Origin of the sequence: Algoriphagus winogradskyi, assembly GCF_900182815.1 — a bacterium.
GTDB lineage: Bacteria > Bacteroidota > Bacteroidia > Cytophagales > Cyclobacteriaceae > Algoriphagus > Algoriphagus winogradskyi.
Map to the genome: position 1 here is coordinate 115343 of NZ_FXUA01000008.1, position 57671 is coordinate 173013.

The following is a 57671-nucleotide window of genomic DNA, read 5'->3' on the forward strand; positions in this document are numbered from 1 at the left end:
AGGGCACCCCCTTTTTCGGCTGCTTCTACTACAATTAGCGCATCGGAAAGGCTAGCTATAATTCGGTTGCGTGCTGGGAAGTTTCCCGGAACCATGGTGCTACTTGGCGAATATTCACTAATTACAGCCCCTGTCTCTAAAATCGATTCTGCAGTTTTCCGATGAACTGCAGGATAAATCCTTCCGATTGGAGAGCCCATCACTGCAATCGTAGGAAGTCCAACTGCCAAAGCAGCCCGGTGAGCCTCTATATCAATACCATAAGCTAATCCTGAAATAATAGTAGGTTGGTAAACTGCCAAGTCTTCAATGATCTTTCTTGTGGCTGATTTACCATAATTTGTCGCACTTCTTGTACCGACGATTCCAATACTTCTATCAAAATTCAGATCAGTTTTTCCCTGAGCGAAAATCACCACAGGTGAATCCTCTTGCATTTTAAAGCGCTGAGGAAAATCAGGATGAAGTGGAGTGAGGATATGGAAGTGCTTTTTTGCACATTCATTAATCAGGTCATCCGCTTTTCGAAGTAACTCGGATTCTTGAATTCTTAAGGTTAAAAGCTTTTCTCCGACTTTGGGAGTCTTGGCCACTTTGCCTTTTGGGAGTTTGAAAAAATTAGTAGCTGACCCTGAATAGGCGATAATAGCTTTAAATACACCAGGTCCAATTTTAGGAGCTAAGGATAATGCTAGAAAGTAACGTAAATCCTCATGAGCCTGATTTAGCATTGAATTCATCCCGGATATTGATTAAAAAATCTTTGATCTCCTGAAGCCTTTGCACGGCTTGTACCTTATCAAATCCTTGCTCTTTTCCCGCTTTGATCACTTCTTGAGCTCCCTGAAGCGTGTATCCTTTTTCTTTAACCAGATGATAGATGTATTTGATCTTCTGGATATCGATCTTAGTGTAGCGACGATTGCCTTTTCTGTCTTTCTTAGGACGGATGATATCAAACTCACCTTCCCAATAGCGAATTAATGAAGGCGCAACTTTGAACATTTGCGCTACTTCCCCTATGGAATGATATTTCTTTTCTATTTCTCGCTCTTTGTACGGCACGGTAAAAATTGTCTTTGACTCTAAATTAATGAAAATGCTATAAGTTCTTCAACAAGAACTTTAACTGAACAAGAAAAAAACGATTATTTTATCTATTTAGTGTTTGAAGCATCTGAACTGCTGCAAGTCCAGCAGTCTCAGTTCGTAATCTTGCTCGTCCCAAAGATACTGGCTTAAACCCTGCTCTAAAAGCTTTTTCAATTTCGATTGGATCAAAATCACCTTCTGGGCCTATTAAAACTAAATATTTCCCATTTGCTTCTGCGCTGTCAAACAAATGGTGATCGTGATTCTCATCTACGTATGCAATGAATTTCTGATAATCTTCGAATTCTTTAGAATTCAAGATCTCATCTAGTTTGGAAATGGGATTAAGAGTAGGGATTCTATATTTTAAGCTTTGCTTGCATGCAGAAATAATCTTTTTTTCCAGTCGGTCAGTTTTAAGGTAGGTTCTTTCCGAATTCATGGTCTCCAAAAGGGTCAATTCATGGAAACCTATCTCAGTGATTTTTTCCACCATCCACTCCATACGATCTGGACTTTTGGTTGGCGCAATTGCCAAATGAATATGAAAAGATTCTACTTCAACTTCATTGGTTTGCAGAACTTTCAAACTGGTCTTCTTAGGGTTTGCTTCCAGGATTACACATTCGAAAAGTTTGCCAGCACCATCGGTTACATTCACATGGTCTCCTTGCTTTTTACGAAGTACACGACAGAGATGCTTGGACTCGTCCGGATCTAAATGGATAAGTGGGGGGCTGATGTTTTCTTGAAAAAAGAGCTGCATATGGAATTTTCTTAGACACAAAAAAAGCACATTTCCTTAGAAATGTGCCTTAGTACCATATAAACCTTATAACCTATTAACCTTTTGAAATTTCCATGTTGACAGACTTACCTTTGATGGTGTTGTTTCTCATTCCGTCAATCACCTGATTGGCATCTTTAGAAGGAACATCCACAAAAGAGAAGTTGTCATAAATATCAATTCCTCCGATGCTACGTCCTGGTACGCCAGTTTCACCCGCAATCGCACCGACGATATCATTTGGACGGATTCTGTCTTTTTTACCAAGGTTTAAGAATAGACGAGTCATGTTTGCTTCGCGAACTCTTTCTGGTCTTTTACCACCATCTCTAGAGCCACCGTCACGAGATCCGAATTCTCTTCTTCTCTCACCACCTCTTTCGCTTCTCTCTCCTCTTTCAAATCTTCCGCCTCTTTCTCCACCTCTTTCGAATCTTCCGCCACGTTCGCCTCTTCCGCCGTCACGTCCACCTTCTCTTCTTCTATCGTTACCATAAGTATCGATGCTGAAGTTTTGCTCGCTCATTTCTTTCACTGAGTCACCCATCGCTAACTTCATCAAACCAACAGCTACCTGATCGATGGTAAGACCTTCAGCAAGCATTTGTCCGATAGTTGCTTCGAAGATTTGATTGTCTTCTTCTTTCTGAACTTGTTCTGTTACGCTTTTCACGAATTGAGCTTTTTTCAATTCGATCAAATCAGCAGCAGAAGGAGGGGACATCTTTGTGATGGTAGCTTTGGTGTATCTTTCCAAATCTCTCATCTTAAAGTTATCTCTTCTACCTGTTACGAAGTTGATTGCTTTACCATTTCTACCTGCACGGCCTGTACGACCGATACGGTGTACGTAATATTCTTCGTCTAATGGAAGGTCGTAATTGAATACCGCCTCTACATTGTCAACGTCAATTCCTCTTGCAGCTACGTCAGTTGCAACAAGTACTTTGCAATGTCCCTTACGGAACTTGCCCATTACCTTATCACGCTGAGCTTGAGAAAGGTCACCGTGAAGTGCATCAGCAGCAATTCCTCTAGCGATCAAGCCTTCAGTAACTTCATCTACCATACGCTTAGTATTACAGAATACTACGCTTAGGTTGATGTTGTGAACATTCATCAAACGAGCCATCAATTCCAATTTCAATGGATTCTTAACTTCGTAATACGTTTGTTCTATGTTAGAAACAGTCAATTCCTTCTTGTCGATTTTTACAATCTCAGGATTAGTCTGATATTTTCTAGTCAAGTCCATGATAGGTCTTGCCATAGTAGCAGAGAAGAAAACAGTCTGTCTTTCTTCCGGCATCTCCTGAAGGATAGCTTCGATATCATCTCTGAAGCCCATATCTAGCATCTCATCAGCCTCATCCAATACTAGGATGCCAACTGAGTCAAGCTTCAATGTGCCACGGTTGATGTGATCTTGTACACGGCCTGGAGTACCTACTACTATCTGAACTCCTTTACGAAGAACTCTGATCTGACGATCGATAGACTCACCACCGTAAATAGCTACTGAATTAATTGCTCTGTGATAACGAGCCAATTTTTGAATTTCACCTTCTACCTGAACAGCAAGTTCACGGGTAGGGCAAAGAATGATTGCTTGAGGCTTGTTTTGATCCGCATCGACTAAGTCGATAATCGGAATAGCAAAAGCTGCTGTTTTACCTGTACCAGTTTGAGCCTGTCCGATGACATCTCTTCCCTGAAGTACGAAAGGTATAGCTTGTGATTGAATTGGGGAAGGTTGGGTATAGCCCATCTCTTCCACTGACTTAAGAATTTCCGCAGAAATTCCCAAGTCTGAGAACTTGAGTGTTTGATCCATGATGTTTCCTTAATTTCCCTGCCATTCGGTCCTAATAAATATCCCGACAAGCGACAGTAAGGAATTCACGGCACGAAAAATTGTTCTTTGTCTTATTGACGGTGCAAAAGTATGATTAATAATTTGGAATACCAAACTGTATTCGAAAGTATTTAGAATAATCGTTAAAAAATGAATGATTTGGGAGAAAAATATTTGGTTAGGAGGAGATAGACCTGTTCTTTAAGAATAAAAATTTGTCGAGTAATTGATTTTGTAAGACTGATGTAGCCCTTGTCACTCGGAATAACATTAGCAATCAATTTAAAGCAGAATTGAATTCTGGGCTTTTATTGATCTTGTCTTTGGTAAGTTTTGTTAAAATTAAATTACGAATTATGTATATCCGCTTTACTTCTAGTAAGTTGACAAAAGCAATGTAAGATTTATTAAACTTAAGAATTGAGGGTACTTCGGTCTTCGGTCATCGGTCTTCCAACCTGATAAACAAGGAATCTAGGGTGACTGGTGCCATTTCGGATAATCATATTTCGAATCTTTCAATTTTCCAATCTCGAATCCTATCACAAAAAAGCTTTATTCTCACTCGCTTCCTCAATCATTTCCTCTGCGAGATCTTTACCTAGGTATTTATCAATAATGCCATGGGCAACGTAAAGTAGGGGAGTGAGTACTATCGCAACGGTCATTTTATAGAGGTAATTCATAATTCCCACTGCAATGATTTGGCTGAGACTCCAGTTGCCAAAAACATAAAAAGCTATTCCCAATACGACGAAAGAATCAATAAACTGGCTAACAAGCGTTGATCCTGTTGCTCTAAGCCAGATCTTATTTTCCCCAGTGACCGCTCTTAGTTTTTGAAAAACATACACATCGATTAACTGGCCAAGTAGGAAGGCAGTCAATGAACCGATGATAATTCCCAGGCCTTGACGGAAAATTGTATTGAAGGCATAGCTGATATTGAAGCTATCTCCATCCGGTGTGGTTGAATTCATTTCTAACCAGAAGTCTGCAGGAACCAAATGGGTAACTATCATTATCACGATAAATGCGTATGCAATCAGTCCAGCCGTAAGAAATGAGATCTTTTTTACACCTTTCTTACCAAAATACTCATTGATTATATCAGTGGTGATAAAAACCACTGGCCAAATAATCGCTCCAGCTGTCAAATTGAAATCCAATAAATACGCTCCAAAGAAAGTCCAGTTCACCGGATCAAAACCAAGCGTTTTCTCTGCGGAGAAAATCTTCACGCCGATGATCTCAGCTAAAATCGCATTGGTCAGGAAGATGCTTCCCAGAATGATAAAAAGATTGGTTTTTTTGGACTCCTGAATGCTGTTCATATGGAATAGGATTGACCTTCCTCGCTCAAAATACTAGTTGGAAAAACACTCTTGGCTTCCTCCAATAAAGGTTGGAGATGTACATATCTGGAAGAGAAATGTCCCAAAAGCAACTTCTTCACTTTGCTCATTTTGGCAATTTCCGCAGCTTGAATTGCTGTACTATGAAAGGTCGTAGCCGCTCTTTCGATATTGTCTTCCATAAAAGTAGATTCGTGATATAGTAAATCTACATTTTTCAGATATTGTTTCAATTCAGGGTTGAAAATCGTGTCTGAGCAATAAGCATAGGATCTTAAAGGCGGAAGCGGGTGTGTATACTCCTTTACTTTATAAATCTTTCCATTTTCGTCTTTGTAATTTTCTCCTGATCGAAGTGCCTGAATTGCCGCTAATGGAACTTCAGTTTGCTGCAGTTTCTCTTTAATCATACTCCTTAATCCATGTTTTTCTCTGATCAAAAAACCAGTAGTAGGAAGTCGATGTTTTAGTGGAAAACTGTAGACTTCATAGCGCTTGTCTTCCAAAAGCAAATTCAATCCATCATCATGCGTTTCTACGAAATTCAGCGGATAGGGGAGCTTGGTGTTGCTATATCTGAAATTGGTAGTAATAATTTCATCCAGACCTCGTGGGCCGAAAATAGTAAGGGGCGTTGTGCGTTTTCCTAAACTATAACTTGAGAGCAAGCCTATCAATCCATAGTAATGATCTCCATGAAGATGTGAGATAAAGATATGGTTGATCTTGGAGACTTTGACCTTGAAAGCGCGAGCCTGAAGCTGCATGGCCTCGCCACAATCGAGCAGTAAAAAATCCTGCCCAAATCTAACGACTTGGGCAGTATGGTGTCTTCCATGCACAGGGATGGAAGAGGTATTTCCTAATATGGTGACTTCAAAGTCCGGGATCAACCTTCCTCCTCCTCTTCTTCTTCTTCACCGCTTTCGATTGCATGCATAAAGATGGCTTCGCTCGCCTCTTCAAGAGAGCTTACCAAGTTTAGCTTTTTATCAAGCATTGAGATTTTCAACAATTTCATCACGTGATCCTGCACGCCAGAAATGATGAAAACACCACCGTTTTTACCAAACTCACGATCTCCAACCAGCAATGCGCTAAGTCCTGAAGAATCCACATATTTCACTTCGCTCATGTCCAAAACAAGATTTTCGAAGCCTTCAGCATGAATCGTCAATAATTCAGATTTCAAAACTGGAGCAAGCAATGAATCTAATTTCTCTTCTTGTGGGGTGAAGATGACGTACTGTTCTTTTTTATCAATTGAATATTTCATAGTATAAATTATTGGGCTTTTAGCCTAGGTGTTTAAGGATTGCTTTTTCAATTCTAGACTCTATTTCTGTTGTGTTTGCTTTTTGGAATTTCTCTCCGGTTATTTTTTCGAAGAGCTCAATATAGCGATCAGAGATGCTTTCTACAATTTCGTCCGTCATTTCAGGCACAGATTGTCCTTCCTTGCCCTGAAAACCATTGGAAATCAGCCATTGCCTTACAAATTCCTTTGAAAGCTGTTTCTGCGCAATTCCCTTCGCTTGGTTCTCTTCGTATCCATCTGCGTAGAAATAGCGGGAAGAATCCGGGGTGTGAATTTCGTCGATCAGAAAAATTTTATCCCCAACTTTTCCGAATTCATACTTAGTATCTACCAAAATCAACCCCATTTCATTGGCCATTTCCTGACCTCTTTGAAACAACGCTCTGGTGTATTTTTCTAGTTGCACATAATCCGCTTCACTCACGATTCCCTGCTTGAGAATTTCTTCTCTGGAAATATCCTCGTCGTGTCCTTCGTCAGCTTTAGTGGTAGGTGTGATGATAGGTTCTGGAAATGGATCATTTTCACGCATATGCTCAGGCATGGCAACGCCACAAATTACACGCTTTCCAGCCTTATGCTCTCTTGCCGCATGACCCGACATATAGCCACGTATCACCATCTCAACTTTGAAAGGCTCGCATCTCACACCTATAGTCACATTTGGATCGGGAGTGGAAGTGACCCAGTTAGGCACGATATCGGAAGTAGCAGCAAGGAATTTCGCTGCAATTTGGTTTAACACCTGACCTTTATAGGGAATCGGCTTAGGCAATACCACATCAAAGGCTGAAATTCTATCGGATGCAATCACAACCAATTCTTTGTCAAACATATAAACATCGCGAACTTTACCTTTGTAAAATCCTTGCTGTCCTGGAAATTTAAAGTGGGTTTCTTTGATTGCGTTACTCATCCTTTTATCGTTTGGGCAAAAATAGAAAAAGCTTTGCCTTTCTGGTCTTTCGAGATCTATTATTTATCTGTTTTGTTTCCGTTTTCGTAGAATTCGGTTTTGGTCAGATTCTCATTTTCATCAAAAAACTCTCGCTTTCCGTGTATTTTTCCTTCTTGGAAGCGTCTGATTTCCTCTAACGAACCTTCTTCACGGAATATTCTAACCTCGCCTTGGGCTTTATTATTCAGGTAATTTATCGCAAAATGAACTTGACCGTTTTCATAGTAATTGATCTCTAATACCAGATTTGCATTTTTATCAAAGGTCTTCTTCTGTTCAATTTTCCCAGACGGATAATATTTTTCGGTAGGCTGAATTGGGATTCCTTTTTTGAAAACTGATTTTTCTCTCACTTTTCCATTTTCGTGATAAGATAGTAACTCACCATCTTCATATCCCTTTTTATAGTTTCCTCTTCGTTCGGGAGATCCATCTGGATAATTCAATTCATAAACCCCATCCAGCACTCCGTCGGAATAGTCTATGACTGATAATATCTGACCATCTTCATAATATTGAGTTTCTCTTCCATCTAGTGCTCCATCGGAATAGGTGGCAGTTATAATCAGTTGCCCATTTTCATAAAACTCCTGAAAAAGTCCGTCATAACGACCTGCTGAGAAATATACCTTCGAAGCTTGCTTTCCAGACTCGTAAAAGGTCTCGCTGAGGCCATTTGGTTTATTTGCGATAAAGTTAGTTTTGTCTCTGACTTGCCCAGTTTCATAGTAGGTAATTACCTCCCCGACAATCTGATTGTCCAAATAGGTAGAAGTTTGTTTTAGCTTTCCATCTGGGAAAAAACTCTTTGAGACACCTTCCCTAATATTATTTATAAATGGAGTAATTCTTAACGTGTCACCAGTCGCTGGATGCAAATCAGCAAAAATCCCATTCTTTTGTCCGTTTTTTAATTGGCCGATTTGAATAATATTTCCTTCTTCGTCATAGCGTATGATTTCACCATTTGCCTGACCATTTACTGTGAAATATATTTCTTTGACCAAGGTTTGCTCTTCATCGTAATACGTGCGAATAGTGTCCTGAGCCTTTGTGAATTGGGCAATAGAGCAGTAAAAAACAAGTAAGAGGAGTTTGTTCATAGGATAAAAAGAAACCTCAAGACTGATTGCCTTGAGGTCAAAAGATAAATTTCGGCTTACATTTTTTCAATGACAATAGCAGACGCCCCGCCACCGCCATTGCATATGCCAGCTACGCCGATTTTGCCATTTTTCTGATGTAGAACAGAATTTAATGTGCTGATTATTCTTGCTCCTGAAGCTCCTAATGGATGTCCTAAAGATACAGCACCACCAAATACGTTTACTTTATCATTGTCCAGGTTTAGTTCTTGTTGATTAGCTAAAGCTACGGCGGAGAAGGCTTCATTGATTTCATAAAAATCTATGTCCTCAGTAGTTAACCCAGCGTGCTTGATAGCTTTCGGAATGGCTAGGGCAGGAGCAGTGGTAAACCAAAGTGGGTCTTTCGCAGCATCTGCAAAACCTCTAATCTTCGCCAAAGGCTTTAAACCTAATTCCTCGGCTTTTTCCTTGCTCACCAATACTAATGCTGAAGCTCCATCATTCATCGTGGAAGCATTGGCAGCGGTAACTGTTCCCTCTTTGTCGAATACGGGTCTAAGGGAAGGGATTTTATCAAACATTACGTTCTTATATTCCTCATCCTCATCGATCACGATTGTTTCGCCTTTTCTGCCTTTCATTTCCACCGGAACCACTTCATCTTTGAAGTAACCTTTAGCCCATGAATCGGCAGATCTTTGATAAGATTGGATAGCATATGCATCCTGAGCCTCTCTGGAAATGTTCATCTCTTTGGCAGTATTATCCGCACAGTTTCCCATTGGGAATTTATTATATACTTCGAACAGGCCATCTTTCACCAATCCATCCACGAATTCAGCATTGCCATATTTGTAACCAAATCTTGCCTTTGGTACATAAAAAGGCACATTAGACATGCTTTCCATACCACCTGCTACAACAACGTCATTGATTCCAAGCATAATAGACTGAGCGCCAAACATCACCGCTTTCATGCCGGAGGCACAAACTTTATTCACGGTAGTACAAGGAACATTGTATCCTATTCCCGCGCCTATAGAAGCTTGTCTTGCTGGGGCCTGTCCAAGGTTTGCGGAAATCACATTTCCCATAAAAACTTCCTGAACTGATTCTGCATTAACACCGGCTTTTTCCAAAGCTCCTTTAATGGCGGTGCTGCCTAATTCTATTGCTGTCAAACCAGCTAATTTCCCGCCGAAACTTCCTAAAGGTGTTCTCACAGCCGAAACGATATATACTTCTTTAATCATAGTTATTTGGGTTTAGATTTTAGGTCAGAAGACCGAAGACAGAAGACCGAAGCCACTTCCGTCTCCCGTCTTCTAGCTTCGGTCTTGCTATTTTACCAGTCAGGAATCCCTCTCTTAGGTCTCTCTGTAGCTTTTTTCTTGTTTTGTTGGATATAGCGCAATTCTGCAGCATTCATACTTTCCAGTATTTGTGCAGCTTGCTCAGGAGTCAGGTTCATAGCTTTTAACTTCTCCTTAAACTCCTCCATAGCCTTTTGTTTGTCAGCTAGATTGGCATCTTTTTGATCGTTGGAATTTTCTCCAGGCTTATCCTCACTTTGTTCGGAAGGATCTCCAGACTGAGATTCTTTGGCTTTATCCTCATTGGTTTTCTCGCCATCCTCTTTTTGCTCCTGCTGCTCTCCATCTTCTCCTTGTTGAGAGTTGTCTTTTTGCTCCTGCTTTTCTTCCTGGTTCTGCTGGTCTTGATTCTCTTGGTTTTGTTGATCTTGCTTTTCTTGCTCTTCCTTATCTTTTTCTAGCTTTTCTTTAAGAGCCTGTAGCTTTGGGTCTCCAGGGTATTTGGTCAAGCCATCGTTTACCGTCGCTAATGCCTGATCCTTTTCAGTTTTGACATAGGAACGTGCGGCTCGATTAAAGTATTCTCCTGAAGTTTGTGCTATGGTGCTCGACAGGCTTAGGGTCAATATAAATCCAAGAAGTAATAGGAGTTTATTTTTCATCGATTTCTGTGATTTCTTGAAGACTCGTCATAAAATCTTGATATGCATCAACGGTTTCATCTTGAAGTCTAGCTTCATTCATTAGGTTCAACGCATCTTTGAAGCGGAATTGTTCCACTAGCCTATCTGCCTCTGCTTTCTTACGCTTCGCAAATTCTGATGGTTCGGGCTTATTTTGATCTTCGTTCTTGCGCTCCTCATCACGTTGCAACCACCTTGCCAGTAATTCATAATTGTATCTGGCTACTTCGTTATTAGGATCTTGAATCAACGCAGATTTAAATTTGGAGAGAGCAGGCTCGTATTCCTTTTTATCTCCTAGTAAAACGCCTCCTTGATTGTATGCGAAAGAAGCGAGCATCTTATTTGGCGCTATTGAAGCTTTGTCGTAATAGCCTGCTGCTTCTTCCACTTTCTCAGCAAATTGATTGCTTAATCCGAGATTGTAATCCAGCTCTGGAGAAGTGTACCCAAATTCATCAATAAGGACCTGATGGTTGGTAATTGACTGCTCGTATTCAGCTTTTGCATAGCTTTCTCCTGCCAAATCTATGGCGGAATTCAACCTGGATACACGAGTCCAAGATGCGGGAATCAGAAGAAAAACTGCCAATGTTAGCTTACTCCAATTCATTTATAGTTTGATAGTTTTGATCGGTAAAATCATATCTAGCATAGAAAGAACTAAGCCAGCTAATAAGAAATAGAAGTACTTATTTGCGGAAGCTTCCACCACTCTGGAACCAGTTACACCGCCTTCTACGCGTTCTATTGCTGCTATTAAATCACCAATTTCCTGCACTTCATCTGATATCTCAAAGTACTGACCATTTGTTTCAGAGGCAATTTGCTGTAACGGAGCTCGGTCAAGAACTGTTTGGGCTGGTTTTCCAGTTTGTGGATCTATTACCAAGCCGTTTCCTCTTGGAATGCTACTTCCCCCCTCAGTTCCAATGCCAAGTGAAAACACTTTTATTCCTTCACTATTCAACCGGGAGCCAATTTCGTCCAAATCATCTCCAAAGTTTTCTCCATCAGAGATCAAAATGATTGTTTTGGATTTCACTTCCTGACTTTCATCATTCAAGAATCTTTCTTCTGCCATTTTCAATGGACCATTCAAATCGGTGCCAAAGTTCGGGACCAAACCCGTATTCAATCCATCAATATATAATTGAAGTACGCTTTGATCGAAGGTAAGGGGGCATTGCATAAATGCTTCCGAACTGAAAATAATCAGTCCAATTCTATCTGAAGGAAAGCTTTTGGTAAGATTTTTTAGCTCAAACTTAATTCGCTGAAGGCGACTTGGTCCGATATCAGGGGCATTCATCGATTGGGACAAATCCACAGCAATGAAGATGTCTTTTCCTTCTTCCTGTATTTCTTTCAATGAAGTTCCTATGGATGGACCTGCAAAAGCGATCAGGAATAACACAAAATAGACAGTCCTGATGACCACCTTAGTGAATAGCCTGCGCTTTTCCACCACCAGTTTTCGATTAATCTTCCAGTAGCGAAATAGATAAATAAAATATAGCAAACCGAATATGCCGGCTAGCAAGAGGGTGAGTTTTACGTCCGGATATGCCCAAATCATAGCCTGAAATTATAAAATAAAGATTACTTTAAAAGGAAGAATGCTATAAGTGGTGAAGGTAAATTCAAATGTTATTGATAATTAACAAACATTAATTTTTTTGAATCGTCTAATTTTGAGATTACAATTCAAATAAACGAAGGATGGAGCCATCAGGCAAGCGGAATAAATTCATTTTACTTTCTTTTTTCATTTTACTGTTTTACAGTGCCAGCGCTCAGGAAACTAGCTTTTTCTCCGCTGAAGTCTTGGATGTGACGAATACTTCGCCTCTTCCAGGAGCTAGCGTCTATTGGGAGAATGATGTTTCATCAGGAGTAGTTTCCGATATCAATGGAGTATTTCGGATTGAAATAAAACCTTTACCGGCTCGCCTGATTGTTTCTTTTATAGGGTATGAAACTTCTACTCGTGTCATTACTTCCAAAGACTTGGAGAAAACGCAGCGTTTTTTCCTCAAGCCCGAAGAAATGTCACTCGACGAAATCATAATCCAAGAAAGAAGGCCTGATGAACAAGTGAGAAATATGGAGACAGGCAAGGCTACAATCCCAATAGCTACTATCAAAAATATTCCTGCACTTTTTGGCGAAGTTGATTTGCTGAGAAGTTTGCAGTTGTTACCTGGAGTGCAGACAGCCGGTGAAGGGACTACAGGCTTGTTTGTGAGGGGAGGCTCGGCAGATCAGAATTTAGTGCAATTGGATGGGGCGCCTATCTATAATCCTTCGCACTTCTTTGGCTTCTTTTCGGTCTTTAATCCTGATGCGCTCGATCAAGTTGAGCTTTACAAAGGAAATATGCCGGCTTCCTTTGGGGGAAGACTATCTTCTCTTATAGATGTGACCTTGCGGGAAGGAAATAATGAGCAAATTCACGGTGAAGGAGGGATAGGAAGTATTTCTTCGCGATTGACTTTGGATGGGCCTTTGTTTTCTGATAAATCTACTTTTGTCATTTCTGGTAGAAGGACTTATGCTGACTTGTTTTTGAAGCTTTCCAATGATAAAGACCTCCGAAACAATAAGCTCAATTTTCACGATTTGAGTGGGAAATTATCATTTATTTTAAGTGAAAAAGATAAGCTGACAGTTTCCAGCTATCAAGGGAGTGATTTTTTGGGACTTGACGATCAATTTGGTTTGGGTTGGAGCAACTGGATTTCCTCAGCTCAATGGAGTAGAAATATCTCCGAAAAGCTATTCTTTGATTTACAGGGGTATCATTCCCGCTATGACTACCAAGTTGAATTTGATGATCCTAATACAGGTTTTGAATGGAAAAATAAACTATCAGAAACGGGCCTAAAAGGGCAGTGGACCTTGCTGACTAGTGATAAGATCCAAAGCTATTGGGGATTCCAAAGTCAGCTGTATCATTTTGCTCCTATAGAATTGAATCCTGCAGCTGATAGTAACATACAGCCTATAGTGACCAATCCGAAAAATGGATTTTTGAACAGTGCATTCGCAGGTGTTACTTACGAGCTCACTCCTAAATTGAGCACCGAAGCTGGACTTAGATGGGGATTTTTCAACCAAATAGGAAAAGGCGTGGACTATATTTATGAAAATTCTATCGTTGGGCCAGACAGCCCTGTAATAGATACGGTGAATTATAGTACACTTGAGAACATGAAATTTTATCAAGGATTGGAACCTAGGATTGCTTTTCGATACCTTATCAACGATGAGTTCTCCGTGAAAGCGGCGTATAACCGGAATTTTCAATATGTACAAATAGCTTCAAATTCCTCAGCAGGTCTTCCCATCGATCGATGGATTTTGGCAGGAACATATGTTCCACCGATTCGATCAGATCAGGTTTCTTTGGGCTTATTTAGGAATTTCGACGAAAACCGTTGGGAATTTTCTGTGGAAGGGTATTACAAAGATCTGCAAAATGTCATAGACCTAAGAAATGGAGCTCAAGTGTTGTTTACAGATAATGTGGAAACAGAACTTCTCACAGGAAAAGGTTGGTCTTATGGTGCTGAGTTTTTATTGAGAAAAAATATTGGAAGAACTACTGGATGGTTAGCCTATACTTACTCCAGGACTTGGAGGAAAATAACTGACATCTCTAAGGGGCAGAAATACAATCCTCGATTTGATAGACCTCATGACATCACGCTGGTCTTGAATCATGAGTTTTCTCCTTCTTGGTCAGCCGGTCTTACTTTCATATATACCACTGGGCAGGCAGTGTCCTTTCCGATTGGTGTATATGATTTAGATAATCAATCTGTTCCCTTGTATTCAGATTACAGAAATGAAGACCGTTTTCCGGATTATCACCGAATGGACGCTTCGGTCACTTGGAAAAATGCTGACAAAGGGAGGAAATGGAAGGGGAGTTGGAACTTCTCTGTTTATAATCTGTATGGAAGAAAAAACCCATTTGCATATGAATTCAGAGAGATTTATAATGATGACTTCAGATATGACAGTAGTGAAGACGGTCCAATAGTTTCAACCCGCCAAGGCATAGTAATGACTTACCTCTTCACATTTTTACCATCAATCACCTATAATTTTCAGTTTTAACATGAAGAGATTTTGGATCTTGATACTAGCAATAGCTGCTTTTTCCTGTCAGGAAGAAGTGTTCTTGCCTTTGGCGACTATTGATGGGGATGTGCCAGTGATAGAGGCTACTTGGACAGATAATAGCTATTACAATGAAGTCCGTGTCTCACTGGCTGAGGATTATTTTGACACCTTGGAGACTCAGGTAATATCTGATGCGGAGGTATTTATATCTGAAGAAGGAAGCGCTCGTAAAATCCCTTTCGCTTATAATGTGTATTCAAATAGCTATTTGCCACTAAATTCCGGAGAGAAAGCAGAGGTGGGGGAGAAGTATCAGCTTACTGTGCGTTGGAATAATAATGTGTTCACGTCATCAGGTACTCTTTTGGCTCCTCCTACTGTGGATAGTGTTACTTATGAATACCAAGAAGAAAGGCTTTTTAGAGATGAAGGCTATTACATTAAAGTCTATGGGGAAATCCCGTTTGAAACAGATAATTATTATAGAATCAGAGTAATTGAGAATGATACCTTAAAGAACAATAGGGATGATTATTTGCTTTTTGACGACACATTTGGGTTAAAATTTTTTGAGGAGGGGCTGGAGCTGAATTATTCCTTCGACGAAGGGGATAAAATCAGGCTTGAGCTTTTTAGAATGAATGATAGTTCCTATGAATATTTAACTCAATTGGTCAACTTACTCTATAATGACGGTGGTTTGTTCTCACCTCCTCCACAAAATCCAGCTTCAAATATTCTAGTAGAAAGTGGTGATTCTGAGGTGTTGGGGTTTTTTAATGTGGCGTCTGTGCTTACTAGAACTATCACAATTGAAGATGAAGAAGAGTAGGGCTATTCGAGGAATAGGTATATACTCTTTTGTGCCAGTATGGAGCCAAAAGCAATCTAGGTTATTGTTATTTTCATGATTCAAGTAGCCCGTCAGGAGCTCTTTCAGCTTCAATTTTTTCGCTTCCTTATGGAGTAAATGTTCTGGTCCACATCCTTTTGCTAGAAGTTTGCTAAATCAATAAGAAGTTCATGGATTGCTGAGGAGCTGACAGAGATTTGATTGCCGTTAATTTCTGATTAAGGATTGTTGATATTGGTTATAAACGTGGCGCTGAGATACTTTTGGCGGCTAATAAGCTTTGTGGAAATGTTACTGAGGCAGGAAAATTTAGAAGTGGAGTATCAAAACTCTACCATTGGTTAATCTGGTGTGAACTTCCTCTTATCTTTTTTGACCTTATACGACGATAGAAATAATCTTCAAATTGGTTTTTGCTCTTATGAGCTGTGATCATGCTGATAGGAATTGTCCTTTTATCTCTGCAGCTGACCTTCATTTCAATTACGAAAACTAAATATGAAGGGCTTTTGAATTCATACCTGTTGAAATCGAAAAAGAGTTAGGGGCTACCTTCCAAATTGGATCTGAGTTATTTTTTGATTTTAATATAGTGTCTCAAAATATTGATTAATAAGGTGGTAATGTTGTTCGAATAATATTCCACTACCGTGATTATCAATTTATATAGCTTAAATTCCGTAGTAATACGAAAAAATCGTAGGATTATTAAAAATTCGTTTATACTTTAGGAATATGAACGAATTGAATAGCAACGAAGAAAGAATCATGCGCATATTTTGGAAACTTGAAAAAGCGCTAGTTCGAGATGTACTTGATGAGTTACCTGATCCAAAACCTCCTTACACCACTTTGGCTTCTTCAATCAAGCTCTTAGAAAAGAAAGGGTATTTGGATCACAAAGCTTACGGGACCACTCACCAATACTTTCCATTGGTTTCCCAAGCTGAATACAGCAAGAAAAGTGTAAACCAATTAGTAAAGCATTTTTTTGAAGGTTCGGTGGGGAATTTCCTATCCTTTATGGTGAAGGAAAATAAGATTTCTGATAAGGAAATTGAAGATATGCAACGTATGATTGATGACATGGACAAACCTGCGGAATAATGAATCTTATCCTAACTTATTTAATTGAAGCAAGTATTTGCGTAGGAATCACGGTGTTGTTTTACAGAGTGGTATTGAGTGGACTTACCTTCTTCTCCCTGAATCGGGTGCTATTGATTGCTATGCTGTTGCTTTCATTTATCATTCCTTTACTGTCTATCCAAATAGGCATTGCTTCTCTTAGTACAGCTGAAATTATCCTCCCTGAATTTCTGGTAGGTAATGTGGTAAAACGAGATTCAGCGAGCTTTACCTGGCAGGAAATTGTCTTTTTGACTTACCTGGCAGGAGTTGTGTTCATGTCTGTCTATCTGATTTTAGGCTATTTCACCTCACAGCGTATGATTGGCAAATCCAAGCTACTTCGCTATCAAAATTATTGGATCGCTGTGCATCCTGAGTTTATTCCTGCCTCCTTTTTTGATTATATACTTCTGCCGGATTTTGATCCAAATCGAACTGATCAGCGCCAGATCATTTTGCATGAATCTGTACACGTGCGCTTAAAACATAGTTGGGATTTGCTATTGATCCAGTTTGCCAAAATCATCTTTTGGTTCAATCCACTGATTTATCAATTTGAAAAATCCCTGAGAGAAGTGCACGAATACCAGGCCGATCGGGGTGTTACTTCTTCCTATTCCAGAAAGGAATATTCCGGTCTTTTGCTTCAGCTGATCACTAGAGGACAAGGCTGGCACTTCATGAATAACTTTAACCAATTTCAAACCAAAAAACGAATTATTATGATGAGTAAACCAGAATCCCAGAAAAAGGAACTGCGTAGATTTTTACTAGCTATTCCTTTATTTGCAGCTTTATTTTTCGTGTTTTCCTGCGAAATAACACCTGAAGAAGAAATGGACGGGCCAATGATGGCTGGTGAAGTAAAAGAAGTAAAAATCGGACCAGCTAATATTCAGGCTAGAACACTGGGTAAAGATGGAGATCCAATCTTTGATGTGGTGGAAACACAGCCAGAACCTCAGGGAGGAATGGCAGCATGGAATGCCTATCTGAGTGAAAACTTAAGCTATCCAGCTCAGGCCAAATCTGAGGGGATAGAAGGCACTGTTATCGTGGTCTTTGTAGTGAATACCGATGGCACTATTTCCGACGTAGAAGTCCTGCGAGGAATTGGAGGAGGTGCTGATGAAGAAGCTGTTCGTGTGGTGGAAAACGCGCCGAATTGGATTTCTGGAAAGCAAAAAGACAATCCAGTGAATACTAGAATGAGACTTCCTATTCGATTTAAGTTAAGTTGATCTGATTGACTGTAAAAAATAACTAATTGATGGTGAGTTGAAAGTCTTTGAAGAGCTAATAGATCGGAGACTCGTCCACCATTCTTAAAAAAATCATACTTAGCCTAGCATCATGAACAATTTGAATAGCAACGAAGAAAGGATCATGCGCATTTTCTGGAAACTTGAAAAAGCGTTGGTACGTGATGTACTTGATGAGCTTCCAGATCCAAAGCCTCCCTATACCACCTTGGCCTCTGCTATAAAACTGCTAGAAAAGAAGGGGTATCTAGACCATAAAGCTTACGGAACCACTCACCAATACTTTCCATTGATTTCCCAAGCGGAATACAGCAAGAAAAGTGTAAACCAATTGGTGAAGCATTATTTCGAAGGTTCTGTGGGGAATTTCCTATCCTTTATGGTGAAGGAGAACAAGATTTCTGATAAGGAGATTGAAGACTTGCAGCGTATGATTGATGACATGGACAAGCCTTCTGAATAATGAATTCAATTATAATCTACTTAGCAGAAGCCAGTATTTGCGTAGGGATTACGGTCTTGTTTTATCATAGTGTATTGAGAGAACTCACCTTCTTTGCGCTGAATCGGGTTCTTTTGATTGGCATGCTGACGCTCTCTATAATAATTCCACTCCTGTCATTTCAAGTGGGCTTTTCATCATTAGCATCGGGAGAAATAACGCTTCCTGAATTTACAGTGGGAGATGTTGTAAAGGGTGATTCTTTGAGCTTTTCCTGGCGGGAGATGGTCTTTTTGACTTACCTAACAGGCGTGGTACTCATGTCAGTTTATCTGAGTTTAGGCTATTTTACTTCTAAACAGATGATACGGAAATCCAAACTGTTTCGCTATCAAAATTATTGGGTAGCAGTACATCCTGAGTTTATGCCTGCCTCATTTTTTGATTACATTCTCCTTCCTGATTTTGATCCAAATAGAGCTGATCAACGTCAGATCATATTGCATGAATCAGTACATGTTCGCTTAAAACATAGTTGGGATTTGCTATTCATCCAGTGTGCCAAAATTATCTTTTGGTTCAATCCGTTGATTTATCAATTTGAAAAAATACTTCGTGAAGTGCATGAATACCAAGCAGATCAAGGTGTGACTTCATCCTTTTCTAGAAGGGAATATTCAGGTCTTTTGCTTCAGCTTATCACCAAAGGAGATGGCTGGCACTTCATGAATAACTTCAACCAATTTCAAACCAAAAAACGAATAATTATGATGAGTAAACCACAATCTCAGAAAAAGGAACTGCGCAGGTTTCTACTCGCAATTCCAGTTTTGGCAGCATTGGTTATCGTGTTTTCCTGTGAAATAACTCCTGAAGAGGAAATGGAAGGGCCAATGATGGCTGGAGAATTAAAATCAGCACAAATAGGTCCTGCTGACCTCTCAGCTAGAAAACTAAGTGATCATGTAGATCAAGTTTTTGATGTAGTTGAAGTTCCCCCACAGCCAATAGGAGGGATATCGGCTTGGCATAAATATCTTTCAAAAACACTTAAATATCCGGCTCAAGCAAGACGCTCCGGGATTCAAGGGACCGTAATTGTTGGATTTATTGTAGAGGAGGATGGTAACCTTGCTAACGTAGAAATTTTAAAAGGATTAGGAGGAGCAGTTGATGAAGAAGCGATCAGGGTTGTAGAAAATGCTGATAATTGGGAGCCAGGAAAGCAGAGGGATCGAGTTGTAAGTACTAGAATGAGATTACCTATACGATTCAAACTTGCCAATAGCGATGCTAAGATTGAATCAACTTCAGTGTCATCTACTGACAATCTGCCTGAAATCGTTGTTGTTGGGTATAATTAGTTGATAATAAATTGATTAACAATTCTCATCAGCTTTCAAACTATTAAGATACACTTAACTAAATCAAAAATTATGAAACCGAAAGTCTATAATTTCTCCTCTAAAACAATTTTACTTCTGGCGACGGCTCTACTTTTCTTCGCTTTTCTTCCAAATCAAACAGCTCAAGCACAAACTGAAGCTGGGGAAGTATTGATGGAAACTGATGAAATGCCTCAACCTAAAGGTGGACTTGATGGCTGGATGGCATACTTGACTGAAAATATGAAGTATCCGGTATTAGCAAAGGAAAAGAATATAGAAGGAACGGTGATCGTCACATTTGTGGTGTTAGAAACTGGAGAAATTGATACTGTGGAAATTCTAAGAGGAATAGGCGGAGGTTGCGATGAGGAAGCAATGCGCTTAGTAAAAGAGTCGCCTAAATGGACACCTGGCAAAAAGGATGGTGAACTGGTCAAGGTAAGAATGAGACTTCCTGTAAGGTTCAAGTTATAAATGCCGGATAAATTTCTGAAAAAGAATAACTACAATCCCTTTGTGAAATATACCTAACCTAAAAAGCATGAAACGAACAACCCATAATTTCCCGCAAAAAGTAATTTCAATTCTTTCAATTTTCCTGCTGCTATTGGTTTTTCTACCTATCCAATTAGCTCAAGCTCAAACTGAAGAAGAGAAGAATGATATTATGCCAATTCCACCAGGAGGCATACAAGGTTGGTATTCTTATCTGGGTGAAAACCTCAAATATCCAGAAAGTGCTAAAGAAAAAGGAGTAGAAGGAGTAGTCATTGTAGAACTTCTGGTAAAAACTGATGGGTCAATTGATAATGTTTCAGTTGTTCGCGGCATTGGCGGAGGTTGTGATGAAGAAGCAATGCGGGTTATCCAAAAGTCGTCCAATTGGACACCAGGCGAAAAAGATGGAAAGCCCGTTAATACGGTGATGAAGATCCCGATAAAATTTGCATTAAGTTAAGTTTTAATTAAAGGTGAAAAACATCCGAAGCTTCTTCGGATGTTTTTTTGTTTATGGGCAAATAAGCTAGTTTAGCATACTTATTTAGCAAATTGACCCATGAATACAACCAAGCTAGCTGGTAATTTTTTATTGCCTATTTCTTTACTGATTTTTTCACTCACTGCTTTTTCATGCAGTGCTGATTTAGAAGATAAAGTTGTTGGAAACTGGCAGGGATATGATTTTCTGTTCCAGAAAACTGAAGGCCCTGATATCGTGGTGACAATCAATGGAGGCTTAGAACAGCATTTGAGAAGTAAGTTGATTTTATCAGATAATGGTACTTTTCAAAAGTTGGTTGGAGAATATGATAATGGGAAAGGAACTTGGGTGGTAGAAGAGGACAAGTTGATTACCACTAATGAAAATGGTGAAAAGCTGATTTATACCTTACTTAAGGTCACTGATAAGGAGTTAATGACATTGCATGAAGTGGATTTAAAAACTCCAGACGGAACATTGAAAGGGAAAATTATACTATCCTACACTCGATAAGCCTGTTTGATGAGAAATAAAATCTATTTTTAGTTGGTCTCATCTGTTCAATGAATTTCTCAAAGTTTAGGTTTGAGCTCCATAATATTCATGAATGGTTTTTTGATTGAGGGCAAATTGAAGTAATTTATCGCCTTAAGTTCTTACCCTAAATAATCTAACCTAAGAAATCATGCAATTATGCAAACTTTATACTGAGGCTTTTCAAAAAGTATGAATTCTTACTGCCATCAAAATTAAATTATAACCTTATGAAAAAGAGAATTTTCTCGCTAGCTATTACTGCTAGTGCATTGACTTTGAGTTCAATAGCAGTTGCCCAAGATAAAACACCTCCACCTATGAGACCGGAGGCTACTGAATTTTACACTCCTGTGCCACCTAAAGTTACCCCAGGAGCAAATAACACAGCTCCTCCCTCTGATGCCATCGTGCTTTTCGATGGAACCAGTTTAAATGGGTTTGTAAGTGCAAATGACGGTTCCCCTGCTGGATGGACGATTGAAAATGGAGAATTAGTGGTTACCAAAGGTAAAGGAGATATCAAATCTAAAATACCTTTTGGCGATGCACAATACCACGTAGAATGGTCAGCCCCAACAGAAATTGTGGGCGAAGGACAGGGCAGGGGAAACTCTGGTTTTTTCTTGATGGGAATGTATGAAGTACAGGTTCTGGATAGCTACGAAAGTAAGACTTATACTAATGGACAAGCTGGAAGTATTTATAAGCAGTATCCTCCTCTTGCAATGGCATTGAGACCAGCCGGTGAATGGAATTATTACGATATTATTTTCAAAGCACCCCGTTTCAATAAGGATGGTATTGTTACTTCTCCAGCTACTGTTACAGTTATTATGAATGGTGTGGTAGTTCAAAATCATGTGACCTTGAAAGGTCCTACCGAATACATCGGTATTCCAAACTATAAAGCACATCCTGAGAAGCTTCCAATTAAGCTTCAAGATCACGGCAACCCAGTTAGATTTAGAAATATCTGGGTTCGAGAACTTTAATCAATTGATATATAAATAGCAGTTAATTTAATTAACTGCTATTTTTTTGTCTATACTCAATAACCCAAAATGCTATGTCATCAAGAAGAAAATTTATTCAAAACACCATGTTGTTGGGTGCAGGTTTGGGAATGCCTCAAATTCTAACTGCATCCGATTTTGGCCGATTTACTAGAAAAATCAAGGCTTCTGATCAACTTAACTATGGCCTGATTGGCTGCAAAGGCATGGGTTGGTCTAATATGAATGCACACCTTAAAATGCCTCAAGTGAATTGCGTTGCCTTGGCAGATGTGGATCAAAGCGTACTAGATCAGCGGACAGAGGATGTTTTTAAACTGCGGGGTACCCGCCCAAAGCAGTACAAAGATTACAGAAAGCTGCTCGAGGATCCGGATATAGATATCGTGATCATTGGGACTCCAGATCACTGGCATTGCCTAATTATGTGCGACGCGGTTTCTGCTGGTAAAAATGTTTACGTAGAAAAGCCAATTGCCAATACCATTGAAGAATGTCAGTTGATGGTAAAAGCTCAGGAGCGTTACGGTAAAGTGGTGCAGGTAGGACAGTGGCAGCGTTCCGGTTCTCAATACGCAGAAGCAATTGATTATGTTAAATCCGGGAAACTAGGTCAGATTCGATTGGTGAAATGCTGGGCATACCAAGGCTGGATGAAACCGGTTCCTGTATTGCCAAATGGTCCGGCACCAGATGGAGTAGATTATAAAATGTGGCTAGGACCTGCTCCAGAGCGACCGTTCAATCCAAATCGTTTTCACTTCAATTTCCGCTGGTTTTGGGACTATGCCGGTGGGTTGATGACCGACTGGGGAGTACATGAAATAGATATTGCGTTATATGCGATGGGAGTTTCTGCGCCGAAATCTGTAATGGCCTCAGGAGGTAAATTTGCTTATCCAAATGATGCATCTGAGACGCCTGATACCTTGCAAACAGTGTATGAATACGATGGCTTTAATATGCTCTGGGAACATGCTACAGGTATAGATGGAGGGAATTATGGAACGACCGAAGGTATTGCATTCATAGGGAATAATGCCACACTGGTGGTGAATAGAGGAGGGTGGAAGGTGATTCCTGAAACTGAAACAGTGGATGGAAATAGAGTTCCAAAAGTAGAAGAAGTTCCTCATACCAAAGGTGTAGGAAATGCTTTGGATTTACATGCTGTCAACTTCGTGGAAGCTGTTAAGGCCAATGATCCAAGCCTTCTCAATTGTGCAATTCAGACGGGTAGTGTAGCGGCTATCAATGCCCAAATGGGAAACATTGCTTACAAAACCGGAGAGAAAGTATATTGGAATGCAGCTAAAAATCAATTTACCTCGTCCGCTGCGAATGACTTGATGAAAGCCCATTATCATAATGGCTGGGAACTTCCGAAAGTTTAGTTGAAAATCTGATAGTCCGCAATTTCTTCTACTTTGAACCAAAAAAAGCCATGGAATTTTGATTCCATGGCTTTTACTTTTTTCAGTAGCAAACCCTTTAAAAGGCTAGGGCAGCAAGCCCAAGTTTACTTTTAAGTGGATTAATAGATTTTAGAATCTGTCCAGAATACTTCTTGAATAAATCATTGCCTAATATGTCAGTGAGGATTTTAGCATGCTTGCTTTTCAAGCCTAGAAATGCAGCTTTCTTATCATCATCAGATTTTCCGCTTTTGTCTATATCCATCAGTTCATCTACAAAACTGGAGTTTTCTTTAGTCAGCTTTGATTTCTGATCTGATGATAGATCGAGCCCATCCGTATTATTCAATATTCCCAATACCTGAGAAGTTAGATCCATTTTTGGCACTTTCAATCCTTGGGCGTTAACATTTCCAGCTAGGATAAAGAGCAATGCAAACCCTAGGATAAATTTCAATTTGTGCATAATAGTATAGTTTAGTTAAAATGTTTTTACAGGACAAACTTAGCCAATTTGTATTTTGTCGTAAACGGACGTATTTGTTTTTTTATCTTTTTGCGGTATTCTTTAACGGTTTTTTCTCCAAGGATACTTTCAAACATGGAATTTTGCTCTTTAGCAAGACCAGAGATTTTGGCTATTTTCTTATCGTCTGATTCATCACTTCCTGCTATGCCTATTACCTTATCGAAAAAGGAAGAGTTGCTTTTGCTCAACTTATCTTTTTGATCTTTAGTTATTCCTAAATCGTCACCTGGAGCGAAAGCACCCAGCATATCCTTTTTGAAATCAGGGGTAGGTAACTTGATAGTTTGCGACGAGGCTTGAAAGCTGATAGCCGCTAGAAGAAAGATAAAGGCTGTAATTAGGTTAGTTTTCATAAGAATTAATTTTATGTATATCCGCTTTTGTGCCCGTATGAAGTCAAGAGCGAAAAAGGATAGGTTAAACTTAAGGATTGAGGCCGCTTCTGCCTGTCCCGCCAGTGCAGGGAGTCTTCGGTCATCGATTTTCAGGCCAGATTAGCAAAGAATTTAAAGTGACTGGCATCATCGCGGATAATCATTTTTATTTTACTTAAATAATCCCTTCCCCATATCCATCAGTCCACCTAGATCCATTCCTCCTTTGCCACCGCCTCCTAGAAGTGAGCCTAGTAAATCCGATGTCCCTACTTTACCTTGACCTCCCTGAAGTGAGGAAACAATAGACGACATGATGTCATTATTGTCCTGTGGGGCGTCATTTACACGCTTGTTGAAGAAATTCATTATCATAGGAAGCGCAGCTGCAGCAATTCCCATAGCTTGCTCCTTAGAGATGCCCAATTTGTCCATCAGGTTTTGAGATACATCGCCTTGAAGACTATTGATGACCGGGGCACCTGGAGAGGTTTCTTTTCCGGAAAACATTTCCATAATGGCATCTGTATCACCTGATGATACTCGTTTCTGAAGGCTATTCGTGAGAGAATCTTTGATGGCTGAGGCGCTTGCCTTGTCCTGATTCATTCCTTCAAGCATTTCTTGAAGCGGACCTTCCGCTAATTTTAACAATTGATCTAACATGATTTCAAAAATTTGTTTGATGTAATTTCTTTAAAATGGACTTAGATTCCAATTTAATTCCTTTTTAAAACATCTAAATTCTAGGAATGCTTACATGAAAAAGTAATAGTCAAGCTTAATGTATATAAACTGTAGAATTGGTATTGTTTATTTCCCACCAAAATTTTGAACCCCAATAAGGTAAGGAACATTGAAAAAATCCTTATTTCCATAAACACTAGCCCCACATCCTAACTTGGTGAAACGAGGATTTAGAATGCTCTTTCTGTGGCTGGGAGAATTCATCCACATCCTTACTGCTTCCTTAGCATAGCTAAGATAAGTATGCGGCAAAATCACCTCACGCTTTGAACTGGCATAAGTATACATTCCCCCAGATTTGGGAATATTGATTTCTCTACCATCCTGATATTGCAGACCAATACTTGAGCTAATATTCTCGCCCACTAGGACTGAGGGTAATCCTTCTAGTGCAAATCGATCATTGACAGTCTTTTTGCCTTTTACTAAACTTTCGTGGGAATAGAAATGAAAATTAACCATATCGGCAGCGTGACCTGAAGCAACTCTTTCAATAGCGTCCGAATGCTCAAAGGGAGGTAAACCATATTTGACTCGTTCCAAATTGGTCACATGAAACATCGCCGCTTGAAGTAGTCCTCTGTCCATCTTCTTTTAATTGATGGTTTGATAAACCGCTGCAAGCTGCAGAAACTCTTCTTGGGTAAAGCGTTTATAATCCGAAGGGATCCAGGTCTGAGCAGCCAAGGAATGGGCAAATAGAACAAATACTAGGAGTAGGAATCGGGTACGCAAGGAATACTAGTTTGGCGATTGTGTGGGATATATTCTGAAGAATAGACGATCACTAAGCCAAAATATTTTATGGGAATAGGTGGATTTGTTTGATATCGAACAAAATATCTGTTCAGAATCGTAACACGATGTTTTACTGGGCTCTACCTAGTGTGCTATTATTCAATTGTTTATAGTTTCAGTTGATACTATTTTCGCCAATTTGAGAAGGGTGTTTTGCACAAAAATGCAGGTGGACTTTTATGTCAGACGAGTATACCTTAATTTATTTACGATTAGAGATTTTTTAATAGGTACATCCGCTTTTCTACCAGAAAGGTGGCAAAAGCAATGCAAGACATTTTAAACTTGAGATTGAGGCCACTTCGGGTTTCGGTCCTCCAACCTGATAAGCAAAGAACCTAAGGTGACTGGCCTCATTACGGATAGTCATATTTTTTATAATCCGGTTTACTAGGATTTCACTTTTGTATTATTCTAGGTGATTTGCTTTAACTGCCAGATTATTTGGCATTAATGACATTTTTTAAGCAATAAATTTTAATTTGTAGGGAGTTTTCAGATTGGACTATCTGACGAAAATGTCCTGATTTTTCCATAGGTTTTTGAAAACTCCCAGATGATTTTTTTTCATCTCCAGCACAATACAAGGGCAAAGCACGATGAATATCTGCTTACCTAATTGAAATGTTTCAGTACTCTTAACCAAACAATTTTTACCTATGGCTACTTTGAAAATCAAGCTGAAAGGACAAGATCATTCTTCATTTCATAAAGGCGATGATAGCGGCTTCGAACTCTACCAATTTGCACAAGCTTTCACGATAGAAAGCCCAACGAGAGGCGACGTACCTGAGCAGGTCCTCGAACTAGATGAAAATCACATTGTTGAATTTGATTTTGAGGATGAGACTGTCTGGATGGGGGATAATGAGACTATTAAAACCCTATTCCCGTTGGAGGTAAAACGCTCTGCAGATGGAGATGAGCTCTACCTTCCAGATGAGCTGGAGTCTGATGAGCAGGATAGGGGCGTATTCAAAAAGATAGGGATTAAGCTCTTGAAAGTCTTCGTAAAAAAGAAGATTATTCAACCCAAAATTAAAGAATTGGCGAGAAACCTTGAGGATAAGCAATTGGCATTTACTGGGGAGGATTTCAAAAAGGTGAGGCATGGACTGTTAATAGCTTGTTCTCCCAAAATCGAACTTACTCCACTTAAATTTAGCAAGGATAATGTGGCTGAGCTAGATGTGAAAAGTCGGCATTTGCTCTTGCTTCACGGTACGGGGTCATCTACTGAAGGTTCCTTTGGGGAGCTAAAGGAATCCGATGAGTGGCTGAATTTGATTCAGAAATATGGTAAAGAGCATTTGATTGCTTTTCAGCACAGAACATTGACTACCAGTCCTCTTGAGAATATTCTTGAACTGGTTTTGAGTCTTCCTTCAGGTATTCAATTGGATCTTTTGAGTCATTCCCGTGGTGGATTATTGGCGGATTTATTGGCAAGATTTTCTACAAGTCCTGAGGGGTTTGATGAAATAGAAAAGGCCCTTTTAGATAAACATGAGAGGTCTTCAGATCTCAAAACAATTGCGGAAATCAGAGATATTCTTCAAGCGAAAAAAATAACCATTCGCTCGATGGTCCGAGTAGCCAGCCCGGCCAATGGTACCACACTAGCCTCAAGTCGTTTAAATATTTTCTTGAATGTGACATTCAACTTACTAGGCCTAGCGGTAGGTCATGTGGGCAACCCAATCTACGTTGCATTCAAGGAGTTTATCATGGAAGCTGTCGCCTGCAAAGATGACGTGGATATTTTGCCAGGTTTGGAAGCAATGAATCCCAAATCTCCTTTCATCAAAGCGATGAATTATCAGGCCTCCGACATTGAAATTAAGTTTCCACTTTTCGTGGTAGGCGGCAGTAGCGAATTGAGTTTGAGTTTTAAGACGCTGGTAGTGATTTTGGGTAAGTTTTTCTTTATGAAGAAAAATGACCTGGTAGTCGATACAGAAAGTATGAAATGGGGGGCAAGACGCTCCTCAGGAAATGTTGCTGTTTATATTCAGAAAAGCGGAGTTATCAATCACTTCAAATACTTTTCAAACCCAGATACTGTCAAAGCTTTGGTCACTGGCTTAGCTGCGGAAGTAGGGGATATTCCGGATAGTTTTGAATTGAAATTAGTTGATAAGGATAGAGGTGCAATAGAAATAGGAGCTTATAAAAAAGATAAGGTCTCTGGATCCCGGCCGATTGCTATTGTGATTCCTGGGATCATGGGGTCAAACATTGGCGAAAAGGATGAACTACTGTGGATTAATTATTGGCGATTCCTGAGGGGTGAATTAACTGGCTTGGCATATAATTCGGATTCAAAGTCTGGTTTATCTGCTCATTCATTGATCAAAACCTCCTACGGTAATTTGGGAGATAAACTTTCCGAGACCTATGATGTGGTTACCTTCCAATTTGATTGGAGAATTCCTTTGAAGAAAAGTGCTGAAGCCTTCAAGACTAAAATTGAGGAACTATTGGGCTTTAATCAACCCATTAAAATCGTAGCTCATAGCATGGGTGGAGTTTTGGTCAGGGATTTTATTGTTTATCATAAAGAAACCTGGCAAAAGCTCAATTCCTCTATTGGCTTCAGAGCTGTATTCCTGGGCTCACCACTGGGAGGTTCTTACCGAATTCCATATGTGCTTTTTGGCAAGGATAGCTTGATTCAACTTTTGGGTAAAATAGATATTAGACACTCTACAAAGGAGCTTCTGGAAGTGTTCTGCAATTTCCCTGGAATACTTAATCTCTTGCCAATGAGCAATAATACTCGACATGATTTCTCCGATAGGAACTTATGGGAGCGCATGCGAGCTGCTTCGGGTGATGAATCCTGGCCAATTCCTTCTGCAAAAGTTTTGGAGGAATTTGGAAAGCATCAAAAAGTCGTGTTAGACCACATGGACACCATTGATTATTCGAATATTACTTACATCGCAGGTCAAAGTGGAAAGAAAAGCTTCACAATTTCCAACCTAGATATTGAGGATGGTGAGCTAGTGTTCTCTGCCACAAATGCAGGAGATGAGAGTGTAACATGGATGTCAGGCATTCCAAAGGCTTTTCATGATAAAAACCAAGTTTACTATGCAAATGTGACGCATGGGGGACTTTCTAAGGAAAGGAGTCTTTTTGCTGCCATAGAAGATTTGTTGCTTTTTGGAAGCACTAAAAGGTTACAAAATAGCCTTCCTAAAACGCGTGGAGACGAAAAGGATTTTGCTCCTTCCGAAACTGAGGTATTTGATATCAGTGAAGAGAATGTGTTAAATACCATTTTGGGAATAGAAGAAGTAGCTGAAAAATGGCAGGAAGAAAAACCTATACTGGTATCCGTAAGCCATGGAGACTTGAAATATGCCAAGTACCCGGTGTTGGCAGGTCATTTTGAGTTTGATGCCATTCTTACCACAGAACATGCGATAGACCGTCAACTTGATGGAGAGCTTGCCAGATTACATGGATTAGGACTTTATCCGGGGCCTATCGGTACGAATCAGATTGTATTAAATGAAAACTTTACCAAATCAACCTTCAAAGGAGGTCTGATTATCGGCTTGGGCGTGCCTGGAGAATTATCAGGATTTGCCTTGATGAATTCGGTGGAGAAAGGCGTTGCTCGATACTTGACAATAAAAAAGGAAAATACTGATGTTCAAAATGATGGAGCTATTGCCGCAACTACTGGCATTTCAGTGATTGCTATCGCGAATGCCTATGGAGGTTTATCCACTGAGAGCTCTATTCGAGCTATTATTCTTGGTATTCAGCGTGCTAATAGAAATATTAAGTCCGTCTATAATGGAAAAATCAGAGGCATAGAGGAAATAGAAATTATCGAAATATTCAATGATAAAGCCTTGTCTATTTTGAAAACCATTCAGCGTTTAGAAGTGGATGATAGCAAAGAGTTTAATGTGGCTTTCAAAGAGAAGGGGTTAAACTACAAACTAGGCAGACGCTGGAGAATTCCTTATGAGAATACAAAGGACTGGTGGACTAGAGTGAGTGTATCCCATGAGTTGAAAATCAAAGAGCAGGGTGAGGTGGAAGAAGCTATTAAAATGTCCATTGCTTCTAACGGTGCAAGCGAAAAGGTAGAGTTTATGCCTGCTAGTGACAAGACCCTGGATGTACTGCTCAAGAGAATGACTTTGGAAAACCAATATTCCCCGGAAATAGCTAAAACAATGTTTGAGTTATTGATCCCATTTGAGTTTAAGGAAGAAGTAAAGCGTCTAAATAATGTCTCTTGGATATTGGATTTGCCTTCTGCAGAATATCCTTGGGAAATGATACAGGAAGATGTGGATGCAGTTCCGCTTTGTGTGCACACGGGTATGATTCGACAGTTGACCACCATGCAATTCCGTAAAAAAATAGCGCGAGTTACAGAGAAATCGGCTCTGGTTGTCGGTGATCCTGTTCTTGATAAGTTTATGCCACAGTTACCTGGAGCTAAACGTGAAGCAGAAGCTGTTGTCAATATTCTCAAAAAAAATGATTACCAAATTCAGAGTTTGATAAGTAGTACTGCCTCTAATATTATCCTTAAGCTTTTTTCCAGGAATCATAAGATCATACATCTTGCTGGTCACGGAGTATTCAAACACGGTCCAAATCACTCTACCGGAATGGTGATTGGCAATGATACATTCTTGACGCCTGCTCAAATAGCAGGAATGAGCTCTTCGGCAGAATTAGTATTTGTGAATTGCTGCTACCTAGGGTTGATGGATAGGGGATCGGAGGAAAGAAGTCAGTACAGGAATAAGTTCGCAGCAAATATTGGTACTCAGCTAATCAACAATGGTGCTCGGGCGGTAATAGTGGCTGGCTGGGCAGTGGATGATGCAGCTGCCTTGGAATTTTCTAAGCAATTCTATGAAAATATGTTTGATGGCCTTGGCTTTGGCGAAGCAGTAAAACGGGCTAGAAAAGTGATTTATAAGGATTACGGTCGAAGAACGAATACCTGGGGTGCTTTCCAATGTTATGGAGATCCATTCTACAAGCTGTCAGAAGATGGAGTTTGGAGAAATAACGATGATGAACTGCTCGTCTGTGAAGAGGTTGAAATTGAGCTTCAAAATACATTGGAGTCAATGGATGCTAATGAATATTATCATGATGGAGTGCTCAGCCGACTTGATTCAGTAGTTGATATAATGCAAAGCAGGAATATGCTTAATGATAGAATTCATGAGCTTTCTGCAAATATCTATGCGGGGCTTCAAGAATATGAGAAGTCTTGTAAGTGCTATGAGCAGCTCTTGAAATCCAAGAAATCAGCATTCACCATCAAGAGTTTTGAGCGGTATTGTAATACAAGTGTTAAGCTAGCACTTCAGCAATTTTCGTTGAAAAAGACAGGGCAAAAAGAGGCTGTGAAAATGATTGATAAAGTCATTGATGACCTAAGAGGATTGGCCAAGCATTTTGGGGAAAGTGCAGAGCGCTGGAGTTTGATTGGAAGTGCTTACAAACGGAAAATGCACATTCTACGTGATGCCCCAATTAGTGAATTATTGGAAGCAATGTCAGAGTCTATTAATGCCTATAAGCAAGCAAGTAAATTGTCTGATTATAAAGATGCCTATCCTCTTACCAATTGGTTGACAATTACTAGACTTCAACTTTTGTTGCAAGAGAAAGGTGGCCTGAAGAATATTGATTTGGAGGCTAGAAAGGCGATTCAAAGAATCTATGATGACTTAAAAAGCAGTGATCAGAAGTCTGATGATTTTTGGAAAATGGCTCATTATGTAAATATCATGTTAACTCATTTCCTGCTGGGGATTTCCGAGGCGAAGAAAGAAGATATTGTTAATGAATACCTGAAGCTTTGGAAGCTTGCAGGTAATAAAGGTCAAAAAATTGCAGAGTTAGAGCATTTTGAAATAGTTTCCTCGATGTTGGCAATAGTTAAATCTGAAGATAAATTGAAGTCGGACGTTAATGATATTATGAAAAAGCTTGAAGAATGTCTTTAGGAATTTAATTTCCAAAAACGGATTGAATAGCTTCTAGGTAATCAAATCCATGACCTTCAGTGGGTTCTATATAATTACCTTCCAAATATTCGTTCCAGCAACAAACCATCACCGTGTTACCATTGCTGGAACGATATTTTTTTGAAGTCTGCTGCGCTTCTTTGAGCATGGCGGTGAATGAGTTCTTATCGCTGTGAACTCGATCTTTTTGAGGTTCACTGGGAACGCCAGAAGGTTGTGGCCAAGTGCCACCAGCAGGTCGCATATCCCAACCCATGGCGGTAGGAACTTGGTATTCGAAACCCGGATCCTTTTTAAATTTCTCACTCCACATATTCCAATGACTTCTGTAAGTCTCTCGCATATCAGCATAAGACTTATTGTCTTTATTCATAAAGTTGTGATACACATAAGCAGTCATTCCTTCAAAACCCATACTCTTTAACCTTGGGACATATTCCTGAAGCAGTTGCTTTTTCTGATAAGTTCCACCTTCCCAAGGTTTCTGAGAATTGTTAGCTTTCCACTGAGTAGGAAGCCCGTAAGCTCGTTCATTTTCAAGCATAGGACCAGCTGTGACTGCTATAAACTTTATGCCTGGTAAATCTGCTTTTTTGGCTGTTGCCTGCGAGAGGTCCAATAAATCCTTCAATTTCAGCCCATAATAAGCCGCTCGAGACTCAGCATCTTGTGGAAAATAGAAGTAAACGATAGGTCGGCCATCTTTGCTTCTTAGATAATCCTCTCTACCAAAGTATTGATCTATCCAGAGTTGAGTGATTTTCTCATGTACTTTTAGGTATAGTTCTTTGTCTGGCTTCTCTCCTTCATAATTAGCTTTTCTAGCCAGCTCTTCAGGAGCTCCGATTTTTAGCCAGGTCATCCAGCGCTCATCACTGTCATCACACCAGTTTATCGCCCATTTCATTTGCTTTGTTTTCGGCAGGCTAGCATTAACTTTTAGCATGACTTCCAGTTGATCGCCCCATTCTACCAGGCCCGGAACTTCCACTCTTCCATCTCGCTTGCTGTCACTTTTCCATCCTTTTGGATAGTATATTTTTGATTGTGGCCCAAAGTTCAGATGGTAATAGTAGTTCCTGCCAAAAAACCAATCGTATGCAAAAAAGTCAATTCCATAACTCTTCATGTATTCCAGCTGTTTTTTGATGACTTCCGGATCATCTCTTTTATAAAAGCCCTTCAATTCCTTGATTGGTTTTCTATCCAAATAGGGGCCTTCGTAGGGATATTTGGCATTATAAATCCTTCCTTTTGGCCCCCAAATACCGCGGTTTTGTAAGCTCGAACAATCCTCTCTACCAGTAAGACAGGACCAGAAACTATCGCGATCCACAGCTGGATCAGGGGAGGTGTTCCAAGAAGGCATGAAAAAAACACCTACTTGCTCATCACCTTCAGTAAGTATAGCGTTGTTTGAGTTTGTAAAATTGGCAAAACTTGCTTGTTGACTAGAAGGACCTTCCGTATTTTCTTTAGCTAAAAAAAGTACTATGGAAACAGTAATGATCGCTAAAAGAGAAAAAAGGGCAGATTTTAGCATAATGGCTTTTTCTTAAAAATAATTGATTCTCCTTAGAATTTAAAACTATACGTTCGGTGGCAAACTCAAATTTAAGTTAAGGTTTTTCTTAAAATCTGAATTCCACGATACTTGGGAAGAAGATTTTCGTACTCAAGGTGATAGGTGAAAAGCCATTCAAACCCCATTTTTCTATAAAATTTTTGTGCTTGCAATTGGGTGTCCATCACCTCCAGCCACATGTACTTCATACCACGTTCTCGTGCAGTAGCTTCCACCATTTTCATAAGCCTGGCTGCAATTCCTTTCCCTTGGAACTCCTTGCTAATATAAATCCTGTGGAGGTGTAGGGAGTTTGGGAATTCAAATAAAGCCGGAGATTCTGGGTAATTATATTTCAAAATACCAATTTTCCAACCTTCAAAAAGCACGAAAAAATAATGGCTAGCTGGATTTTCCAAGTCTTTCTGATAAACTTCCGGATTATACATCTGCTCCAGATACCAGTCACCAGAGTCTGACCAAATATGTTTATACGAAGGAATATAAATATCCCGCATCAACTCAATAAGTTCAGGCTGGTCCTCTGCGGTGAGTTTTTGAATACTGATATCTTGGGTAAGCTTAATCATTCAGAAAGTCGAGAGTAGGTTGAGTAGGAATGAACGGCAAATTTGGGTGTTGAAAAGCTGTTAATTCTTATTCAAAGAAATGTAATTAGGCGGTATTGCCAAAATAATTTGGGAGAGAATTTATTCGGATTTTGAAACAAAAAAACTAAAACAAAAACCACAGCCTCTTTCGATGCCGTGGTTTCATGTATTGTTAAGCTGCTTCTCCACAAGCAGCTTGGATACTATTCTTACTTTCTAGCTAATACTTTCTTAGCAGCCGCTACGATATTTGCAGCATCTAGTCCATATTTGTCCAATAACTGGGTAGGAGTGCCAGACTCTCCGAAGCTGTCATTAACTCCTACATATTCCATAGGAGCAGGGTTGTTTCTAGCTAAGGTTTGTGCTACACTATCACCCAAGCCACCATTGTATTGGTGTTCTTCGGCAGTTACTGCGCAGCCAGTTTTGGCTACTGAATCAAGAATTGCTTCCTCGTCCAATGGCTTGATGGTGTGAATATTAATCACTTCAGCTGAGATGCCTTCTGATCTTAAAATTGCTTCGGCTACTACAGCTTCCCAAACCAAATGTCCAGTAGCGAAAATGGTCACATCAGTACCTTCGATCATTTTCCAAGCCTTCCCAATTTCAAACTTCTGAGCTGGATCCGTGAAAATAGGCCAGGATGGACGCCCGAATCTCAGGTAAACAGGACCCTCGTAATCAGCAATCGCAATCGTAGCAGCTTTCGTCTGGTTATAATCGCAAGGATTAATCACCGTCATGTGAGGAAGCATTTTCATCATACCCACATCTTCCAGAATCTGGTGAGTTGCTCCGTCTTCACCTAGCGTCAAGCCAGCGTGAGAAGCACAGATTTTTACGTTTTTGCCTGAGTAGGCAATAGACTGACGAATCTGATCGTACACACGACCGGTAGAGAAGTTGGCGAAAGTACCTGTGAAAGGAATTTTGCCATTGATAGTCATACCTGCGGCGATGCCCATCATATTTGCTTCTGCGATACCGGTTTGGAAGAATCTTTCCGGGAATTCCTTCTGGAATGCACCCATCTTTAATGATCCGATCAAATCAGCACAAAGGCCCACCACATTAGGGTTTCTACGACCAGCTTCCAGGAAGCCATCGCCGAATCCGGAACGTGTATCTTTTTTTTCTGTATAGTTGAATTTTAAATCCAATGTCTTTTCCATGTTTTCTTTTCGTTGAATGGTCTAAAAATCGCCTTAATTAAAAATCACCAATTGTTTCTGGCAACTGTCCTAAAGCGTTTGCTAATTGCTCATCACTAGGAGCAATTCCATGCCATTTGTGTGTACCTACCATAAAATCAACTCCAAAGCCCATTTCGGTGTGAAGCAAATTCATAACTGGCTTTCCTTTTCCACTTAGGCTTTTTGCTTTTTCCAGTCCTTCTACTACAGACTTCATGTCATTTCCCTGAAGGGTGTCGATAACTTCCCATCCGAAAGATTCATATTTAGCTCTTAAATCGATCAAGTCCATAATCTCAGCTGTAGGTCCATCGATCTGCTGCCTATTAAGGTCAATAGTAGCGATTAGATTGTCTACTTTCCAGTGAGCAGCATACATAGCCGCTTCCCAAACTTGGCCTTCTTCCTGCTCTCCATCACCCATCAATACAAAGACAGTGCTGTCATCACCATCAATTTTTTTAGCCTGAGCTGCTCCGATTGCTACTGACAATCCTTGTCCCAAAGACCCAGATGCAATTCTGATTCCCGGAAGACCTTCTTCAGTCGCTGGGTGACCTTGAAGTCTTGAATTCAATTTTCTGAACGTGTCCATTTCCTCAGGAGAAAAATAGCCTGATCGGGAAAGTACAGAATACCATACTGGTGAGATATGTCCATTGGAAAGGAAAAATAGGTCTTCACCTTTGCCTTCCATTTTGAAATTAGGATCGTGATTGAGTTGGTTGAAATAAAGAGCTACAAAGAACTCAGTGCAACCAAGTGATGCTCCTGGGTGCCCGGATTGAACCGCATGAACCATGCGGAGAATGTCTCTACGTACCTGAGATGCGGTACTTTCGAGCTGCTCGATTGTTTGTTTTTCCATTAGGGATATAGGTTTAATTTAGGATTTGTGCTGTGTGATCTTTTGTGTTTACTTTTTCTATGATTTCGGATATTTTTCCTTCCTCATCTATTACAAAAGTGGTTCGGACAGTACCCATGTAGGTTTTGCCAAAAGTATTTTTTTCTTGCCATGTGCCATAAGCTTCGTGTACTTTCAAATCAGTATCTGCGATTAAAGAAAATGGAAGTTCTTGTTTTTCTTTGAATTTAACGTGTGACTTTTCAGCATCTGAGCTTACCCCGAAAACCACATAGCCGGCTTTTTGCAAGGCTTCGTAATTATCTCTTAGGTTACATGCCTGAGCTGTACATCCTGGAGTAGCATCTTTAGGATAAAAATAGAGTACCACTTTTTTTCCTCTATAGTCAGAAAGCTTGATCGTTTCTCCTGTTTCAATTTTAGCTTCAAAATCTGGGGCCATTTGGCCTTTTTCTAAGTTCATATGCTAGTGTTTAGGGGGCCTAATTTAACCAATCGTTCCTTTCCATTCAGCAGTATTGCCAGCTTTATCGGTAACTTTTAATAAAACTTCCCCCTTGAAGGGTAGATTTTCAAGTTTTTCTGACCAAATGACCGCTTGTTTGTATTCATACCTCATTAGTACCCATTTGCCATTCACATAGGCTTCATAGGTGTCGATTCCTGATAAATCATCGCGAATGATATATCGAAGTTCGGTGGAATTCACTCTTACCACCTTAATTGTTGGTTTGGTGTTGTCCTGTAAAATGGAGATTTCCCCTAGAGATCTGGAGTTGAAACTCAAAGTATCCCCAGTCCAAGTTCCTCCCAAAAATGACTTAGAACCGCCTGAAATATAGTAGGCATGGGAGCGGTCCTTATTTCCGGAATAACCAGGAAGATTCCAATTTATATTCATAGAATTCCAAAGATATTCCCGGCTGTCATTGATTACCAAACGTGGCGAATTGGAGGATCCACTTTGAGAGATTCTCAAAAAGAAATCGTCCAAAACTGATTCGGGACTGAAGTTCACCTGTAAGTGTTGCTCTGAATAGGAGGTCTGCTTTCCGGCAGGAATTATTGCTTTGATACCCGGTGTTAGAACTTCTGTGCAAATATCAATTTCTTCAGGAATACCAAAATTCATGTCCCAGAGATAGGTTCTACTGTTTTCATCTTGGTATGCTGGAAGCATTTCAAATGAATGTGCACCCACCTGAAATTTAGCCAAACCGCCTTTTGGAGAGATTGGAGCTTTGATTTTCAAGATATTATTAATGTAATCTAAGGATGCTTTGGAAGGCGCAACTCCATCATTGATGTTTGATTCTCTATCTTGACCGAGCAGGGTGAAATTAATCTGACGCTCATTGCCATAGGCATCCCGAAGCTTGAGTTGATAAGCTTTCTTTACTCCAGGGTCAAGCTCTAGGTGACCTGTTGAGGAGGATTCAGGTGTAATAAATTTAAATTTTAAATTCTCCTGAAAATATAGCTTGGTATAGCGATTCTGATAAGTATGTTGAAGAAATTGTCTGGTATAGTTGAAATCAACCTTATCTACAGTCAAATTTAAAACGGTTCCTGTGCCATCGGTCAATTCAAAAGTTGGAAAACCATTTCTATTACTTGCACCATCAAGCTGATCATAACTTCGTATTTCTATACCTACTTTACCCGTGATCTTTATATCATTTGGTAAACGATAATTAGAACCGCTGGCTACTGGCGTCACTTCCAGCCTGGCAAATTTTCCATTCACTCTAGAGTCTATAGCTAAGGGAACAATGGCTATACTTTGCGGTACTGGTGCCGTATTATCGACGATTTCAGGAAAGCCAAAAAGGAGTGGGTCCATGGCCCTGTCCAGGCTATCCCGAATCTCAAAGTGCAGATGTGGACCTCCAGAACCACCTGTGTTTCCGCTATCCGCTATCTTTTGCCCCTGTTTTACAGGAAGTTCTCCCGGCTCAGGAAATACTTCTAAGTCAATTGCTTTTGCTTCATACATCTTCTTACGCATGTAATCGCTAAGCTCCTTGTTGAAATTTCGTAAGTGACCGTAAAGTGTGATTTTACCATTTGGGTGCTTGAGGTAAATCACATTACCATACCCAAATGAAGAGATTTTAATGCGGTGAACCCACCCATCAGCAGCTGCCAAAATAGGAAGACCTTCCTGTCCTCCTGTTTTGAAATCCAAGCCGGTATGGAAGTGATTAGGTCTTAGTTCAGCAAAATTCCCTGATAAGTAATTTCTTGTACCAGGCTTAATGGGGTTTTTGAAATAGCCCTTATCAACTTCCTGAGCATCAATCTTGAAAGAGGCGGTTAATCCAAGAAATATAAGTACGTAGCCTAGTTTACTTAACTTCAAAATCCAGCAGCTTTTCTGTCCCTATAAATCCTTCCAATTTGTCTCCAATATGAACAGGCCCGACTCCTGCCGGAGTTCCTGTATAGATCAGGTCTCCTGTCTTAAGCATAAAGAATTGAGACACGTATTCTATGATTGTTCCAAAGTCAAACAGCATCAAAGAAGTGTTGCCTTTTTGACGTGTTTCTCCATTGATATTCAGATGAAAATCTATGCTTTTCAAATCTATAAATTCATCCACTGATTTGAATCCGCCTATAGGTGCCGCGCCATTAAATCCTTTAGCAATTTCCCAAGGCAAACCTTTGGCTTTACATTGATCCTGCAAGTCTCGTGCTGTGAAGTCAATTCCAAAACCAATCTCATTGAAATAGCGATGAGCAAATTTCTTCTGGATGAATTTTCCCTGCTTGGAAATCTTCAGAACTAGTTCAGCTTCGTGATGGATGTTTTTGGAGAAATCAGGGTAGAAAAAAGGTGCCCCATCCTTTAATAGGGCAGTGTCTGGTTTTAGAAAAACAACTGGATCGCCAGGGGTTTCATTTTTCAATTCCTCTATATGGGCCGCATAATTTCGGCCTATGCAAATGATCTTCATATATAATTAATCTATAGCTTGGAAAGTCATCAAGGTTTGACCTGATTCATTCAACAAGTAAAGTTGGTTGTTTTCCAGTTTATATCCGCGAGTATCTGTCAATGCCTTGGAAATTGCATTCTCAGCACTCATATCGGGGCAAGCCATTCTCGTAGCCGCGCCGGGACCAAGTAGAAGTTTCTCTCCATCATTTTCCTTGATCTCACCACGTACAGAATTGCAGCCCATGTTTCCTACATAGGTTTTCTTCGAAGCATTAAACTCAAAGGTTAAAGCTTCTTTGTTTTTGAAACCTGTTGGGTTTTCTATTTCGCCCACTTGAATGATTTTCCAGATGTTAGTCAGGCGCAAAGCGGGGTCAGGGTTTTCACTTAATATCTCCACAAGCTGATAAATTTTAGATGAAGCATCCGCGGGAACTGGTGGCTCCCTATCTGTGATTTTTACTTTGATCTGGTAAATATTGCCTGGCTCATAGTCAAACCCTTGAATAGAACTGTAGAAAAACTCCCAGGATCCCGGGTTAATCTCAGCTCCTTTTTGAATTTGAAGACAAGACATAGGACCAACTCCAACGCAATCCATTTTAGAAGAATTTATCCACCAAGTTTCTGTGTTTTCTTCCGCCTGACGCTCACATGCAACTGCTGCCAGAATAGTGCTGATGAATAGAAATAGGATAGTTTTCATGGATTAAAAGTTTAAATGTATTAGTCTTTGTTTGCAGTCAAAGTTTTTCATGCGACAGATTATGGTCTTTATTCTTGCTTCTAGCATCTTGCTTCTTATGTCTAGATACTTATCTCTAATCAACCATACATAATTCTCTAGTAAATTGAAACTAGCTGTTCAAATAGTTTTTCTGTCCAAAGGCTATACATTTCAGCGCTGGGATGAAGGCCATCTGCAGCAAGCATTTCTTCCTGGCTGCCCAAAGCGCGATATTGCTCGGTAATGTCAATATAGGTAACCCCGTTTTTTTCGCAGATTTTAGCTTTAATGCTGTTGTATGAGTCAATTTCCTGAGCGATCTTACTTTCATCTCTACCACTTTTTTTTGCAAATGGGGTAATTCCCCAATCTGGTATAGACAAAACCACCACATGCTTGGTATTCACAGCCGCAAAACTTATTGCCTTTAAAAGCATGGTTTCAAACTCCTCTTCAAATTTACTTATAGGAAGACCACGATATTGATTATTTACTCCTATAGAAAGCGTAACCAAATCGTAGGTATTTCCTTCAATATTCTCTGCCTTGATGCCTTTTTCAAGTTCGTCAACTGTCCAGCCTGTGCGGGCGATGACTTTTGGTGAAGCCCACTTCTTGTCAGTTTCGGTATTTAGTTTGGCGATCAATTGGCTTGGATATCGCCCTGTATCGCTTACACCTTCACCTATCGTATAGCTATCGCCCAGCGCCAAGTAAGTGAGTTGATCAGAGTTGTCTGTGGGATTTTCAGTCATAGGTTTTTCAGAATCTTCTGGAAGCATATTATTGGAGCTTTTGCAGGAAAATATCCCCAGAATGATAATTGTAAGTAATGTAAACTTCATAGTAAGTCTTCTAATTCTTACTCAAATACGGATTCAAGCAGCGAAATGGTTCCCTTATCTGCATCCATGGCAACTTTTCCGCCTACAGGAATAATGAACTGCTTAGATATATGACCAATCATCGCGCCAGTGTAAGCGGGAATGTTCAAAGGTAAGATGTAATCATCCATGACCTGATCTAAGGTAAGAGACCCATAACCACCGCCAGGTTCGCAGTCTGAACATTGCCCAAACACAAAACCTTTGAGTTGGTCCAGGGTACCGTTGAGTTTTAATGTACTCATCATGCGGTCCATTTTGTATGGGTCTTCTCCTATATCTTCGATGAAAAGAATTGCGTCTTTGAAATCAGGATAATAAGGAGAGCCCGAGATTGCTGTCAAAACAGTAAGATTTCCACCCAAGATTTTTCCTTCCGCAATCCCACCTTTAAGTGTTTGAATTCTATTTGATTTGACCACCAGATCATCACTTTCCCCATGGATATTTTTGAATATTACTTTTTCTTTTTCTATAAATACCTTCTCAAACTGCTCCACGTTGAAGCTATTCCAGGTACTCGATCCCATGGGGCCATGGAAGGTGATTAAGCCGGTTTGTGCGTGAATCGCACAGTGCAAAGCTGTGATATCTGAATATCCAAGAAGTGGTTTTGGGTTTTTGGCAATTGCCTTATAATCAATCAAAGGCAAAATCCGCGCAGCACCAGAGCCACCACGTATGCAGATAATTGCTTTTACCTCTTTGTCGGCAAACATTTCATTCAAATCTGAAGCTCGTTCTTCATCAGTCCCTGCCAGATGTCCGTATCGGTTTTTGAGGTTTGCTCCGAGTTTTACCTGGAATCCTAACGCTTCCAATGCTTCTTCTGCGAAGGTAAACTGCATTCTATCTGCCATAGCAGCAGATGGAGCTATCAAGCCTACTGTATCTCCTTTTTTGATTGCCTTCGGCAAAACCGTTTTGGGGTCATATGCCGAATGGGCTGAATCCCATGAAACTAATGGGAGTGAGGCTGAAAGTAGTCCTAGGGATTTTAAGAAAGCGCGTTTTTGCATTTGTAAAGGGAGTGTAATTCTGAAACGTGAAAATAAGGCTTTTTTATTTTTAAGTTAAAGTCTCCCGCCTGGGCACAGAAGCCCAATGAAAATTTATCAAGTAAAATGGTTGCTGAAATTAATCATTGAGGTTTTTCTAACCTCGAAGTTTTATTTCTGAGGTAAAATGGATTTAAACCACAGAGTTCACAGAGATTTTCGCAGAGAACGCAATAGGTGCAAAAAATCTTTTACCCATCCTTCGTCTAATATTTAAGATCAAGCCTAGAACCTTTATAGTAATGGTTCTACCTTGAATTTAATGGAAAATTAAATTTGTAACTAAACTAATTTCACCAGAAGAAAGTATAGATTCTTTTTATTATTGAATAATTTTTCTTAAGAGAATCAACATCTCCTACACCTTCCTCCATTTTATATAGGTTTTATCTTTGTCACTTTTTGGCGGCCAAAAAGTAACCAAAAAGCCCTGAGCCTCGGTCTTTTCTTTCCGCTGATACCTTTCCTTATTCATTTTAAACAGCAACACAGCGGAATTTTGTGCTGCATTTCACACCTAAAAATGACTGGATCTCCCTCGTACCTCGGGAGCTAAGTCATTTTCTTAACGGCGTTCAATCCAGTACAAAACCGAAAATCCCGTAAGGCTCACCCATCCGGATGATACCTTCCGGAAACCATCATCATAAACAAATAGGGAGTAAACTCCCACGCAAGACAGGTGATTGCTACCTTTTTCCTTGAGTTTGATAATTGTCCATTGATACTTAATCCCCTTTCCTTTCCAGCATTCCTTTCATCTGCTCAATCATTGGCTTGAGTTCCTTATCGTACTTTTTCACTTTTCTTTTTATTTGCCAATGCATAAAACCAAGAATGGCTAATGTTAATGTGAGATGGATTCCAACTCGTGAAATGACATTTAAGGGTTCCAATAAGATGTAGTAAGAAATATTCAGCGCTAGTATGAGTAGAAAAGTATAGGCATACATGTGCTTTCTTGCTATCTCATAGCGGAAGTTCAGCTTTTTGATATGGGCCTTCAAATAGTCAGAATTGCTGAATCGTTCGCTGGAGTCATTTTTGCGGACTTTTGACCGGAGAGTCAAGCCCAAAACCCATATCATGGCGAAAGCGATTATATACAAGCTGATAGCTATGCCAATACTTTCCCTCCATGGCATAGACCAAAAGAGAAACCCAATTGTGAGAGGTGTGATTAGCATCATGAAAATCATCTCTCTTCTTTGTTTTACTTCAGTTTTTCTCAGCCCTTCCATCAATGAATTGATGTCAAAATCAATAGGCTTCTGAGCCTGCCAAAGCTTTTGTATGTCTTCGAAATTATTTTCCATAGGGATTGAGAAGTTGAGTGAGTGAGGCTTTGATACGGTTTACTTTTACAGCTACATAATTCTCAGTAATTCCTGTGATCTCAGCGATTGTTTTATAGGGTGTATTCTCCAGTAGCAGGGTTGCAATAACCCGATCAGTTTCGGCCAATGAAGAAATGGCTTCATAGAGTTTTTTGATTTGTAATTCCTGCTCTAGACTGTTGTTTTCTGGTTCGGCAAGATCCATCCCATTTGGTAGCTCAGCTTGTTCGGGCTTCTTTTTTTCTTTTGCAGAGAAGGTAATGGCAGTATTATAAGCGATTCTATAAATCCAGGTGCTTAGTTCACTTTCACTTCGAAAGCTGTCCAGATGTCTCCAGATCTTGATTAGAATTTCCTGAAAGAGGTCGTGAGCCAGTTCTCTATCCTTCACAAAACCCAGGCAAAGACGGAAAATCTTGTCTTTGTGGGTTTTGTAGAGGTTTTCAAATTCCAGATCTTTCCTGTGCTTCATTTGAGGAAATTCTGGATTTCAGCCAAAAACCAATCTGGGTTATCCCACATTATAAAGTGATGAGCAGTGGGAGCCATTTCTATTTGAACATTTTCAGCCAGTTGATATTGCTGCTCAAAATTGGACTTTACTGATTTTGCAGTCATCCCATAATCTTTTCCAGCGTGCCATGCTCCCAACACAAGAATTGGCGTTTTGAGTGTATTGAGATTCTGTCGGTAATCAGTAATCATCAATTCGTAGATAGCTTGCCCTACAGTAGCCCGGTCACTTTTCATGGACCAATCCACTAGCTGGGGAATTCTAGCTGTAGAGGTAGTCATCATTGGCATACTTGCAGTTTGCTGACTTTCAAAGTCCTCAGGATTGGAGTTCACGATCATAGACTTGGTTTGCTTAGCCATAGGAACCATCATTTCTGCTGTCGCTGCAGGATTCATCGCAGCGGAATAAAAAGGGTAGGAGTCAACTATAATTGCTTTTGAAATTAGGTCTGGATGCTCATTTGCAAGTTGAAGGGATAAAAAACCTCCCAAACTATGACCTATTAGTTCTACTGGCTGGTCAAGTTGCTGAATGTATTCTGCAATTTCAGATTTTACAATAGGTAAAAAACCATTAGTTAGATTTTCTGCGGGCTGACCAGCGAAACCAGGCAAAGTCAGTACGTGACAAGTATTTGTTTTGCTGAGTTCGGCAACTGTTTCCTTCCAAACCTCCCCTGAAGAAGCTAGTCCTGGAATTAAAATAATTACTGGTCCGGATCCGGATACTTTGCTATCAAAGGAGTTTTGAGAATAGGAGAGGGTTACAAATCCGAAAAAGAGGATGTAAAGAATAAGTGATTTTTTCATGGTGCGAGTTGTTTTATCCTTTAGACCATGGCTTGACTGATTCCTTACAGATTTTGTAAAAAAAAATATGAGCATCCGCAATGATGCCAGTTGCCTTGGATTCTTTGCTTATCTGGTCGGAAGACCGATGACCGAAGACTCCCGTACTAACGGGACAGGCTGAAGTGCCCTCAATTATAATTTTGAACAAATTCTAGATTGCTTTTCCCTCTTTACTGGTAGAAAACAAAGCAGAGCAAAAATTCCAAATACAATAAACACCCTAAACTTTATCTATTTATTGAACTGATACGTTCCATCTCGTAAATCGTAAATCGTAAATCGTAAATCCCAAATCAAATCATATCTCTCAGCAATACCATCACCTTCTCCATTTCCCTTCTCACTTCAGAAGCTTTCCAAGGATAATTGGAATTCATAAAAGCAAAGCAATAAAAACGACCGCTTTTGCCTTTAATAAGTCCTACCAGACTGTGATTATTACTCATCGTACCAGTCTTTGCAAAAACATAAGGCTGCTCAGCTTTGTAACTGTTTTCCAAGGTTCCTGCTTTTCCTCCAGCGGGTAGAAGTTCCAACAGCTGCTGGTCAGGTAGCATTCTATAGATCTTTTCAAAAAGTGCCACCATGGTTCTGGGCGTGAAAAGATCGTGACGGCTTAGCCCGGATCCATCTACCCATTGAGGTTGATCGGGAAGATCAAAGAGATAGGTTTTGAGCATGTATTCAATTGCCCGCTCTGTATCCAATCGCTGGAAAAGTCTATCCGAAACCATCAACATGAGTTGCTCTGCAAGAAAATTATCACTTTCCAGCATCATTTCTTTCAGAATAGGGAAAAGAGCTGCCCCACGCAATTCCTGATGGATCAGGGGTAAACTATCCGGCTGATAGATCCATTGTTTTCCAGTTGCATCAGAAGCGAGCTTCATTAATAGCTCAGGAGTGTAAATAAAAGGAATGAATTCCTCTCTAGCCCTGAAGTTATTTGGGTTATAGTAGAATTTATTGCTGTGGAAGTCCCGCTCCAATTCCCGAATTGTGCGATTCGTAGGGAATACTTGCTGTTGAAAACTAGGAGGGAAGACGGAAGGGGCATTGCCTACTTTTTTCACCTGAAGCAAATTTCCATAGATCGGCAAAGAACTTCGCTCCGCTGAGTAATTGTAATAATAATCATCCCATTGCCAGCCATAGCCAAAAGCAGGGGACATCATATTTGCATCAGAAAAGATGACCTTATCGAAGGGAGCTATTAGTCTGGCTATTCCGGGATCATCAAACTTTTTGTATTTCCAGCTAGGATCTCCCGAACCCCAAATCTTTATGGTATTCCCTTCAGTTACGTAGCGCAAAGTCTGAGTGCTGTCATTCAGGATAATTAGTGAGGAAAATAAGGTGAAAAGTTTGGTGGTCGAAGCTGGGATAAAGCGTTGATGACTGTTTTTCTCATAAAGTACCACCTGCGAATCCAAATCGTACAGCATAAATCCGCTTAGATGTCCATTGAAAAAACTGCCTTCTCCTAACGCTGATTCCAATTTTAAGTACTGATCGCGGGTGAGCTGCGCAAAAAGGCTTGAATTGAATGATACTATAAGGAGGATTAGAGTAAAGAGTTTACGCATACTTAGTTTTTTGAGGCGGCTACAACTATTAAAATCCACCCACCTATAAATGCAACACCACCGAGTGGGGTAATTGCTCCCAGCCAGGTAATTCCAGTAAGAGAAAGAACATAAAGAGAACCTGAGAAAATCAGAATTCCCACAGCCATTAAGACAGCGGCTAAGCTTAGTTTCTTCCATTCAGGTTTTACCAGAGCTAGTATGCCAATCAGAAAAATAGCGAGCGAGTGATAGAAGTGATATTTCACTGCTGTTTCAAAGGTTTCAGTTCTCCCGGTTTCAGCCAGAATTTCTTTCAGCCCATGTGCGCCAAAAGCTCCTATTCCCACTGCTAGCATCCCGAAAATAGCTCCTGTTTGTATAATTTGTTTTCCTGTCATTCTAATTCTTCAAATTCTAAATTCAATGTTCATTATTCGAAATTAAAGCATTACAAGCAAGAATAGCGCATTCCTGCCGGATTTAGAATTATTTACTAAGTCCAGATAAGGTATTTACTGCGTTTATTGAACAACAGATTACTTTAGAGATTTCTAGATTTCTTTGAGACCTATTATAGGGATTATGAATATCCGCTTTTATACCAGTAAGGTGGGAAAAGCTATGTACGATATGTGTAACTTAAGAATTGAGACCGCTTCAGCCAGTCCCGCCAGTACGGGAGTCTTTGGACACCTGTACTGAGTATAGCCGAAGTTTCGGTCTCCCAACCTGAAAAGAAAAGAATCTAAGGTGACTTGTAAGATTGCAGTTAATTATAATTAGGCTAAATTCTGTTGAATTGTGCCACAAAAAGTTTCTTTAAAATCGGGTAAATTGTCGTTGGCCATATTTTATGCTAGGGAAATAGATTGTTAAATTATATCTAAAACCCGTGAGTTTTTTGCTGATGTCATAAAAAAACAAAGAATATAAGGTTAAATGTTTAAGTTTGCGCAGTTTTTGAGACAAAAAATTAAAAATCTATATATGAAGAAATTCTTAAAGGGGTTATCATATTCCCTGCTTTTTTTCATGGCCTTTGGCTGTATCTCCAATGAGAAAATCATTTATCTGCAAAACCAGGAGGGGAACACTGTAATTGAAGATGGAGAGTTGATTACCTACGAAATTCCCGATTATAAGCTGCAGTATAACGATATTATAGATGTTAATATCCAAACAGTGGATGATTTGCTTCAATTTGGTTTTAATAATAAGCCCCCTCAGATGAATCAGCAAATGGGTAACGTCTCTGCACAAAGCGGTGGGGATATCTACTATATGACTGGTTATTCTGTGGATCAAAAAGGGAATATCCGACTTCCTGTTGTTGGAGATATTCAGGTCAAAGATAAAACATTAGAAGAGGCCAGGATAGTAATTGAGGAGAGCATGCGGACATTTGTCAAGAGTGAACTTTACGTTAAAGTAAAATTAGGAGGTGTGCGATATTCAGCATTGGGCGAATTTAGACGTCCGGGTAAATTCACCGTACTTCAGGACAGAATGACCATATTTGAAGCGATTGCTAATGCTGGCGATTTGACAACTGTCGCTAAAAGAGATGAGATTTTATTGATTAGACAGTATCCCGAAGGGACTAGATTGCATAGGATTAATTTATTGGATAGGCAAATTGTGGCTTCTCCATTTTATTTTATTCAGCCGAATGATCAGCTGTATGTGGAACCAATGAAAGTAAGAGAAACTGGTACTGGTGAAAATACAGCCCAAACCTTAGCCTTGGTATTTGCAGGGATATCTTCAGTGGCCTTAATATTAAATTTACTCAAATAAGTATATATGTACCCGAATACCCCAAATCCTTCCAATTCTGGGCAAAATCCTTTTATGGTACAAAAAGAGGATGAAATTGATTTAAAAGTACTTTTATTCAATTACCTGCAATACTGGGTGTTGATAGTAGCCTGTATTTTTATAGGTGTACTGGGAGCCTTTCTTTTTAATAGATATGCTACTAATATTTTTAAAGTGGAGTCCAGCATACTTGTGGAGGATGAAGAGCCTGCCTTGGGTATGGATTTATTTGAGTCCTCAGGTTTAGGGATGCTTGGAGGCAAGAGTAATATTGAAAATGAAATCGGAATTCTGAAGTCTTTTTCTTTGGCAGAAGAGGCAGTATCAGAGCTTAACCTCAATGTTCAGTATTATGAGGAGGGATTTGTGACTACAACCCAGATTTATGGGAAATTACCAATATTGGTTACCGTAGATTGGAAGCAGCCACAACTAGTAGGGGGCAGATTTAGATTGGAGGTAATCAATGAGGAATCCTTTGAACTCTCCGTTGAAAATGATGAGTTTAAAATATATTACCCCAATGATCCTTATTATAAGGAATTATTAGAAGATCCTGTTTCTTTTGAGAAATCTGTATTCTCCTTTGGTGAAGAGATACAAGGAGAATATTTTTCATTTACAGTTAACCAGATATCGGCCCTTCCAGGTGATATTATTCAATTTAATTTAGTAGATACACCATCCCTTGCTCTGTTTTACAGAGAAGAGTTAGCTGTGACCCCTATTAATAAGCAAGCTTCTATTCTTTCTTTAAGCTTAGAGACTCCAGTTAGACGTTTAGGTGAGGATTACATCAATAAGTTGATGGAAATGTACTTGGCGCGGGAGTTAAATGAAAAGAATAAAGCTTCAGAAAACACCGTAAAATTTATTGATGAGCAACTTTCCGGAATTTCTGATTCTTTGAGGTTTTCAGAAAATAAGCTTCAAAAATACAGAACTGAAAATAGGGTTTTTAATTTGTCAGAAGAAGGTTCTGTGATTTTCGAGAGAATGCAGGAGTTGGAGAAGCAAAAGGGGCAAACAGAACTAAGTTTAAAATACTATAACACTCTTAGGGATTATTTAGTCACAAACCAAACAGGCGATATGGTTGCTCCATCTGTAATGGGAGTAACTGATCCCTTATTAAATTCTCTGGTTCAAGCATATAGTGAATTACAGGCAGAGCAGAATCGATTATCTGCAAATTTTACTGAATTAAATCCTACTGTAAGGGAAAATACCACCAGAATTCAAAATATTAAAAAGCAGCTTCAGGAAAATGTTAATTCTGCAATTAGCAATACAGAGAATACTATTGCTGATCTTAATAGTCAGATTCGTATGTTGGAAGTAGATGTGAACTCCCTTCCTGAAACTGAACGTAATCTGATAGGAATTCAACGCCAGTTTACTATAAACGAGAATATTTACATATACCTACTTGAAAAGAAGGCAGAGGCAGAAATTACCAAAGCGGCTAATATGCCTAAAAATAGTATATTAGATTATGCTAAATCAGGACAACAGCCTGTTGCTCCGAAGCGTTCTCTAAATTTGTTGATTGGCCTGATTTTAGGACTAATTCTTCCAATTGGCTTTATCACAATTAAGGACTTTTTAAATACCAAGATTGAGGATCCTAAGGAATTGGAAAATCAAATAAAGGTACCATTGATTGGAATGATTGGAAGAAATAATTCTGAGGATGCAATTCCTGTAATGAATAATCCTAGATCTACGGTGACTGAGTCTTTCCGTTCCTTGAGGGCAGATATGTCCTATTTAAGTCCTCATAGAGATAACTTAACTATTCTATTTACTTCATCCATTTCTGGGGAAGGTAAAACTTTTGTTTCCATCAATGTGGCTTCAGTCTATGCTTTGATGGGTAAGAAGACTTTACTTATTGGTCTGGATCTTCGTAAACCTAAGATTGCTGAGGATTTCGGATTGGTAAATGATAAAGGAATGAGTACCTGTCTTAGCTCAGATATTTCCTGGCGGGATGTGGTTAAACCTACTGGACATAGGGATATGGACGTAATCCTTTCTGGCCCTATTCCTCCTAACCCAGCAGAATTACTGCTTCAAGATAAGTTTGGGGAAATCATCAAGGAAATCAAGGCAGAGTATGATGTAGTTATTTTTGACTGTCCTCCTGTTGGGCTAGTTTCTGAAACTAAAGAACTGTTTGGCTTTGCTGATATTAGTTTCTTTGTGTTCCGTCAAGGCTACTCAATGAAAGGAAATACCCAGATTTTGAATAATCTAGTAGAGAAAGGCGGTGTCTCAAAGATTTATGGCATCTTGAATGATGTGCATATTGATAAGGGCTACGGTTATGGATATGGTTATGGCTACGGCTATGGGTATGGAAATAATTCCTATGGTTACCACGAAGAGGTTCAGCTTCCTTGGTGGAAGAGGGCATTGAGAAGGAAGTAGCCCTAATTCAAAATATTATCTAAAAATCGCAGACGAAAGCCTGCGATTTTTTTTGCTTTTCACGAATTCAAGTTGTCCTGCTTCTCCAGAAGCAGGACTTTTCTATTTTTAACTGTAAGAAAGCCGAAACCTTAATTATCCCCCAACCTTGAATCTAGATCCTTCGCCCAACTTCATCATTCTTCATTCGATGTTCTTCATTCAAACTTCCACCAAGGTCTGTGTCCTCACAGACTACTCTTTATCGGTTAGGAGATGCGATACATATACGGTTTTTGAGATGTAGTCTTAGCGGTTAAGAAAATTGGCTAGCTCGCGAAGGATTGAGCGAGATCCGCCAATTTTTATTCAAAGACAATTCTCAAAAATCAGATTTGTCAACAGCCATTCAACCTTTCTATTCTTTTTTCCGATTTGAAGTATAGGCTTGGGCGAAAGCCTCGGGAAACTTTTTAGCCTCAAAAGTTTCGGAGAAATAAACTCGCTCTTTTATATTCATTTGAATTGAGAAATTGTGTTAAATAAATTTCTTTATACCGAAAGTCACCTAACCGTTTCCATCTTTTGCCTGCCCGCCGTGGCGGGGCTCTAGGCTTTCGTCTCCGAATAAGGATTCCGGGCCAGCGCTACTGGGCGAAAATATTCCATTAAAGCCTAGGGTTGAAACCCTAGGCTATTGAAAAGCGGAGCCAATTCCTGGCCTATTTGTCGACGTTTTTATATTCCTGCTGTTCTGCTTCTCCAGAAGCAGGACTTTTCTATTTTTAACTGTAAGAAAGCTGAAACCTTAATTATCCCCCAACCTTGAATCTAGATCCTTCGCCCAACTTCATCATTCTTTATTCGATGTTCTTCATTCAAACATCCACCAAGGTATGTGTCCTCACAGACTATTATCCTTATCAGTTAGGAGATGCGAGGATATACGGTTTTTGAGATGTAGTCTTAGCTGTTAAGAAAATTGGCTAGCTAGTGAAGGATTGAGCGAGATCCGCCAATTTTTAGGTAAAGACAATTCTCAAAAATCAAATCGGTTCACAGCCATTCAACCTTTCTATTCTTTTTACCGATTTGAAGTATAGGCTTGGGCGAAGGCCTTGGGAAACTTTTTACCCTCAAAAGTTTCGGAGAAATAAACTCGCTCTTTTATATTCATTTGAATTGAGAAATTGTGTTAAATAAATTTCTTTATACCGAAAGTCACCTAACCGTTTCCATCTTTTGCCTGCCCGCCGTGGCGGGGCTCTAGGCTTTCGTCTCCGAATAAGGATTCCGGGCCAGCGCTAATGGGCGAAAATATTCCATTAAAGCCTAGGGTTGAAACCCTAGGCTATTGAAAAGCGGAGCCAATTCCTGGCCAATTTTTCGACGTTTTTATGAGGCTTCTTCCTGCTCCTGTTGTCCTGCTTCTCCAGAAGCTGGACAGCATCTCCTAGTTGGTGCAAGTCTTCTTGACTTGTACCTATGTCAATGAAGTTTTCAGACTGCCAAGCAACAAACTTAATTATTCCCAATCCTGAATCCATACCATAGAATTTACAATCCAAACTGTATTTTTATTACTGTTATCCGAGTAAGTTTTACATAGCCTAAAATAGTGGGTTTTCCTGCTTTCTAGGGTGATTTTTCCTTTATATTCAAAACACCCCCCTGTTTACTTCCAAAAATATCCAGTTGTACTATTTCCAGATTTCGTTCATCTGCTGCCAGGCAGTTGGTTTTTAGGATGGTCTGGAAGCAGACATAGGATATCAAGTTAGCTCTTGCCATGGCCACTAAGGTTGTGAACTGCTCAGCCTCTTTGACCCGTTTGTGAATCACGGTGAATATCAGATTGGCAATCAATACCATCCATACCTGGGTTTTGATCCCCTCCCGGCTGTCCGAGAAAAAATAGCCTAGTTCGAAGTTTTGCTTGATCCGCTTAAAGAACGGTTCGATTTCCCAGCGGTTTTTGTACAATAACACAATCGTATGGGACTCAAAGTTAAACAGGTTGCTTAGAAAGCGAAACACTTTGCCTGTCAATGGATCTTTGTAAGTGACCAATCTAGCCTTTAGTGGCCCCTGATCAGTTTTTAGTTCAACCAGCTGATCCAGAATAGTGCCTCCGGAAAGGAAGTCATGGATGTCGGTTCGGATTTGGCTGACCACTTCATAGGTAGCGTTTTCATTAAGCCTGGTCACGTAAAAAGCACCACTCTCTGTCCATTTTTTATAAACCGCATAGTTCACATAGCCCTTGTCAAACACGTAAATGGCTCCTTGTTCTACCTTCAGCTGTCCGAGGAAATCTTTGTCATTGCTGCTAGCCGGTGTAAGCCAGATCAGTTCAGGCACCATGTTGTCCAACGGAAGCAGAGCATGCACCTTCAGCCCTCCCTTTTTCTTCCCGTTCATGGGATTCCTTCCTGCTCCTTTGAATACATCGGTAAACAGGGTCACGGTGCTGGAGTCAAACAGTTTTACCCGGTCGGGTGATACCTCTCCGTTGATAGGCAAGCTGAGGTAACTGTCCGAAATCTCTGCCCAGTAATGTGCCAAAAGTAGGTAATAGATATAACCGAACACCTCATTGGGACGCTTACGGTTGGCATCCGAAAGCGTACTGCTCGCAGGAAGTTTGGTGATGCCCAAGTAGCTGAGTTTTTGCCCTACAAACAACAAGCACTTACACAAGCTATTGAGTGAATGGGCTTTAGAAACTACCCCATAAAGCATGAAGACCAGCTGCTTCCAGGTATCCATGGTCTTATAATACCGATTTGACTGAAAAGTGTCTGAAGCTTGGTCGACGATTTCACGGGGAATGAAAGAAAGTAACTGACTGATTATCGGATGGCCCGATAGTTTTGTATGTTGCACTGGGTTGTTTGTAGTGTGGTAACCGCAACATCCCATTTAAAGCGGAATTAACCTAATCGGTGATTCCGCTTTTTCAGTTTTGCACTATTCCAAGAAACCTGATTTGCTGTAGGGTTTTTACTTGGATGACAGTAAAAAGGATTTATGAAGACTAATTTGTCTTTCATAACTTGTCAAATTTGTATCTTGTGAAAAATCTTTCAATTCTAATCGACAGCTCAGCCATGTTGAATGGTTTGATAAGGAAATCATCCGCACAAGCATTAAATGCATCGATTCTACTTGCTGCAGATTCCTCCCCGGAGAGAACTATTATTACTATTTGATGTAGGTAGGTAAACTTTCTGATTTCCTGAATAAATTCAATTCCTCCCATTACAGGCATATTGAGATCCAATATCACCACATCAGGTACATTGCCATCAAGAATATAGCTTAGTCCTTCCAAGCCATTAAGCTTTACAGCTACCTCATATCCTAGTTTAAATTTATTTTTTAGAAGCACACCCATCAATGGCTCATCATCAATAAGGAGCAATTTTCTTTTTTTAGCTTGAACTTCCATAGTTGATAGCAGGGATTAAATAGATGATTAGCTGAGCGTTAATAGATGAAAACCCAGTCAGCTTGAATCTGTTTTAATATCAAAGCTGAAATAATTTATCCAAGCGGTAAATATATGTTTTATTAATATAAAAGCCTCAGCTGTCTTGGCGGAGCCCTGATTTGCGACTCAAATTTATGAGGAGGATAAAAGTTTATAAAGGCATTAAAAAATGAATTAAACCATTTTTATTTGTAATTATATAGCTATAATTGGATTTATTTTGTAATAAAAGAGATTTCACTTATCCTGATTTACAAGCTTGGATTCTATATTTTTACATATCTCTTCTCCCATTTCCTCTCTTAAATTTGAATTACCTGTCATTTTTTTTTGTAGTTCGTAATTTGCCGTTCGTGTTTTGTAATATGATTTTTGCAGCCAAATAATCTGAAACATTTAATTATTTAAGAAGCTTTTTTTTCAATTTCTTTTATAATTATATGCATTTCATTTACATGAATACGCTTTATATTAATATGCAACCTTTTAAATATATTTTTAAAATTTAAATATCTAGTTTTATTCTTCAATATTGTTTTTGTGGAACATGGAGGTATGGCCCCGTTCCGGTTTTTTTTATAGTAAAATCCAAGTCGAAAGTTTTATGAAGCTAACTTTTATCCTCAGTTTTCTCTTTTGGTTTATCGGTTTTCCAAGTTTTAACGTGCAAGTTGAAGCCGAGGAGGTAAACACTACTTTTGTAGAAAATAATGATTGCGTCCCTGCGCAGTCATCAGATATTCAGGTTTTTGAAGATTATACATTCTGCCCAGGAGAAGAAGCTCTATTGAAAGTTTCTAGTAATTCTGTTGATTCCCCTGTTTTTACGTGGTATGCCGATCAAGAACTTACTGTAATTATTTCCCAAGGTTCAGAATTGATTTTGGATAGTTCCATTTCTCTGGAGAAGGTATTTGTAACAGTTGAGGGACCAAACACCTGTAGATCAGAAGTGGGGGAGGCTAAGCAAATTGATGTAGGATATTATTCAATTTCAGAGCCTTTACTTCCCAAGGGAATGTCATACTTTTCACCACAAGGCTTTGGAGTGGATATATTAGCCGAATATCCCGATCTGGCTCAAGCAGACAATTTTGAGTTTCACTGGTTCGATGAAGATGGTTCATTGCTGGGGATTTCACCAGTTTTTATGGTGGATAAGGAGCTTCCCCGAGGATTTTACCAATACAGTGTAGCCTCCAAAAATACTCTTACTGGCTGTTTAAGTAATAGGCTTGAATTTACTGTGGTGGTGGACGATACAGAAATTCCATTGGATAATTGTACAGTTGCAGGATCATATACTATTTCTAGTAACATATGCCCCTCCTGTACTGTTGACTTACCTGACAATGCTGTCGATTATAATACGGAAACCTATTCCGAGTTACGGGCTGTAAAAAATGCCTTCATCGGGGGATTTATAGGTCAAAATCTAATATTCCCCATTGTAGGGAATAAGGGAGATAGTGTAAGTGTTAGCCTTTCTTTTCCTACTTGGAACGGACAGAATGACAAACTATCATCTATTAGCCTTTCTTTATATAATGGAACTAGGAAAGTAAGTTCTGAATATTTTTTGAATACTGATGCTGTGCATGTCAAGAAAGCAGGAGACATATACAAGTTTACTATAGCCGCTGATTTGCAGGATAATTCAGAGTCATATGTCAGTGTCTTGGTGAAAAGTTATACAGCTCTTCCTGATTTTTTTGCCAATGTTAGAGTACACGCGGCAGAAATGATTTTTGCCATTCCTACCTATCCATCAGATCCCTTTACCACTTGTGAGGGGACGAATACTCGTATTTCAGCAATTCCTGGAGAAAATACTTTTTTAAGATGGTACTCCACCGAAACTGGGGGGCAAGAATTAAGTTCAGGTAATGGCTACACTACCCCAAAGCTATCCGATCCTGGTGAATACATTTACTGGGTGTCGGTCTTTAGGTCAAATTGCGAATCATATGCCAGATACCCCGTAAGAGTAAGTGTTACTGCCAGGCCTAAAGAATCAGATCTTGAAGTGGACGGTGGGGGAGAATATTGCCATGGTGATATTGTTATATTAAAACCTGGTATTCAAAAAGAGAGTCAGTTTACTCAGGATGAGATCAAATTCCTTTGGTACTATGATGCTTTAGGGGTAAATAAAGTGACTCAAACTGATAATATTAAGCTATCTCAGGAAGGAGATCTAACCTTGCAGGACTATGAACCTGGAGAGTATGCTTTTTATCTCAGCGCAGAGTCCAAGACTTCCTGTATGCTTTTGCCTCCTGACTTCAAAAAAGTGGAATTCAAAATTAGGGAAGAAATACAGCTACCAGTTTTTAGTAATACAGAAATTGAATTATGTAGCGAATTGAATCCTACTTTGGAGATACTAAAAGCTACTGGTAATGTTCAAGTTAAATGGTATCAAGATCAGGGCTTGCAAAGACCCCTTCCCCATACGACTCATTTAGAGGATGGAGTCACCTACTATGCGGTTACTTTAAACCAATATAATTGCGAAAGTATCCAATCAGCTCCTGTGACTGTTAGATTAAAAAGTTGCGCACCTGTACTTTCTATTACAAAATCACCTTTAGGCACAGCTCCCCATTCAGTTACTTCAGGAGAGGAAATGCAGTATTCAATTCTAATTAGAAATGAAGGTATATTTACCGCATACAATCTTCTTTTGGAAGATCCACTTCCTGCAGGGACCAGCTATGTGTCTTCCACACCGGAAGGGCAGTTTGATTCTGAAAAGGTAAGTTGGACTCTGGATAGCCTACCGGGAGGGGAAAGTCGTGTTTTTGAACTTCGCCTGTTGGTCTCTCCTTCACTGGAAGAGGGCACCATTCTGCGCAACACGGCCTACCTGACTGGTCCAGACGGGGAATTCGAGGATGAGTCTGAACCTGTAACTGTCCGTAGTGAATCTTCACTTAGCATAGAGAAAGAGCTACTCAGCGCTGCCTCGGTTTATCCGGGAGATACGGTTCGCTACAGCATCAGTGTTCAGAATTCCGGTCCCAGCGAAGCCTCCCAGCTCCGTGTGGTAGATGACCTTCCTTATGAGTTGGAATATGTGGGAAGTGAAGGAGGTGTGTACCAGTCTTCCACGCATGAAGTAGTGTGGGAACTTGACAGACTTGGAGTTGGAGAGCGGACCTCCTTTGAGCTTATTACCCGGGTGTCCCTTTCCAAAGAGCCGGGTCTGGTACGCAACGCTGTGACTGTTCTGAACAGAAAAGATGAAGAGGAAGATACAGATACCAATGAAGAGGTAGAGGTAGTCCCACTTGTACCGGAGCTTTTTCTGGAAAAAACACTTCAGGGTGATACAGAGGTACTGGCAGGGAGCGAACTGATTTATCAGCTTTTAATAGAGAATCGAGGAAGAGGTACCGCCTACAATCTTCTTCTGGAAGATCCACTTCCTGCAGGGACCAGCTATGTGTTTTCCACACCGGAAGGGCAGTTTGATTCTGAAAAGGTAAGTTGGACTCTGGATAGCCTACCGGGAGGGGAAAGTCGTGTTTTTGAACTTCGCCTGTTGGTCTCTCCTTCACTGGAAGAGGGCACCATTCTGCGCAACACGGCCTACCTGACTGGTCCAGACGGGGAATTGGAGGATGAGTCTGAACCTGTAACTGTCCGTAGTGAATCTTCACTTAGCATAGAGAAAGAGCTACTCAGCGCTGCCTCGGTTTATCGGGGAGATACGGTTCGCTACAGCATCAGTGTTCAGAATT

The 57671-nt window shown here is 39.9% G+C and carries 51 protein-coding genes (2 of these 51 running past the window's edge); 15 read left to right on the forward strand and 36 right to left on the reverse strand.

Translation table 11 applies throughout. From position 1 onward, the window contains the following. The 13 genes from dprA to QOL76_RS18105 all read right to left on the reverse strand — a co-directional run. Positions 1-740, reverse strand: the 5' portion of a protein-coding gene (gene dprA, locus QOL76_RS18045) for a DNA-processing protein DprA (RefSeq protein ID WP_346771420.1). It extends 388 nt beyond the left edge of the window; only the first 740 of its 1128 coding nucleotides appear in the window; the start codon lies at positions 738-740; its stop codon lies off the left edge, out of view. Continuing rightward, positions 712-1065, reverse strand: coding sequence for a MerR family transcriptional regulator (locus QOL76_RS18050; RefSeq protein WP_283414361.1), 354 nt, complete (start codon positions 1063-1065; stop codon positions 712-714). The genes dprA and QOL76_RS18050 overlap by 29 nt, the downstream gene beginning before the upstream one ends. Before the next feature lie 88 nt (positions 1066-1153). Further along, a complete protein-coding gene (locus tag QOL76_RS18055) occupies positions 1154-1858 on the reverse strand; it encodes an RsmE family RNA methyltransferase (RefSeq protein ID WP_283414362.1) in 705 nt (234 codons plus the stop codon). Between the two features lie 76 nt (positions 1859-1934). Beyond that, positions 1935-3713 (reverse strand): DEAD/DEAH box helicase, encoded by a 1779-nt coding sequence (locus tag QOL76_RS18060; protein ID WP_283414363.1) that lies wholly within the window; start codon positions 3711-3713, stop codon positions 1935-1937. 563 nt (positions 3714-4276) lie between these two features. Next, complete coding sequence (locus QOL76_RS18065; protein ID WP_283414364.1) at positions 4277-5068, reverse strand: queuosine precursor transporter; 792 nt, start codon at positions 5066-5068, stop codon at positions 4277-4279. After that, positions 5065-5982, reverse strand: a complete 918-nt coding sequence (locus QOL76_RS18070; protein WP_283414365.1) for a ribonuclease Z — start codon at positions 5980-5982, stop codon at positions 5065-5067. The genes QOL76_RS18065 and QOL76_RS18070 overlap by 4 nt, the downstream gene beginning before the upstream one ends. Beyond that, positions 5979-6365 (reverse strand): STAS domain-containing protein, encoded by a 387-nt coding sequence (locus QOL76_RS18075; RefSeq protein WP_283414366.1) that lies wholly within the window; start codon positions 6363-6365, stop codon positions 5979-5981. The genes QOL76_RS18070 and QOL76_RS18075 overlap by 4 nt, the downstream gene beginning before the upstream one ends. Before the next feature lie 19 nt (positions 6366-6384). Then, entirely contained in the window at positions 6385-7323 is a 939-nt protein-coding gene (locus QOL76_RS18080) for a phosphoribosylaminoimidazolesuccinocarboxamide synthase (protein WP_283414367.1), read from the reverse strand. Positions 7324-7382: 59 nt separating this feature from the next. Then, complete coding sequence (locus tag QOL76_RS18085) at positions 7383-8468, reverse strand: toxin-antitoxin system YwqK family antitoxin (RefSeq protein ID WP_283414368.1); 1086 nt, start codon at positions 8466-8468, stop codon at positions 7383-7385. A gap of 56 nt (positions 8469-8524) precedes the next feature. Next, complete coding sequence (locus QOL76_RS18090; RefSeq protein ID WP_283414460.1) at positions 8525-9703, reverse strand: acetyl-CoA C-acyltransferase; 1179 nt, start codon at positions 9701-9703, stop codon at positions 8525-8527. A 95-nt stretch (positions 9704-9798) separates the two neighbouring features. Next, positions 9799-10428 carry a hypothetical protein gene (locus tag QOL76_RS18095; protein WP_283414369.1) on the reverse strand — a complete coding sequence of 210 codons (630 nt, stop codon included), beginning with the start codon at positions 10426-10428 and terminating at the stop codon, positions 9799-9801. Beyond that, a complete protein-coding gene (locus QOL76_RS18100) occupies positions 10418-11062 on the reverse strand; it encodes a hypothetical protein (protein WP_283414370.1) in 645 nt (214 codons plus the stop codon). Before QOL76_RS18100 ends, QOL76_RS18095 begins: the two co-directional genes overlap by 11 nt. Then, complete coding sequence (locus tag QOL76_RS18105; RefSeq protein WP_283414371.1) at positions 11063-12028, reverse strand: VWA domain-containing protein; 966 nt, start codon at positions 12026-12028, stop codon at positions 11063-11065. It lies immediately after the preceding gene. A gap of 143 nt (positions 12029-12171) precedes the next feature. Between QOL76_RS18105 and QOL76_RS18110 the strand changes: the two genes are divergently transcribed. The 11 genes from QOL76_RS18110 to QOL76_RS18165 all read left to right on the forward strand — a co-directional run bounded on the left by QOL76_RS18110 (position 12172) and on the right by QOL76_RS18165 (position 23582). Then, complete coding sequence (locus QOL76_RS18110) at positions 12172-14574, forward strand: TonB-dependent receptor (RefSeq protein ID WP_283414372.1); 2403 nt, start codon at positions 12172-12174, stop codon at positions 14572-14574. Between the two features lies 1 nt (position 14575). Continuing rightward, complete coding sequence (locus QOL76_RS18115; RefSeq protein ID WP_283414373.1) at positions 14576-15412, forward strand: DUF4249 family protein; 837 nt, start codon at positions 14576-14578, stop codon at positions 15410-15412. Positions 15413-16168: 756 nt separating this feature from the next. Further along, the gene (locus tag QOL76_RS18120; RefSeq protein ID WP_283414374.1) at positions 16169-16540 is read left to right on the forward strand and encodes a BlaI/MecI/CopY family transcriptional regulator; all 372 of its coding nucleotides are present in this window, start codon (positions 16169-16171) and stop codon (positions 16538-16540) included. Beyond that, on the forward strand, positions 16540-17805 hold the full coding sequence (locus QOL76_RS18125) for a M56 family metallopeptidase (protein ID WP_283414375.1): 1266 nt from the start codon (positions 16540-16542) through the stop codon (positions 17803-17805). The genes QOL76_RS18120 and QOL76_RS18125 overlap by 1 nt, the downstream gene beginning before the upstream one ends. Positions 17806-17917: 112 nt before the next feature. After that, positions 17918-18289, forward strand: coding sequence for a BlaI/MecI/CopY family transcriptional regulator (locus tag QOL76_RS18130; protein ID WP_283414376.1), 372 nt, complete (start codon positions 17918-17920; stop codon positions 18287-18289). Further along, positions 18289-19632 (forward strand): M56 family metallopeptidase, encoded by a 1344-nt coding sequence (locus tag QOL76_RS21285; protein WP_377918588.1) that lies wholly within the window; start codon positions 18289-18291, stop codon positions 19630-19632. Before QOL76_RS18130 ends, QOL76_RS21285 begins: the two co-directional genes overlap by 1 nt. Positions 19633-19704: 72 nt before the next feature. Further along, complete coding sequence (locus tag QOL76_RS18145; RefSeq protein WP_283414377.1) at positions 19705-20130, forward strand: energy transducer TonB; 426 nt, start codon at positions 19705-19707, stop codon at positions 20128-20130. Positions 20131-20197: 67 nt separating this feature from the next. Continuing rightward, positions 20198-20614 carry an energy transducer TonB gene (locus QOL76_RS18150; RefSeq protein ID WP_283414378.1) on the forward strand — a complete coding sequence of 139 codons (417 nt, stop codon included), beginning with the start codon at positions 20198-20200 and terminating at the stop codon, positions 20612-20614. Positions 20615-20713: 99 nt separating this feature from the next. After that, entirely contained in the window at positions 20714-21151 is a 438-nt protein-coding gene (locus tag QOL76_RS18155) for a hypothetical protein (protein WP_283414379.1), read from the forward strand. Positions 21152-21402: 251 nt separating this feature from the next. After that, the gene (locus QOL76_RS18160) at positions 21403-22167 is read left to right on the forward strand and encodes a 3-keto-disaccharide hydrolase (protein ID WP_283414380.1); all 765 of its coding nucleotides are present in this window, start codon (positions 21403-21405) and stop codon (positions 22165-22167) included. A gap of 74 nt (positions 22168-22241) precedes the next feature. Next, positions 22242-23582: a Gfo/Idh/MocA family protein gene (locus tag QOL76_RS18165; RefSeq protein ID WP_283414381.1), complete on the forward strand. Its 1341-nt coding sequence runs from the start codon at positions 22242-22244 to the stop codon at positions 23580-23582. A 97-nt stretch (positions 23583-23679) separates the two neighbouring features. On the opposite strand, the gene QOL76_RS18170 is transcribed toward QOL76_RS18165, so the two are convergent. The 5 genes from QOL76_RS18170 to QOL76_RS18190 all read right to left on the reverse strand — a co-directional run bounded on the left by QOL76_RS18170 (position 23680) and on the right by QOL76_RS18190 (position 25988). Next, positions 23680-24069 carry a hypothetical protein gene (locus QOL76_RS18170; protein WP_283414382.1) on the reverse strand — a complete coding sequence of 130 codons (390 nt, stop codon included), beginning with the start codon at positions 24067-24069 and terminating at the stop codon, positions 23680-23682. 26 nt (positions 24070-24095) lie between these two features. Then, positions 24096-24485 (reverse strand): hypothetical protein, encoded by a 390-nt coding sequence (locus QOL76_RS18175; protein ID WP_283414383.1) that lies wholly within the window; start codon positions 24483-24485, stop codon positions 24096-24098. 192 nt (positions 24486-24677) lie between these two features. Beyond that, entirely contained in the window at positions 24678-25172 is a 495-nt protein-coding gene (locus QOL76_RS18180) for a DUF937 domain-containing protein (protein WP_283414384.1), read from the reverse strand. 147 nt (positions 25173-25319) lie between these two features. Continuing rightward, positions 25320-25841, reverse strand: coding sequence for a CAP domain-containing protein (locus QOL76_RS18185; RefSeq protein ID WP_283414385.1), 522 nt, complete (start codon positions 25839-25841; stop codon positions 25320-25322). Positions 25842-25847: 6 nt separating this feature from the next. Next, on the reverse strand, positions 25848-25988 hold the full coding sequence (locus QOL76_RS18190; RefSeq protein WP_283414386.1) for a hypothetical protein: 141 nt from the start codon (positions 25986-25988) through the stop codon (positions 25848-25850). Positions 25989-26710: 722 nt separating this feature from the next. Between QOL76_RS18190 and QOL76_RS18195 the strand changes: the two genes are divergently transcribed. Continuing rightward, the gene (locus QOL76_RS18195) at positions 26711-32053 is read left to right on the forward strand and encodes a DUF7379 domain-containing protein (RefSeq protein WP_283414387.1); all 5343 of its coding nucleotides are present in this window, start codon (positions 26711-26713) and stop codon (positions 32051-32053) included. A 4-nt stretch (positions 32054-32057) separates the two neighbouring features. On the opposite strand, the gene QOL76_RS18200 is transcribed toward QOL76_RS18195, so the two are convergent. The 15 genes from QOL76_RS18200 to QOL76_RS18270 all read right to left on the reverse strand — a co-directional run bounded on the left by QOL76_RS18200 (position 32058) and on the right by QOL76_RS18270 (position 46600). After that, positions 32058-33617: a glycoside hydrolase family 99-like domain-containing protein gene (locus QOL76_RS18200; protein ID WP_283414388.1), complete on the reverse strand. Its 1560-nt coding sequence runs from the start codon at positions 33615-33617 to the stop codon at positions 32058-32060. A 71-nt stretch (positions 33618-33688) separates the two neighbouring features. Further along, positions 33689-34228, reverse strand: a complete 540-nt coding sequence (locus tag QOL76_RS18205) for a GNAT family N-acetyltransferase (protein WP_283414389.1) — start codon at positions 34226-34228, stop codon at positions 33689-33691. Between the two features lie 230 nt (positions 34229-34458). Continuing rightward, on the reverse strand, positions 34459-35427 hold the full coding sequence (locus QOL76_RS18210) for a transketolase family protein (RefSeq protein WP_283414390.1): 969 nt from the start codon (positions 35425-35427) through the stop codon (positions 34459-34461). A 37-nt stretch (positions 35428-35464) separates the two neighbouring features. Continuing rightward, complete coding sequence (locus QOL76_RS18215) at positions 35465-36316, reverse strand: transketolase (RefSeq protein ID WP_283414391.1); 852 nt, start codon at positions 36314-36316, stop codon at positions 35465-35467. A gap of 13 nt (positions 36317-36329) precedes the next feature. After that, positions 36330-36779 (reverse strand): thioredoxin-dependent thiol peroxidase, encoded by a 450-nt coding sequence (gene bcp / locus QOL76_RS18220; RefSeq protein WP_283414392.1) that lies wholly within the window; start codon positions 36777-36779, stop codon positions 36330-36332. Positions 36780-36803: 24 nt separating this feature from the next. Beyond that, the gene (locus QOL76_RS18225; protein ID WP_283414393.1) at positions 36804-38678 is read right to left on the reverse strand and encodes a M23 family metallopeptidase; all 1875 of its coding nucleotides are present in this window, start codon (positions 38676-38678) and stop codon (positions 36804-36806) included. Beyond that, positions 38665-39276 carry a fumarylacetoacetate hydrolase family protein gene (locus tag QOL76_RS18230; protein ID WP_283414394.1) on the reverse strand — a complete coding sequence of 204 codons (612 nt, stop codon included), beginning with the start codon at positions 39274-39276 and terminating at the stop codon, positions 38665-38667. The genes QOL76_RS18225 and QOL76_RS18230 overlap by 14 nt, the downstream gene beginning before the upstream one ends. 6 nt (positions 39277-39282) lie before the next feature. Continuing rightward, positions 39283-39966, reverse strand: a complete 684-nt coding sequence (locus QOL76_RS18235) for a DUF4377 domain-containing protein (protein ID WP_283414395.1) — start codon at positions 39964-39966, stop codon at positions 39283-39285. Between the two features lie 137 nt (positions 39967-40103). Further along, positions 40104-40832 (reverse strand): SGNH/GDSL hydrolase family protein, encoded by a 729-nt coding sequence (locus tag QOL76_RS18240; protein ID WP_283414396.1) that lies wholly within the window; start codon positions 40830-40832, stop codon positions 40104-40106. A gap of 17 nt (positions 40833-40849) precedes the next feature. After that, a complete protein-coding gene (locus tag QOL76_RS18245) occupies positions 40850-41890 on the reverse strand; it encodes a S66 peptidase family protein (protein ID WP_283414397.1) in 1041 nt (346 codons plus the stop codon). Between the two features lie 767 nt (positions 41891-42657). Further along, positions 42658-43245 (reverse strand): hypothetical protein, encoded by a 588-nt coding sequence (locus tag QOL76_RS18250; RefSeq protein ID WP_283414398.1) that lies wholly within the window; start codon positions 43243-43245, stop codon positions 42658-42660. Then, entirely contained in the window at positions 43235-43738 is a 504-nt protein-coding gene (locus QOL76_RS18255; protein ID WP_283414399.1) for an RNA polymerase sigma factor, read from the reverse strand. Before QOL76_RS18255 ends, QOL76_RS18250 begins: the two co-directional genes overlap by 11 nt. Then, positions 43735-44592 carry an alpha/beta fold hydrolase gene (locus tag QOL76_RS18260; protein ID WP_283414400.1) on the reverse strand — a complete coding sequence of 286 codons (858 nt, stop codon included), beginning with the start codon at positions 44590-44592 and terminating at the stop codon, positions 43735-43737. The genes QOL76_RS18255 and QOL76_RS18260 overlap by 4 nt, the downstream gene beginning before the upstream one ends. Positions 44593-44927: 335 nt before the next feature. After that, positions 44928-46220: a D-alanyl-D-alanine carboxypeptidase gene (locus QOL76_RS18265; RefSeq protein ID WP_283414401.1), complete on the reverse strand. Its 1293-nt coding sequence runs from the start codon at positions 46218-46220 to the stop codon at positions 44928-44930. A 2-nt stretch (positions 46221-46222) separates the two neighbouring features. Beyond that, on the reverse strand, positions 46223-46600 hold the full coding sequence (locus QOL76_RS18270; RefSeq protein WP_283414402.1) for a DUF423 domain-containing protein: 378 nt from the start codon (positions 46598-46600) through the stop codon (positions 46223-46225). A 589-nt stretch (positions 46601-47189) separates the two neighbouring features. Here QOL76_RS18270 and QOL76_RS18275 point away from each other — a divergent pair. Continuing rightward, positions 47190-47999: a polysaccharide biosynthesis/export family protein gene (locus QOL76_RS18275; protein WP_283414403.1), complete on the forward strand. Its 810-nt coding sequence runs from the start codon at positions 47190-47192 to the stop codon at positions 47997-47999. Between the two features lie 6 nt (positions 48000-48005). Next, a complete protein-coding gene (locus QOL76_RS18280) occupies positions 48006-50453 on the forward strand; it encodes a GumC family protein (RefSeq protein ID WP_283414404.1) in 2448 nt (815 codons plus the stop codon). Positions 50454-51778: 1325 nt separating this feature from the next. On the opposite strand, the gene QOL76_RS18285 is transcribed toward QOL76_RS18280, so the two are convergent. From QOL76_RS18285 to QOL76_RS18295, 3 genes are all read right to left on the reverse strand, one after another. After that, positions 51779-51979: a hypothetical protein gene (locus QOL76_RS18285; protein ID WP_283414405.1), complete on the reverse strand. Its 201-nt coding sequence runs from the start codon at positions 51977-51979 to the stop codon at positions 51779-51781. A gap of 88 nt (positions 51980-52067) precedes the next feature. Then, on the reverse strand, positions 52068-53354 hold the full coding sequence (locus tag QOL76_RS18290) for an IS4 family transposase (protein WP_283414406.1): 1287 nt from the start codon (positions 53352-53354) through the stop codon (positions 52068-52070). Between the two features lie 127 nt (positions 53355-53481). Continuing rightward, the gene (locus QOL76_RS18295) at positions 53482-53883 is read right to left on the reverse strand and encodes a response regulator (RefSeq protein WP_283414407.1); all 402 of its coding nucleotides are present in this window, start codon (positions 53881-53883) and stop codon (positions 53482-53484) included. 646 nt (positions 53884-54529) lie between these two features. Here QOL76_RS18295 and QOL76_RS18300 point away from each other — a divergent pair. Then, positions 54530-57671 carry the 5' portion of an Ig-like domain-containing protein gene (locus tag QOL76_RS18300; protein ID WP_283414408.1) on the forward strand. 1643 nt of this gene lie beyond the right edge of the window, so only the first 3142 of its 4785 coding nucleotides appear in the window; its start codon is at positions 54530-54532; its stop codon lies off the right edge, out of view.

Excerpts from the sequence above, each read along its gene's own strand:
- QOL76_RS18055 (WP_283414362.1), bottom strand. The coding sequence starts at position 1,858 with ATGCAGCTCTTTTTTCAAGAAAACATCAGCCCCCCACTTATCCATTTA.
- QOL76_RS18060 (WP_283414363.1), bottom strand. The coding sequence starts at position 3,713 with ATGGATCAAACACTCAAGTTCTCAGACTTGGGAATTTCTGCGGAAATT.
- QOL76_RS18065 (WP_283414364.1), bottom strand. The coding sequence starts at position 5,068 with ATGAACAGCATTCAGGAGTCCAAAAAAACCAATCTTTTTATCATTCTG.
- QOL76_RS18075 (WP_283414366.1), bottom strand. The coding sequence starts at position 6,365 with ATGAAATATTCAATTGATAAAAAAGAACAGTACGTCATCTTCACCCCA.
- QOL76_RS18080 (WP_283414367.1), bottom strand. The coding sequence starts at position 7,323 with ATGAGTAACGCAATCAAAGAAACCCACTTTAAATTTCCAGGACAGCAA.
- QOL76_RS18085 (WP_283414368.1), bottom strand. The coding sequence starts at position 8,468 with ATGAACAAACTCCTCTTACTTGTTTTTTACTGCTCTATTGCCCAATTC.
- QOL76_RS18095 (WP_283414369.1), bottom strand. The coding sequence starts at position 10,428 with ATGAAAAATAAACTCCTATTACTTCTTGGATTTATATTGACCCTAAGC.
- QOL76_RS18100 (WP_283414370.1), bottom strand. The coding sequence starts at position 11,062 with ATGAATTGGAGTAAGCTAACATTGGCAGTTTTTCTTCTGATTCCCGCA.
- QOL76_RS18105 (WP_283414371.1), bottom strand. The coding sequence starts at position 12,028 with ATGATTTGGGCATATCCGGACGTAAAACTCACCCTCTTGCTAGCCGGC.
- QOL76_RS18110 (WP_283414372.1), top strand. The coding sequence starts at position 12,172 with ATGGAGCCATCAGGCAAGCGGAATAAATTCATTTTACTTTCTTTTTTC.
- QOL76_RS18115 (WP_283414373.1), top strand. The coding sequence starts at position 14,576 with ATGAAGAGATTTTGGATCTTGATACTAGCAATAGCTGCTTTTTCCTGT.
- QOL76_RS18120 (WP_283414374.1), top strand. The coding sequence starts at position 16,169 with ATGAACGAATTGAATAGCAACGAAGAAAGAATCATGCGCATATTTTGG.
- QOL76_RS18125 (WP_283414375.1), top strand. The coding sequence starts at position 16,540 with ATGAATCTTATCCTAACTTATTTAATTGAAGCAAGTATTTGCGTAGGA.
- QOL76_RS18130 (WP_283414376.1), top strand. The coding sequence starts at position 17,918 with ATGAACAATTTGAATAGCAACGAAGAAAGGATCATGCGCATTTTCTGG.
- QOL76_RS21285 (WP_377918588.1), top strand. The coding sequence starts at position 18,289 with ATGAATTCAATTATAATCTACTTAGCAGAAGCCAGTATTTGCGTAGGG.
- QOL76_RS18145 (WP_283414377.1), top strand. The coding sequence starts at position 19,705 with ATGAAACCGAAAGTCTATAATTTCTCCTCTAAAACAATTTTACTTCTG.
- QOL76_RS18150 (WP_283414378.1), top strand. The coding sequence starts at position 20,198 with ATGAAACGAACAACCCATAATTTCCCGCAAAAAGTAATTTCAATTCTT.
- QOL76_RS18155 (WP_283414379.1), top strand. The coding sequence starts at position 20,714 with ATGAATACAACCAAGCTAGCTGGTAATTTTTTATTGCCTATTTCTTTA.
- QOL76_RS18160 (WP_283414380.1), top strand. The coding sequence starts at position 21,403 with ATGAAAAAGAGAATTTTCTCGCTAGCTATTACTGCTAGTGCATTGACT.
- QOL76_RS18165 (WP_283414381.1), top strand. The coding sequence starts at position 22,242 with ATGTCATCAAGAAGAAAATTTATTCAAAACACCATGTTGTTGGGTGCA.
- QOL76_RS18170 (WP_283414382.1), bottom strand. The coding sequence starts at position 24,069 with ATGCACAAATTGAAATTTATCCTAGGGTTTGCATTGCTCTTTATCCTA.
- QOL76_RS18175 (WP_283414383.1), bottom strand. The coding sequence starts at position 24,485 with ATGAAAACTAACCTAATTACAGCCTTTATCTTTCTTCTAGCGGCTATC.
- QOL76_RS18180 (WP_283414384.1), bottom strand. The coding sequence starts at position 25,172 with ATGTTAGATCAATTGTTAAAATTAGCGGAAGGTCCGCTTCAAGAAATG.
- QOL76_RS18185 (WP_283414385.1), bottom strand. The coding sequence starts at position 25,841 with ATGGACAGAGGACTACTTCAAGCGGCGATGTTTCATGTGACCAATTTG.
- QOL76_RS18195 (WP_283414387.1), top strand. The coding sequence starts at position 26,711 with ATGGCTACTTTGAAAATCAAGCTGAAAGGACAAGATCATTCTTCATTT.
- QOL76_RS18200 (WP_283414388.1), bottom strand. The coding sequence starts at position 33,617 with ATGCTAAAATCTGCCCTTTTTTCTCTTTTAGCGATCATTACTGTTTCC.
- QOL76_RS18205 (WP_283414389.1), bottom strand. The coding sequence starts at position 34,228 with ATGATTAAGCTTACCCAAGATATCAGTATTCAAAAACTCACCGCAGAG.
- QOL76_RS18210 (WP_283414390.1), bottom strand. The coding sequence starts at position 35,427 with ATGGAAAAGACATTGGATTTAAAATTCAACTATACAGAAAAAAAAGAT.
- QOL76_RS18215 (WP_283414391.1), bottom strand. The coding sequence starts at position 36,316 with ATGGAAAAACAAACAATCGAGCAGCTCGAAAGTACCGCATCTCAGGTA.
- bcp (WP_283414392.1), bottom strand. The coding sequence starts at position 36,779 with ATGAACTTAGAAAAAGGCCAAATGGCCCCAGATTTTGAAGCTAAAATT.
- QOL76_RS18230 (WP_283414394.1), bottom strand. The coding sequence starts at position 39,276 with ATGAAGATCATTTGCATAGGCCGAAATTATGCGGCCCATATAGAGGAA.
- QOL76_RS18235 (WP_283414395.1), bottom strand. The coding sequence starts at position 39,966 with ATGAAAACTATCCTATTTCTATTCATCAGCACTATTCTGGCAGCAGTT.
- QOL76_RS18240 (WP_283414396.1), bottom strand. The coding sequence starts at position 40,832 with ATGAAGTTTACATTACTTACAATTATCATTCTGGGGATATTTTCCTGC.
- QOL76_RS18245 (WP_283414397.1), bottom strand. The coding sequence starts at position 41,890 with ATGCAAAAACGCGCTTTCTTAAAATCCCTAGGACTACTTTCAGCCTCA.
- QOL76_RS18250 (WP_283414398.1), bottom strand. The coding sequence starts at position 43,245 with ATGGAAAATAATTTCGAAGACATACAAAAGCTTTGGCAGGCTCAGAAG.
- QOL76_RS18255 (WP_283414399.1), bottom strand. The coding sequence starts at position 43,738 with ATGAAGCACAGGAAAGATCTGGAATTTGAAAACCTCTACAAAACCCAC.
- QOL76_RS18260 (WP_283414400.1), bottom strand. The coding sequence starts at position 44,592 with ATGAAAAAATCACTTATTCTTTACATCCTCTTTTTCGGATTTGTAACC.
- QOL76_RS18265 (WP_283414401.1), bottom strand. The coding sequence starts at position 46,220 with ATGCGTAAACTCTTTACTCTAATCCTCCTTATAGTATCATTCAATTCA.
- QOL76_RS18270 (WP_283414402.1), bottom strand. The coding sequence starts at position 46,600 with ATGACAGGAAAACAAATTATACAAACAGGAGCTATTTTCGGGATGCTA.
- QOL76_RS18275 (WP_283414403.1), top strand. The coding sequence starts at position 47,190 with ATGAAGAAATTCTTAAAGGGGTTATCATATTCCCTGCTTTTTTTCATG.
- QOL76_RS18280 (WP_283414404.1), top strand. The coding sequence starts at position 48,006 with ATGTACCCGAATACCCCAAATCCTTCCAATTCTGGGCAAAATCCTTTT.
- QOL76_RS18285 (WP_283414405.1), bottom strand. The coding sequence starts at position 51,979 with ATGGATTCAGGATTGGGAATAATTAAGTTTGTTGCTTGGCAGTCTGAA.
- QOL76_RS18290 (WP_283414406.1), bottom strand. The coding sequence starts at position 53,354 with ATGGGATGTTGCGGTTACCACACTACAAACAACCCAGTGCAACATACA.
- QOL76_RS18295 (WP_283414407.1), bottom strand. The coding sequence starts at position 53,883 with ATGGAAGTTCAAGCTAAAAAAAGAAAATTGCTCCTTATTGATGATGAG.